Genomic DNA, 57671 nt, shown 5'->3' on the forward strand with positions numbered 1-57671 from the left:
GTCGATCAGGCGCCGTTGCGTCACGACGAAGTCGAAGCAACGGTGCCTGATCGACGGGACCAAGGGGCCGCGACTCGAGCGCGCCAGCGCTCCGACAACTCAGCTCAGTTCTTCGGGAACTTCAGCTGGGAGAGGTCGATGCCCTCGAGGCCGGGCGGCAGCTGGTCCAGGCCGGGCGGCATCTTCGACAGGTCCATGCCCGGCGGCAGGCCAGGCATCCCGGCGGGCATGCCGGGGAAACCACCGCGGTTCTTGGGCGGGGTCGGCCCGCGGCCGCCCTTCTTGCCCTTCTTGCCCTTCTTGTTGTTGCCGCGGCGTGCACCGGGCAGGCCCATCTGACGGCCCATCATGGCCATCATCTTCTTGGCCTCGAAGAAGCGGTCGACGAGCTGGTTGACCTCGGAGACCTGCACGCCGGAACCGTTGGCGATACGCAGCCTGCGGGAGGCGTTGATGATCTTCGGGTTGTCGCGCTCGGCGGGGGTCATGCCCCGGATGATGGCCTGCACCCGGTCGAGCTGCTTGTCGTCGACCGCCGCGAGGGCGTCCTTCATCTGACCGGCGCCGGGCAGCATGCCGAGCAGATTGCCGATCGGGCCCATCTTGCGGATGGCCAGCATCTGGTCGAGGAAGTCCTCGAGGGTGAGTTCGCCGCTGCCGATCTTGCGCGCGGTCGCCTCGGCCTGCTCGGCGTCGTAGACCTGCTCGGCCTGCTCGATGAGGGTGAGCACGTCGCCCATACCGAGGATGCGCGAGGCCATCCGGTCGGGGTGGAAGACGTCGAAGTCCTCGAGCTTCTCACCGGTGGAGGCGAACATGATCGGCGCGCCGGTGACATTGCGCACCGACAGCGCCGCGCCACCGCGGGCGTCACCGTCGAGCTTGGTGAGTACGACACCGGTGAAGCCGACGCCGTCGCGGAACGCCTCGGCGGTGCTGACCGCGTCCTGACCGATCATCGCGTCGAGGACGAACAGGGTCTCGTCGGGCTGCACGGCGTCGCGGATGCCCGCGGCCTGGCGCATGAGCTCGGCGTCGATACCGAGGCGACCGGCGGTGTCGACGATCACGACGTCGTACTGCTTGGCCTTGGCCTCCTCGACACCGGCGCGGGCCACGCCGACGGGGTCGGCCGCGGTGATGCCGAGCGGGTTCTCGCCGCCGCCGACGGAGGTGCCGGGGTGCGGGGCGAACACGGGCACGCCCGCGCGCTCACCGACGACCTGCAGCTGGGTGACCGCGCCGGGGCGCTGGAGGTCACAGGCGACGAGCAGCGGCTGATGCCCCTGGCCCTTCAGCCATTTGGCGAGCTTGCCCGCCAGGGTGGTCTTACCGGCGCCCTGCAGACCGGCCAGCATGATGACCGTCGGCGGGTTCTTGGCGAGGTTGAGCCTGCGGGTCTCGCCGCCGAGGATGCCGACGAGTTCCTCGTTGACGATCTTGACGACCTGCTGCGCCGGGTTCAGCGCCGCGGAGACCTCCGCGCCCTTGGCGCGTTCCTTGACGTTGGTGATGAAGCCGCGCACCACGGGCAGCGCGACATCGGCTTCCAGGAGAGCGAGGCGGATCTCGCGCGCGGTGGCGTCGATGTCGGCCGGTGACAGCCGCCCCTTACCGCGCAGATCCTGCAGTGCACCGGTAAGCCGGTCGGACAGGGATTCGAACACCGATCGCGCTCCTGATCTGAAAGGGACGTCTATTGCCCTCCCAGGGTAATGGGTGTTATTCCCGGTGGCGCACGTGCGGTGGCATGCTGCGGCGCAACTCGTGATTCTCGATGTTCACCAGATACACCGCTTCCCTGCCGGTGAGGCCGAGTTCGCGGGCGAGTGTCTCGATGCGCTGCCATTCGGCGTCGGGGCTGTCTTCGTGGTGGGAGGTCGTGGAGGCGATGGTCATCGCCGCCAGTGCCTGCGCCCCGGTCAGAGTGCGTCCCGGTAGCCACGAAACAACCCACAGGTCACCGCCGACGCACCGCGCGATGTGCGCGGTGGCGTCGCTGGTCATCATCGATGCGGACACGACTTCGATAGCCACGGATCTGCTCCCCTCTGGACGGGTGACAGCCAGACCTTTCGAATGCTATAGGTCCATCCGCGACTTATCGGGCAACGCGGACTCATTGCGGGGCAACCTGATAGCAATCGGTGGTGAAAATGTGTCCTACCGCTCAGTCGGCTCGTTCTCCGCCGGTGGCGGCGCGGGCGCCGGTCGGGGCACCACATCCAGCACCGCCTTCTCGATGCGGGCGCGTAGCTGGGGACTGTCGGCGTCGCCGAGATCGAGGCAGAAGGCGTCGACCAGGGCCGAGCCCATCGTCACCACCTTGGCCCACCGCACGTTCGCGCCCGCCGTGGCGAACACCCCGGCCAGCCTGCTGAGCAGGCCCACCCGGTCCTCGGCGCGCAGTTCCAGGATCACCTGGCCAGGCACACTCGTGTCGAACCAGATCAGCCGCGGGGCCGCCTGCGCGTAGGGGCCTGGACCGGCGCCCACTGCCTCACCTTCGCGTTTGGCCAGGGTCGAGGACAGATCGAGCGCGCCCGAGGTGGCCCGGATCAGTTCCTGGCGCAGCAGGCCGGCGTCGGGCGGATCGCCGAACTTCGGGGTCACGACGAAGGTGTTGACCGCCGAATCTCCCGCCCCGCCGAGATCGGCCGAGAGCACCCGCAGCGAGTGCAGGGCCAGCACGCCCGCCGCGTCGGAGAGCAGGCCGGGCTCGTCGGGAGCGATGACGGTGACGACGTAGGTGTGCTTGCTCTCGCCCGGTGTCAGCGTGACGTGCACGCCGCCGGCGCGGGCCTTGTCCAGCAGTGCCGGGTCGATCGGCTCCGGTTGCGGCAGCGGCTCCCCCGCCATGACCAGCTTGCAGCGCCGGACCAGATCGCCGATCAGCGCGGCCTTCCAGTCACCCCAGACGCCGGGCCCGGTCGCCATCGAATCGGCCTCGGCCAGCGCGTGCAGCAGCTCGAGCAGGCCGACGTCACCGTCGAGGGCGTCGGCGACGTAGCGGACCGTCTCCGGATCGGCGAGGTCGCGACGGGTCGCGGTGTCGGGCAGCAGGAGGTGGTGGCGCACGATCGCGCTGAGCGTGCGCACATCCGAGGGCCACAGCCCGAGCCTGCGCCCGATGTGGGTGGCCAGTTCCGCGCCGACGACACTGTGGTCGCCCGCCCTGCCCTTGCCGATGTCGTGCAGCAGCGCGCCGAGGATGAGCAGGTCGGGCCGGGCGACCCTGGTGCTCAGGCCGCTCGCGTAGGCGACCGTCTCCATCAGATGCCGGTCCACGGTCCAGGTGTGCAGCGCGTCGCGCGGCGGCAGGTCGCGGACCGCGCCCCATTCGGGAAAGAGCCTGCCCCACAGGCCGGTTCGGTCCAGCGCCTCGACCGCGTCGATGCTGCCCCGGCCCGCGCCGAGCAGCACGAGCAGATCGTTGAGCGCGTCCTTGGGCCAGGGCTCGCGCAGTTCGGGGGCGTCCTCGGAGAGCCGGTTGAGCGTGGTCGCCGACATCGGCAGGCCCGTCTGCGCCGAGGCCGCCGCGACCCGCGGGATCAACCCGGGGTCGCGCTGCGGGCGGGCGTCCCTGGCCAGCACCACCTCGCCGGCGTGCTCGACCACCCCCTCATCGAGTGGTCGGCGCACCGGCATCCTCCGCAGCCTGGCCAGACCGCGGCGCGGCAGCGCGTTGGCCGCGGTCCGCAGGCCGACATCGGTGGAGTAACTCACCGTGCGGGCCGAATCGCTCAGCGTGCGGGCCAGATCGAAGCGGTCCCCGATGCGCAGCGCGGCACCGATCTCGTCGGCGTCCTGGGCGCGCAGCTGGTCGCGGGCGCGCCCGGCGACGCGGTGCAGTTCGGTCCGCACGTCGAGCAGCCTGCGGTGGGCCTGCTTCAGTCCGCCGCCGGGGACCTCGGGTCCGAGGCCGGGCATGGCGTCGGTGAGCTGGGCGATGGCGAGCGCGTCGAGCAGCTGGATGTCGCGCAGGCCGCCGCGTCCGTTCTTCAGGTCGGGTTCGGCGCGGTGGGCGATCTCGCCGCTGCGCTGCCAGCGGGCCTTGGTCTGGGCGATCAGCTCGTCGAAACGGGACCGGATGCCGGTCCGCCATTCCCGCCGCACGCCCCCGATGAGCAGGTTGGACAGGTCCTCGTCACCGACGATGTGCCTGGCCTCGAGCAGCCCGAGCCCCGCGATCAGGTCGTCGGCGGCGACCCGCAGCGCCTGTGGCACGGTGCGCACGCTGTGGTCGAGCTTGATGTGGGCGTCCCAGAGCGGGTACCAGAGCTGGTCGGCGACCGCCGAGACCACCGCGGGGTCCACGTCGTCGTGCAACAGCACCAGGTCCAGGTCGGAGTACGGCAGCATCTCGCGCCGTCCGAGGCCGCCCACCGCGACGACGGCGAGGCCGCTGTCGGCGGTGATGCCCAGCTCGTTGCCCTTGCTCGTGAGCCACAGTTCGAACAGGTCGACCAGGGCCGAGCGCAGGGATTCCGGATCGAGCCGCGGATTGCGGGTGCCCGCCCCCTCGAGCAGCTGCGCCCTGGCCTTGACCAGGTCGGCCGCTCCGTTGTGCTGAATACCGCCGTTCTGTCGTGCCACAGTCCCACCGCCGTTCATGCGGGCGGCCCCGCCCCGACCGGTCGTTTCCGGTGGGAGCGGGGCCGCCGCTCGATCGTTGTCGCCGGATGGCGCTCCCGAATTACAGTGCGTCGCTTCCGCGTTCGCCGGTGCGGACGCGGATGATGGTGTCCACCGGGGTCACCCACACCTTGCCGTCACCGATCTTGCCGGTGCGCGAGGCCTCCACGATCACCTCGACGACCTTCTCGACCGACGCGTCGTCGACGACGACCTCGACGCGCACCTTCGGGACGAAGTCCACCGAGTACTCCGCGCCGCGGTAGACCTCGGTGTGCCCCTTCTGGCGGCCGTAGCCCTGGACCTCGCTGACGGTCATGCCGAGCACGCCGGCCTGTTCCAGCCCGGTCTTCACGTCTTCGAGCGTGAACGGTTTGACGATTGCCGTAACCAGTTTCATGTTCGTCATGCCTCCTTGACGAGCGAGCGTGCCGTGCCACCCACAGCAGTGAAATCGTATGCGGTTTCCGCGTGCTCGGACTCGTCCAGGCCCGCCGACTCGCCCTCTTCGCTCGCGCGCAGGCCCAGGGTGAACTTGATCGCGTACGCGATGACGGCCGTCGCGATCAGCGAGTAGGCGAGAACGGTGAAGGCACCGACGGCCTGCAGCTTCAACTGCTCGACCCCACCACCGTAGAACAGACCGTCGACAGCCGCCGGAGCTTCGGCGGTCGCCACCAGGCCGACCAGCAGGGTGCCGACCAGACCACCGACGAGGTGGACGCCGACCACGTCGAGCGAGTCGTCGAAGCCGAAGCGGAACTTCAGGCCGACGGCCAGGGCGCACAGCGCACCCGAGACCACACCGATGACCAGCGCGCCGACCACGTTCACCGAGGAACAGGCCGGGGTGATCGCGACCAGGCCCGCGACGATGCCCGAGGCCGCGCCGAGGGAGGTCGGGTGACCGTCACGGACCTTCTCCACCAGCAGCCAGGCGAGCATCGCGGCCGCGGTGGCGATGGTGGTGGTGAGGAAGGTGGCGCCGGCGATGCCGTTGGAGCCGACCGCCGAACCGGCGTTGAAGCCGTACCAGCCGAACCACAGCAGACCGGCGCCGAGCATGACGAACGGCAGGTTGTGCGGGCGGAACGGGGTCTTGGGCCAGCCCTTGCGCTTGCCGAGGATCAGGCACAGGACCAGGCCTGCCGCACCGGCGTTGATGTGCACCGCGGTACCACCGGCGAAGTCGATGGCCTTGAGGTTGTTGGCGATCCAGCCGCCGCTCTCGGCGGTGATGCCGTCGAAGGCGAAGACCCAGTGCGCGACGGGGAAGTAGACGACGGTGGCCCAAATTCCGGCAAACAGGAGCCACGAACCGAACTTCAGGCGGTCGGCGACCGCGCCCGAGATGAGTGCGACGGTGATGATCGCGAACATGAGCTGGAAGGCCACGAACACCGAGAGCGGGATCGTGCCCGCCAGCGGGATGCCCGCGGGGGCTTCCGGATCGGTGGTGGCCAGGTACTGGCCGCCGAAGACGCCCTTCAGGCCGAAGTACTGCAGCGGGTCACCGAGCAGATTGCTCTTGTCGTCGCCGAAGGTCACCGAGAAGCCGTAGAGACACCACAGGATGGTCACCAGACCCATCGCCGAGATACTCATCATGATCATGTTCAGCACGTTCTTGCCACGGACCATACCGCCGTAGAAGAAGGCCAGGCCCGGCGTCATCAACAGCACGAGTGCTGACGCGGTCAGCATCCATGCGGTGTCACCGGCGTCGGGCGCGCCGATTACGGGAAATGCCACCTTGTGTTCCTCCTCATCTCGGGCCCCGCCGATTCCGGCAAAAGGACCTGTACAGAAGGGTCGCCACTCGGTGTTTCATCCGTTGAGCTGTGGTGTTTCACCTGCGTGAACGGATGGCGCTGTTGTGTTGCTTCCACGTTTCACGCGGTAGACCAGCAGGTATGTGCTCACCGTGAGGTCGGTGCCGATGTGCGCGCCGACGTGGGCTTTCGCCGGGAAAACAGCGGTGCCCGCCCGATCGCCGGGATCGGACGGGCACCGTAGGCGGATCTATTGCTGCGTGCCGCCGAGCAGCGCGTCGACGAACGCGCCCGGTTCGAACGGCGCGAGGTCGTCGGCGCCCTCGCCGAGGCCGACCAGCTTCACCGGCACGCCGAGTTCGTGCTGCACCTGGAAGACGATGCCGCCCTTGGCCGTGCCGTCCAGCTTCGTCAGCACCACGCCGGTGATGTCGACGACGTCGGCGAACACCCTGGCCTGCATCAGGCCGTTCTGGCCGACGGTGGAGTCGAGGACGAGCAGGACCTCGTCGACTTCGGCCTTCTTCTCCACGACGCGCTTGACCTTGCCCAGCTCGTCCATCAGGCCGGTCTTGGTGTGCAGCCGGCCCGCGGTATCGATGAGGACGGCGTCGACACCGCGATCGATGCCGGCGGTGACGGCGTCGAAGGCGACGGCCGCCGGATCGGCGGCCTCCTTGCCGCGCACGGTCTCGGCGCCGACGCGCTCACCCCAGGTCTGCAGCTGATCGGCGGCCGCGGCGCGGAAGGTGTCGGCGGCGCCGAGCAGCACCCGGCGCCCGTCGGCGACGAGCACGCGGGCCAGTTTGCCGGTGGTGGTGGTCTTGCCGGTGCCGTTGACGCCGACGACCAGGAGGATCGCCGGGTGATCGGCGTGCGGCAGCGCGTGGATCGAGCGATCCAGTTCGGGGCGCAGCGCCTCGATCAGCACGTCACGCAGGGTGGCGCGGGCCTGCTCCGGGGTGCGGACACTGCGCGAGGCCATCTCCTCGCGCAGGCGTTCGACGATCTTGGCGGTGCTGGCGGTGCCGATGTCGGCGAGAACGAGGGTGTCCTCGATCTCCTCCCACGAGTCCTCGTCGAGGTCACCGCCGCCGAGCAGGCCGAGCAGGCTCTTGCCGACGGCGTTCTGGGAGCGCGACAGGCGGCCGCGCAGGCGCTCGAGGCGGCCGGTGGTGGGATCGATGTGCTCGATCTCGGCGGCGACGGCGTCGGCTTCGGTAGGTGCGGTCTCGGCCGGCGCGGTGTCGGTCGGCGTCGTGTCCGCCGGAGCCGTGTCGGTCGGCGTGACTTCGGGCGCGGTCTCGGTGGGCGCGGTCTCGGTGGGCGCGGTCTCGGTGGGCGTCGTGTCGGTGGGCGCGGTCTCGGTGGGCGCGGTCTCGGAGGTGTCGAGCGAGCTCAGGTCGTCGGGGACGACCAGGGGCTCAGCGCCCTGCACGTCGGCCTCGGGCAGTGGCACATCGGTGATGCCGCGCCGCGGGGCGTCGCGCGGGACGGCGGCGTCGTCGCCGACATGCGGCTGGCCCTCGTCATCGGTGCGCTCGACGACCGGATCGGGGCGCGGCACCGTGGCCGCCGACCCACCCTGACTGAAACTGAAACCACCGGAGGCGGTGTATCCGCCGGACCGGTCCGTCAGCTCCTTGTCCGGCTCTGGCGGCGCCAAGGAGATCTGGCGCCGCTTGTACAGGACGAAACCCGCGACGAGCGCCACCAACACAACGGCGGCGATCGCGGCGATCAGGATCCACGCTTGCGAACTCACCCGGCCGAGTCTATTTGGTCAGCGCATCACGGCACGTCGGCGGCGTCGGCGCGGCGGGTCGACCGGCGAATCGGCGGCGACTCGCCGCGCCGGGGAAACACTACAGATTCGTTGTCCTGCGGAACTTCTGGCGCTCGACCCATAGGATCGGCGACGTGACCGATCGAAACGTGCTTGGGGGGCCGCTGGAAGAGTGCGGCACCGATCCTCTCACGGGCTTCTACCGGGACGGCTGCTGCAGCACCGGTCCGGAGGATCTCGGCAGCCACACCGTGTGCACCGTCGTGACGGCGGAATTCCTGGAGCATCAGGCATCCATCGGCAACGACCTCAGTACCCCGCGCCCCGAGAACAATTTCCCCGGCCTGCAACCGGGCGACCGCTGGTGCGTGGTCGCCGTGCGCTGGCTGCACGCCCACGAGGACGGCGTCGCCGCCCCGGTCGTGCTGGCCGCGACCCACGAGAACGCGCTGGAGGTCATCTCCATGGACATCCTCCGCAAATACGCGGTGGACGTCCCGGACGACGTCAGCGATCTGCTGTAGGTGTGGGGTGCCGTCGGCGGTGGGCCTTCTGCCGACAGGCCGGTGAGCAGTAGCGGGCGGGCCTGCCGGTGGTGGATCGGCGCACGGGCCCCGCGCAGACGGGGCAGGTAGGCATCGCCGGGCTTTCGTCACGGCGAGGGGTTTCGTCACGGTCGGCGTGGACGGGTTCCGTCACGGATCGCGGATGCGCGCGCAGGGCTTCCAAAACGAGGACGACGCTCGGCGCCGGTGCGCTGCCGACGGGCCGGAGTCGTTGGATCGCAACACATCCGGTGAACAGCTCGAGGACGTCGGCGAGGGTCACATCGGGACGCACCGAGCCCTGACGCTGGGCCGCCGAGAGCAGCGCGCCCAGGGCGCGCTGGAAGCGGTTCCCGGCGCCGCGCAGCAACGCACGCGGCCAGCCGTCGTCCGACTGCACCAGGTCACAGAGGTCTTTGTTGCCCGGGGTGGTCACGATGACGTGCGTGCAGAGCGCGAAGAAGGCCGCGCCGGGGTCGGGATCGGCGAGGTGTTCGGCGGCCAGCGCGGCGAGGCGGTCGACCCGCTGCTGCATCACCGCTTCCAGGAGATCGGTTTTCGTCGGGAAGTGCCGGTGGACGGTGCCCGCGCCCACCCCCGCCCTGCGGGCCACTTCGGCCAGTGACACCCCGGCGCCGCGTTCGGCGAGGGCCCGCTGCGCGGCGGCGAGCACGAGGGCCCGGTTGCGCCGGGCGTCGGCCCTGAGCGCGGGTTCGACGGTCATTTCGTTACGCCCTTCCTGCACCACACCTGGTCGACCGGGGCGATTCGCCCGTACCGTCCGGAATACGGGTCGACCGACCCGATTGTAGGGAACGAAACGGAGCTCATCCGCATGTCATCCACCCAGCCCGTCCTGATCACCGGCGCGACCGGAAAGCAGGGCGGCGCCACCGCCGGGAAACTGCTCGCCGAGGGTCACCCGATCCGCGCCCTCGTCCGCGATCCGGCCGCCCCCGCGGCTCGCGCGCTGGCCGCGGCGGGCGCGCACCTGGCGGTCGGCGACTTCGACGATCCGGCCTCGCTGCGCACCGCCGCCGCGGGCACCCGGGCCGTATTCCTCGTCCCACCAGCCGAATACCGGTCCACCGGCTGGACCGCCGAGGACGAGGCGCGGCGCGGCATCGCCATGATCGACGCCGCCCGCGCGGCGGGTGTCGAGCAGATCGTGTTCTCCGGCATCGCCACCATGGGCGCCGCCGATTCGTGGGGCCAGGACGGCAAGCGGCGGATCGAGGACGCGATCCACGCCTCCGGCCTGCGCTACACCCTGTTGCGGCCGGTGCGCTTCATGGAGAACTACCTGCTGCACGGATCCCCCGTCGACGGCGTCCGCGCGAACGGCGAGCACCCACACCTGTTCCCCGCCGACCGCCCACTGCAGATGATCGCCGTCGCCGACATCGCCGCTTTCGCCGCCCTCGCCCTGGCCGATCCCGAAGGCTGGCACGGGCGCGCTCTGGAACTCGCGAGCGACGCCGTCACTCCCGTCGCCGCGGCCGCCGCCATCAGCGCCGCCACCGGCCGCGCGATCCGCTACCGGGAGATCAGCGAGGCCGAAGCCGAGGCGATCGGCCCCCAACTGGGCAACACCTGGCGCCTGATCCGCGAATCCGGCGGCTGGCAGGCCGACCTCCCCGCCCTCCGCCTGCTGTACCCAGGTCTCACAAGCCTGCCCGACTGGCTGAACTCCGGCGGTGCGGCCGCGATCCTGGCCCAGCTGAACATCCCGATCCCTTGACGCCGGCCCGGCCCGCTACTGTGCACCCCAGCCACCTGACGGCCACGGATAGTTCGCGGCCCGGCAAAACCTCCGCGATGGATGTCCGCGGCGGGCCGCTCGCCTGCACGGCCACTCGCGCCTCTGCGGCCACTCGAGCCCGTGCGTCCACGCAGCCCGGGGCGTCCCGGCCGCGACTTGCCCGTTCGCCCGAGTGGTCGACACCCCGTGCTGGGTCCGTCCGCGCTGTCGAGCTCGTCGCGCCCGTGCACTCGGCCGTGCCGGAAGAGCGGTGCGGACCGACGCTGCCGACTCGGCATCGTGCGAGTCCATCTAGTTCAGTGCCGCACGGCAGCAGGTACGGACGACGTGGCGATCGCGGTGCGACGGTGACGGCGGGATTCCGCCAGCGGTCGGGGCGGCGGATTTCTAGCGTCGATCGATATGAAGACCGAACTCGTCGAGACGACGCGTCCCAGAACGCCGCTCGGTACCCCCGTGGTGCTTTTCCTGTCGCTGGCCGCGGCGCTGGGGACCGCGGCCATCTACCCCTTGCAACCCGCGATCGCGCAGGTCGCGGGCTCGCTGGACGCGTCGATCACCGCGGTGGGGATCGCGCTGGCGGGTGGGCCGGTCGGGTATCTGATCGGGCTCGCGCTCCTGGTTCCGCTCGTCGATCGGTTCCAGCCCGCTCGGGTGCTCGCCGGCCAGTTCGCGGTGCTGGCCGTCGCGTCGGTGGGGTGCGCGTGGGTCGCCCACGCGTGGCAACTCGGACTGATGATGGGGGTCGTCGGCGCATGTTCGGCCGCGGGCGCCGGGCTCAGTGCGGTGGCGGCCCGGCTCGCCCCGCCTCAGCGCAGCGCGACGATCCTCGGGATCGTGACCGCGGGGATCTCGGCGGGCATTCTGGTGGGGCGGATCGCCGGCGGCTGGCTCGCCGACGAGATCGGCTGGCGAGGAACACAATTGGCCTTCGCCGCAGTCTGCGCGGGGGTCGCGCTCGGGTGCCTGGCCGTGCTGCCGAGCACGCGGCGCGCGACCGAGCGTGGCTACCTCGCGACGCTGCGCTCCCTCCCCTGGCTGCTGGTGCGCGATGCCACGTTGCGGAGCGCGTCGGTTCGCGGCGCGCTGTGGTTCTTCGCGTTCTGCGCGGTGTGGAGCGGACTCGCGGTGACGCTCGCCGCACCGCCCTTCTCCTACTCGGCGGAACGGATCGGCCTGTACGCCCTGGCCGGGCTGTCGGGCATCGCGGCGACCCGGATCGCGGGCACGTGGACCGACCGGGTCGGCCCCCGCCGCGTGATCCTCCTCGGCCTCGCGGTGGCCGGAGCCGCCGCGCTCTGTCTCGGCGCCGGCCTCACCGGCACCGTGGTGACACTGGTCTGCCTCGCCGTGTTCGATGCCGGCCTCTTCGCCGCCCAGGTCGCGAATCAGAGCACCGTCCTCGCCATCGATCCGGACTCGCCCGCGCGCTACAACAGCGCGTACATGGTCACCTACTTCGTGGGCGGCAGCCTGGGCACGGCCTTCGGCGCAGCCGTGGTCGAATGGTTCGGCTGGGTCGCGGTGGTCACGAGCGCGGCACTCGCCATCGGGCTCGCGGCGGCGATCGTCGCGATCGACCGCCGCCGCACAGGTTCCGACGAGCGCCGGTAAGCCCACGGCCGGCCTGCTGCGGCACCGAGTGGAGTCCACGCCGCCGGCACCGAGCGAAGCGGGCACCGCGCTGAACCGGCCACCGCGGCGCCGGCCGGGCCACCGCGGCGGTCAGTTCAGCGCGCCGTCGTAATCCGGGAACTTGAAGGTGCGTTCGGCGTGCCCACCGGACAGGTCCGAGGGGCTGTTGCCGATATTGGCGACGATCGTGTAGCCCTGGCTCTCGATGTCGGCGCGGCTGGCCGTCTTGTACTCGGCCAGCCCGGCATTGCCCGCCGACAGGGTGGTCGGCGCGCTGCCGTACAGCCCGTCGACCGGGTACCCCACCGAGGTCAGGTTCGCCTGCGAGTAGGCGTTGACCAGGGCGGGCCTGCCGGTGACGAAGATGATCGCCGCGCCCTGCTGCTTCGCCCAGGTCGCCAGGCCGAGCACCGGCTGGATGGCCGGGATGATCAGGCCCGTGTTGTACGTGGTCTCCAGGCTCGTGTTGTCGATGTCCAACACGATCGCGGGTTTGTCGGCGCCGGGAAGACGCGTGGTCAAGTAGGCCTTCGCCTCCGCGACCACCGGCGTGATCTCGCTGATCCAGTGCGCGTAGGGCGGCAATTCCGACTTGTCGCCCGACAGCGAGGACGACCCGTTGGACGAACCACTGCCCGACAGCGACGAGGACCCGGTGTCGGCGGCGGCGCCGGGCAGGGGCGCGAGAACCGCCGAGGCGAGCCCGGCGACGAGGACTGCTGTAACACGTTTCATCTGCGGCACGCTAACAGCGCCGCCGGAACGTCAGATGTGTTGCAATTTCACAATCTCGGTGAGTGGGACTAGGCGGGCGCGCCCACCGGATCGGCGTCGGCGACGTCGGCCCGGTTGAGACGCTGCGAGATCACCTGGGTGATGCCGTCGCCGCGCATGCTCACGCCGTAGAGCGCGTCGGCGATCTCCATCGTCGGCTTCTGGTGGGTGATGACGATCAGCTGACTCTTCTCCCGCAGCTGCTCGAACAGGCCGATGAGCCTGCGCAGATTGGTGTCGTCCAGGGCCGCCTCCACCTCGTCCATCACATAGAACGGGGACGGCCGCGCGCGGAAGATGCTGACCAGCAACGCGACCGCGGTCAGCGACTTCTCGCCACCGGAGAGCAGCGACAGGCGCTTGACCTTCTTACCCGGCGGCCTGGCCTCCACCTCGATGCCGGTGGTGAGCATGTCGGAGGGATCGGTGAGCACCAACCTGCCCTCACCACCGGGGAACAGCTTCGCGAACACCCCGACGAACTCGCGCTCCACATCGGCGTAGGCCTCGGTGAACACCTGCAGGATGCGGGCGTCGACCTCGGCCACCACGTCGAGGAGGTCCTTGCGGGCGTTCTTGACGTCCTCGAGCTGGGTGGCGAGGAAGTTGTAGCGCTCCTCGAGCGCCGCGAACTCCTCCAGCGCCAGCGGATTCACCTTGCCCAGCGTGCTGAGGTCCTTCTCGGCGCGCTTGGCGCGACGCTCCTGGGAGGCGCGGTCGTAGGGCATCGGCTGCGGTGCGCTGACCTGCTCGCCCCGCTCCTTGGCCGCCTCGTACTCCTGCATCTCCAGCGCCGAGGGCGGCAGCGGGACATCGGGGCCGTACTCGGCGACCAGGTCGCCCAGCGCGATGCCGAACTGTTCGGAGATGGTGGTCTCGAGCTGCTCGATGCGCAGCGCCGCTTGGGCTTTGGCCACTTCGTCGCGGTGCACGGCGTCGGTGAGCTGAGCCAGCTGGGTGGTCAGCGCCCGCGCGCGCTCCTTCACCTGTTCCAGCGCGGCGGCGCATTCCCCGCGCCTGCGCACCAGCTCGTCGCGCCGAGCCGCCGCGGCCGCGACGACCTGCTCGAGCTCCCGCGCGACCTTGGCGCCGGATTCGGCGACCGCGGCGGCGACGGCGGCGGCCTGGCGACGCGCGGCCTGCGCGCGCTCGGCCCTGGCCCTGGCGTCCCGTTCCGCGCGGGCCGCCCTGCGCAGCGAATCCGCTTTGCCCCGCACCGATTCCGCGCGTTCCTCGGCGGTGCGCACGGCGAGCCTGGCCTCGACCTCCATGGTGCGGGCCTCGGCGAGGGCGGCGGCGGCCTCCTCGCGCTCGCGGCCCGCGGTCTCGGTGCCGGCCGAGCCGTAGTCCTCGTCGCCGCCGTCGTGTTCGCTCTCCGCGTGCCGTAGCCGGTCCTCGAGTTCGGCGAGCGACGCCAGCGACTTCTCCCTGGCCGCTTCCGCTTCGGCGCGCTGGGTGGCCAGGCGCTCGCCCTCGGTCTGGGCGGCACGCGCGGTCTGGCCGACGCGGGCCAGCCGGTCGTAGATCGCGAGCAGCGCCTGGTCGGATTCGTGCAGCGCCATCAGCGCGTGGTCGGCGGACTCCTTGCGGTCGGTCTGCTCGGCCAGCGCGCCCGCCAGCGCCGCTTCCAGCTCCTCGGCGCGCCGCTGCGCGGCCGCCAATTCGGCGGTGGCGGCATCGATCTCGGCCTGCACCTCGAGCTGGCTCGGCATCCGTTCGGAACCGCCGACGAGCCACCCCGACCCGGCCAGATCGCCGTCGCGGGTCACCACTCGCAGTTCCGGGCGCAGCGCGATCAGTTCGGTGGCGGTGGCCAGATCGTCGACGACCACCACGCCCGCGGTGAGCGCGGCCAGCGCGGGCCGCACCGCCTCGGCGCCGTCGACCAGGTCGGCGAGCCAGCGCGCGCCCGCGGGCAGGCTGCCGCGCGCACCGGGCACGTGGCCGTCGGTGGCGAAGACGAACGCCACGCGCCCACCGTCGCCGGAACGCAGTTCCCGCACGGCCGCGTCGGCGGCGGTGGCGGTCTCGGCGGTGATCGCGTCGGCCAGCGGGCCGAGCAGTGCGGCCACCGCGGCCTCGTAGCCGCTCTCGACCCGCAGCCGGGCCGAGAGGCGGTCACCGAGCCCGCTCACGCCGTGTTCGAGCAGCCAGGCCGCGCCGTCCTTGCGGGCCAGGTTCATCCCGAGCGCCTCGATGCGGGCACCGAGCCGGGCGACGAGCTTGCTCGCCTCCCGGTCCTGTTCGCGCAGCTCGCGCACGCGCTCGTCGGCAAGGTCGAGGGCGGCGACGGCGTGCTCATGCTGGGCGTCGAGACCCTTCTCCCCCGCGTCGAGCTCACCGAGTTCGTCCTGGACGGAGTCGTATTCGACCTGCGCGGCCTCGCCGCGGTGCCTGGCGTCGGCGATCGCGACCGAGAGCCGGGCGATCTCGGCGTCCACCGATTGCGCGCGGGTGCGCAGCGTCTCCACCTGACCGGTCAGCCGGGCCAGGCCCTCACGCCGGTCTGCGATGGCGCGCACGGCCGCCAGGTGCGCCTGTTCGGCCGCCTTGGCGGCGTGTTCGCGGTCGGCGAGCGCCTCGCGGGCGGCCTCGAGTGTCTCGGCGGCCATCTCGACCGCGTAGCGCAGTTCGGCTTCCTCGGCCTCGATCCGGTCGGCCTCGGCCTCGAGCTGCTCGGGATCGCGGCCGGTGCCGACGGGTGTCTCGGTGTGCAGGTGCCTGGCCCGGTCACCGGCGATGCGGATGGTGGCGTTGACCCGTTCGGCCAGTGCCGAGAGCTGGAACCAGGTCTGGGCCGCCGCCTCGGCGCTCGGGCTCAGCCGTGAGAGCTGGAACTCCTGCTGGGCGAGCGCGGCATTGGCGGCGTCCAGCTCGGACTGCACGTTGATCTGCCGCTCGCGGGCGTAGGCCTCCTTGCTGAGCTGGGACTCCAGCTCGCCGCGCCGGGTGACCAGATCGTCGGCGGCCAGCCGGAGCCTGGCATCACGCAGGTCGGCCTGCACGGTCTGCGCGCGCCGCGCCACCTCGGCCTGGCGGCCGAGCGGCTTGAGCTGGCGCCGCAGCTCGGTGGTGAGGTCGGTGAGCCGGGCGAGGTTGGCCTGCATCGCGTCGAGCTTGCGGACCGCCTTCTCCTTGCGCCTGCGGTGCTTGAGCACGCCTGCGGCTTCCTCGACGAACGCGCGCCGGTCCTCCGGGCGCGATTCCAGGATCGCCGAGAGCTGGCCCTGGCCGACGATGACGTGCATCTCGCGGCCGATGCCGGAGTCGGAGAGCAGTTCCTGCACGTCCATCAGGCGGCAGCTGCTGCCGTTGATCTCGTATTCGCCCGCGCCGTCGCGGAACATCCGGCGGGTGATCGAGACCTCGGCGTAGTCGATGGGCAGCGCGCCGTCGGAGTTGTCGATCGTGAGGGTCACCTCGGCGCGCCCGAGTGGCGCGCGGCCGCTGGTTCCGGCGAAGATGACGTCCTGCATCTTGCCGCCGCGCAACGCCTTGGCGCCCTGCTCGCCCATCACCCAGGTGAGGGCGTCGACGACATTGGACTTGCCGGAGCCGTTGGGCCCGACGACGCAGGTGATCCCGGGTTCGAAGCGCAGCGTCGTCGCGGACGCGAAGGACTTGAAGCCCTTCAACGTCAAGCTCTTCAGATGCAAGAGCTCCCCCGCCTCTCCGCGATTCGGGCCAGACTCGGGTGCGGGGAGGCTCGTGCACGCGGCTGGCGGTCGTGTTACCCATGTACGTGCGTCAGACTATCGGACGGCGCCGACGGCCTCGGTAGGTACAGGTGTGCCGCGTCGCGCGGGGCTCAGTGCGGGCGGTGCGGGTTGTGCGGATCCATGTGCTGGGCGTGCTTCATCTGCTTCTGCAACTGACGCAGGTGCGTCTGGGTGCCCGGCGTGGCCTCCCAGCCGGTGACGACGCGGAACAGCAGCACCGCGCCCCACGGCCCGATCACCCACATCGGCCAGAAGTAGGTGAGTTCCCCGGCCGTGAGCGAGATCAGGCCCCAGATCACCAGGACGATCACGCTGACGCCGAGCCAGCTGCCCGCCTCGATGCGCTGCCAGACCGGGACGCGCGGCGGCTTGGCGGGGGCAGGGGCAGAGCCCTGCTGCGTGGTCAGCGGCGGCAGGTCGGACAGGACGACGGCGAGTTCGTCGCGCGTTGCGGTCGCGTAGACCTTGGCGACGCGCTGGTCGTATTCGGCCAGGTCGAGCCTGCCGTCGGCGAGGTGGGTGCCCAGCTGGGCGACGATGGCGTTGCGTTCGGCATCGGACGCGCGCGTACCAGGGGTGATGTCCATGCCGAGATCCTCTCGTTCACCGACCTGCGTGGACTGCTGACACCAGCGTCCACCCTCCACTGTGTGATGTCAACCCCGGTAACGGGTCACAGAATGGCGAAGGCCACCACGAGGCCGAGCGCGAAGTGCGCGGCGGCGACCACCAGCACCTCCGGCGTGTAGGTGTCGGCGTGCAGCGTGCGGCCGATGTCGATGCCGGTGACCTTCTCGATGACCCGCACCGAGATCACCTGCGCCACGATGCCGACCAGGCCGTACACGACCGCCGCGATCAGCCCCTCCGACAGCTTGTTCACCCCGCCGGTCGCCAGCACGGCGAACACGACGATGAACGCCATGCTCACCATGCCCGCCGCCGACACGATCAGCGCGTTGGGCTTGCCCGCGACGACCAGGTCGCGCAGCTTGCCCGGCGTGGTCAGGTCGATGGCGAAGAAGCCGATCAGCATCAGCGCCAGGCCGATCAGGCAGTACAGGATGATGGCGCCGACGCCTTCACCGAGCGCGCTCCAATAACCCGATTCCAGGGCGAGGGCGGTCATGGTGGTCCTTTCGAACAGTGTGTGCGGGGGTCAGGTGTCAGTCGACGATGCGATGGGGAACGAAGGCGGCGCCGTCGTCGGTGATCAGCCCGGCGGTCTCGCGGATGCCGAGACCGGCGGCGGTGTCACCGACGACCCACGCGCCGAGCACGGGCCGCATGCCGTCGAATTCCGGGAGCGGGTCGAGCAATTGGTAGACGAAACCCTCGGCGCCGTACACGCCACCGGTCGCGGTCTCCATGCCGGGACCGACGATCGTCATGTTGGCGCCCTCGCGGCCGAGCTTGGGCTTGCGGATGTATTCGGTGAGCTCGTTGGGGGTGTCGAGGTAGGCGGGCAGCAGGTTCGGATGTCCGGGGTACATCTCCCACAGGATCGCCAGGATCGCCTTGTTGCTGAGCAGCGTCGTCCACAGCGGCTCGATCCAGGCGGTCTCGGGGATGCTCGCGACGACGCGCTTGCCGAAATCGTCGTCGAGGATCCACTCCCATGGATACAACTTGAACACCGCTTCCATCGGCGCCTCGGCCAGATCGACGAACCGGTTCAGCTCGACGTCGAAGCCGACCTCCTCGATCGGCAGCGCGACCGTGTCGAAGCCCGCCTCGGCGGCGGTTTCCTGCATGTAGGCCGTGGTCACGTTGTCCTCGCCGGTGGCGTCGGCGCCCGACCAGGTGAAGTGCAGCTCGGTGCCCGGCAGCACGCCGCGCAGCTCGGTCCAGCGCTCCACCAGCTTCTCGTGCAGCGAATTCCATTGGTCGCCACCGGGATACACCTGCTGCAGCCAGTGCCACTGGATGATCGCGGCCTCGAGCAGCGAGGTGGGGGTGTCGGCGTTGTACTCGAGCAGCTTGGCCGGGCGGCGCGCGTCGTAGCGCAGGTCGAAGCGGCCGTACACGTACGGGTCGCTGCGGCGCCAGGATTCGGTGATCGCGCCCCAGCTCCAGTCCGGCAGGCCGAAGTCGGCGAACCGCTCGGTGAGCACCACCTGCTCGACCGCGTGCAGGCACATCGACTGCAGCAGTTCGACATCGGCTTCCAGCGCGAGGATCTCGTCCATCGAGAACTCGTAGTGCACCGATTCGTCCCAGTAGGGTCGCGGCTGCCCGCTGGCATCGCGGCCGGGCGCGCCGTAGACGAGTCCCTGGCTCTCGATGATCTGCTGCCAGCCCGGTCGCGGCGTACTCGCCACCCGTCGCACTAGGACCCACTCCCGCCGGTCGACTTGCTGCCGAGGCCACCGCGCTGGATCGTGGTGCCGCTCTTGGTCGTGATGGTCGCGTTGCGCGGCTTCACCGAGCTGCCGCCGACGGGCGGCTTGCCGATGGTGGGCGTGCCGCCGTAGTGGTAGCGGTACTGCGGCCAGCCGAGCAGGATCAGGCTGCCCGCGCCGCCGTGGCTGGTGTCGCTGCGGAAGTTGGTCTTGCCGTCACCGCAGTTGTCGTCGGGGACGACGACCTCGTTGCCGTTCTGGTCGATCTGCACGCACGAGGCCGTCACCTGGTCCGGCGCGGTGACCGCGCGATAGGCGAGGTAGCCACCGCCGACCAGCGCGGCGACACCGACGACGGCCACGCCGCCGATCATCACCCGTTTCCTGGTGCGGCGCTTGGCCTCCGCGGCCTCGGCCGCCGCGCGCTGGGCCTGCTCGGCCTGCTTGCGCGCCTTGTCCCTGGCCCGCGCCTCGGCGACGGTCGGTGGCCGGGGTTCGGTGACGCCGGGCTCCTGCCGCGACATGCGCCCGGGCCGCGCGCCCTCGGGCGGCTGCGGCGCGGCGGGCGGCTGCTGTGGCATCGGCGGCCAGCCCGCCCCGGGATCGGGCGGTGTCCAGCCTGCGCCGGGATCCGGCGGCTGGTGTGGGGAACGTCCGGTGCCGCCGTCGGCAGGCTGGTCTGGTTGATCGGGCGGACCAGGGTTCTGTGTGCTCACCGCTGCCGCCCCCTAGCCCCCGAAGTCACCACTAGCGCTCCTCGAATCCCGTCGTATCGCCCCGCGCGGGCTCCCAGCTTTCCACAACCAGGTCGACCCGACCAGGCGCATTGCCGGACCGTAGCAGCTCGAGAAGTTTCTCGCCCGCCGTTCGTGGTCCCTCCGCGACGACATGCACCCGGCCGTCGCTGTGATTGCGCGCGTAACCGGTGAGCCCGAGTTCCAGTGCGCGCGAGCGGGTCCACCAGCGGAACCCCACCCCCTGCACCATCCCGTGCACCCAGGCACTGAGCCGGACCTGGCCCTCGCTCATGCGTCGACGGCGAAGTTCAGTGTCACCTTGGTCCCCGCCTTGAGGGTGCGGCCCACCGTGCACACCTTGTCGACGGCGCGCTGCACGGTGACCAGCAAGCGCTCGCGCGCTGCCTCGTCGAGTTCCGAGAGGTCCAGCTCGAAGACCTCGTCCAGCTGCGGGTACTGCTCGTTCTCGCGGTCGGCGTCGCCGGAGACGCGGATGGTGGCGTCGAAGTCGTCGCCGAGACGGCGCGAGAGCGGCAGGTCGGAGCTGAGGCCCGTGCAGGCGGCCAGCGCGATCTTGAGCAGCTCGCCGGGGGTGAACGCGCCCTCGACGCCCTGCGAGGCGATCAGGACCTCGGCGCCGCGATTGCTGCGCCCGGTGTACGCCCTGGTCCCGGTGCGCTCCACCCACAGTTCGGTGGGCGCGGTGGTCACATTCTGCTCAGCCATAACCGTAGATCCTGCCATTCGCGTCGGGGACGATTCACGCCTGGGAACGTCCGCGCCGGTGCCGGCATTCCGGGCGAGTGACCCGCCGCACCCTCACTCCTGGAAGCGGTAGCCCATCCCCGCCTCGGTCAGCAGGTGCTTGGGGTGGGCCGGGTCGTCCTCGAGTTTGCGGCGCAACTGGGCGAGATAGACGCGCAGATAGTGGGTTTCGGTGGCATAGGCCGGGCCCCACACCTCGCGCAGGAGTTCCTTGCGCCCCACCAGCTTTCCGCGATGACGCACCAGCATCTCGAGCATGCCCCACTCGGTGGGTGTCAGGTGCACCGGCTCCCCACGCTTGGTGACCTTCTTGGCGACCAGGTCGACGGTGAACGCGTCGGTGACCACCACCGGATCCACGGCCTCCACGTCGGTCGCGCCGCGCCGGACCGCCGCGCGCAGCCGGGCCAGCAGTTCGTCCATGCCGAAGGGCTTGGTGACGTAGTCGTCGGCGCCCGCGTCGAGCGCCTCGACCTTGTCGGCGGAATCGGTGCGCGCCGAGAGCACCAGGACCGGCGCCGAGGTCCAGCCGCGCAGCCCGGCGAGCACCTCGATGCCGTCCATGTCGGGCAGACCCAGATCGAGGATTACCACGTCGGGATGCTTCTCCGCCGCCGCGCGCAGGGCCGCGGCGCCGTTGCCCGCGGTGATCACCTCGTACCCGCGCACCGAGAGATTGATCCGCAACGCGCGCACGATCTGCGGCTCGTCGTCGACCACCAGCACCTTGACGGCGGCGGGTGCCGGATTCTTGTCCGTCGTCACTGGTCCACCTCCCCGCGAAGGCCGGCCGGACTCAGGCCGGCGGTCGCCGAGCGCCGGCGGCCGACGGTCGATAGCGGCGACGGCGTGTCCGTCCCCGATGCGTTGTCCATGTTCTCACTTTCCTCGGGGATCGACGCGCGGACCGGCGGAGGGCAGGTCGACGAGCATGGTCAGCCCGCCGCCCGGCGTCGGCTCGGCCCGCACGCTGCCGCCCATGGCGTCGACGAAACCGCGGACCACCGAGAGGCCGAGGCCGACCCCGGTGGTGTTGTCGCGGTCGCCGAGCCGCTGGAACGGCTCGAACAGCTGCTCCTCGGTGCCCGCGGGCACGCCGGGGCCCACGTCGACGACGGCGATCGACACCCGGTCGCCGTCGTGCTCGGCGGTCACCCGGACCGGCGTGTCGCGCCCGGAGTGCCGCAGCGCGTTGTCGATCAGATTGGCCAGTACGCGTTCGAGCAGGCCGCTGTCGGCGAGCACCGACACCTCGCCGACCTCCACCTTCACCCGGTCCATCGCGGCGCGGCGCAGACCGCGGGTGCCCATCCCGACGCTCACCAGCGCGCGATGCACCGCCTCGTCCATGTACACCTGCCGCGCCTGCGGGGTGACCACACCGACCGCGAGCCGCGAGGAGTCGAGCAGGTTGCCCACCAGCGCGGTGAGCTGGTCGACCGATTCCTCGATCGCCTCCAGCAGCTCGCCGGTGTCCTCGGCCGAGAACTCGATGTCGTCGCTGCGCAGGCTGGACACGGCCGCCTTGGCCCCGGCCAGCGGCGTGCGCAGATCGTGGCTGACCGCCGAGAGCAGCGCCCGGCGCAACCGGTCGGCCTCGAGCAGCGCGGCCGCGGCCCCGGCTTCCTCGGCCAGCCTGGCCTGCCGCACCAGCCCGACCGCCTGATTGGCGACCGCGTTGAGCACCGGCCGGTCGGCGGCACTGAGCGAGCGCCCTGCCAGCAGCAGCTGACTGCGCGCGTCCCCCGCCTCGATCACGGTGTCGGCCTCCGACGCGCCCGTCGGCGCCGCAGGCCCGACCCCAGCCACGATCCGGTCGCCGCAGCGCAGGCTCACCGCGCGCAGTCCGTAGGTCTCGCGCACCTGCTCGAGCAGCTTCGGCAGGTCGGCGCCGTGCAGCACCGACCCGGCGAACATGGTCAGCAGCTCGGCCTCGCGGGAGGCCTTGCGCGCCTGCATCGTCCGCTTCGCCGCCATGTCCACCAGGGCCGCGACCGCCACCGCGACGATGAGCAGCACGACCACCGTGACGGCGTTGTCCGGCTCGGCCACGGTCAGGCTGTAGCGCGGCGCGGTATAGAACCAGTTCAGCAGCAGGCCCGAGAGCAGGGCCGACAGCCCGGCGGGCACGACACCGCCGAACAGCGCCACCGCGACGACGCCGACGACGAAGATCGCGCTGAGCCCACCCAGCTGCAGGGTGCCGTCGAGCAGCCACCCGCACAGCACGCTCACCACGACGGGCACGACGATCGCCGCCACCCAGGACGCGACCGGCCTGCGCGGGCGCAACCAGTGCATCCGCAGCCCGCGATGGGCCTGCTCGTGGGTCACCATGTGCACGTCGATCTTGCCCGAGCGCTGCACGACCGTGGAGCCGATGCCCTCGTCGAGCATCCTGGCCCACCGCGAGCGCCGCGAGGTGCCGAGCACCAGCTGGGTGGCGTTGACCTCGCGCGCGAAATCGAGCAGCGCGGTGGGGACGTCGTCACCGGTGACCGTGTGCAGCGAGGCGCCCAGGCCGGCGGCCAGCTCGCGGAGTTTGGCCATCCGCTCGGTGGACACCCCGGCCAGCCCGTCCCCGCGCACCACGTGCACCACCACCAGGTCGGCGCTGGACTTCGAAGCGATCCGGCCCGCCCTGCGCACGATCGTTTCCGATTCGGGGCCGCCGGTGACCGCGACGACGACCCGCTCGCGCGCCTCCCACAGCTCGGTGATCTTGTGGTCGGCCCGGTACTTGGCCAGCGCGGCGTCGACCTGGTCGGCCAGCCACAGCAGCGCCAGTTCGCGCAGCGCGGTGAGATTGCCGGGCCGGAAGTAGTTGCGCAGTGCCGCGTCGACCTTGTCGGCGGCGTAGACGTTGCCGTGGGAGAGCCTGCGCCGCAACGCCTCCGGCGTGAGGTCGACCAGTTCCACCTGATCGGCGCCGCGGACGACGGCATCGGGCACGGTCTCGCGCTGCTCGATCCCGGTGATCTGCTGCACCACGTCGTTGAGGCTCTCGAGATGCTGCACGTTCACCGTCGAGATGACATCGATCCCGGCGTCGAGCAGTTGCTCGACATCCTGCCAGCGCTTGGCGTTGGCGCTGCCCGGCGCGTTGGTGTGGGCCAGCTCGTCGACCAGCGCCACGGCGGGCTTGCGCGCCAGCACCGCGTCGACGTCGAGTTCGGGCAGCTCGGTCCCCCGGTACCCGACCAGCTTCGGCGGAATCCGCTCGATGCCCTCCAGCAGCGCGGCCGTCTTGGCCCTGCCGTGCGTCTCCACCACCGCGGCCACGACATCGCGGCCGCGTTCGGCCCGCCGGTGCGCCTCACCGAGCATGGCGTAGGTCTTGCCGACGCCCGGCGCGGCACCTAGGTAGATGCGCAGCTGTCCGCGTTTCACCTGTCCATCATCGCGTGTCGCGGGGCCGCGGCCGTCGACCGGACCGGCAACACGTCGATCACCGTCATCGGGGCGTGCCCGGCGTTCCACCGCCCGAGCGCCCTGATCACCAGCAGCGCGGCGACGAAACCGACGATCACCGCAATGGTCACTGCAGACACCGCGATCCTTCTTTCCGTGAACGGGACCGGCCGCGGCACTCGCGGGACCGGCGCCTCATTTTCTACCGGCGCGCACCGGTCCCGACCTCGATCTTTACGGCGTGTTGACGGCTATCGCGGCGACTTTGACACCTTCCTTCCGCTGCGGCGCCCACCCCGTCAACGATCCGCAAAGGCCCGCCCCGTGACCGCTAAGGAGTCGTAAGGAACCCACGCCGCGGCCCGGCGGCGGCCTTTACTCGCCTCAGGCGCTCCACCTGGGAGCGCGAGGAGGTCGGACATGTCGGTCGTGGTGTTCACGGTGCTCACCGTGGCGGTCTTCGCGCTGCTCGGCGCGATACAGCGCGGGGTGGAGAAGCTGTGATCGCGAATCTCGCCGGTCTCGTGCTGGCCGTGCTGATCGCCGGATACATGGTCGCGGCGCTGCTCTTTCCCGAGAGGTTCTAGGTGAACACGACAACAGCGGGGATCGTCTTCGTGGCGGCCCTCGTCCTCACACTGGCTCTGGTGCACGTGCCGCTCGGCGACTACATGTACCGGGTCTTCAACGGCACCAAGCATTCCCGCGCCGAACGGCTGATCTACCGGGCCATCGGCGCGAATCCCGAAGTCGAGCAGTCCTGGGGCGTCTACGCCCGCAGCGTGCTCGCGTTCTCGGCGGTCGGGATCCTGTTCCTGTTCTTCTTCCAGCTGGCGCAGGGCGCGCTGCCGCTGCACCTGAACGATCCGGGCACCGAGATGACCCCGGCGCTGGCGTGGAACACCGCCGTCAGCTTCGTCACCAACACGAACTGGCAGAACTACTCCGGCGAGTCCACCCAGGGCCATCTGGTGCAGATGGCCGGGCTCGCGGTGCAGAACTTCGTCTCCGCGGCGGTCGGGATGTCGGTCGCGATTGCCCTGGTGCGCGGCTTCGCCCGCCGCCACACCGGCGAACTCGGCAACTTCTGGGTCGATCTGGTGCGCGCCACGCTGCGCATCCTGCTGCCCATCGCGTTCGTGTTCGCGATCGTGCTCGTGGCCGGTGGCGTCATCCAGAACTTCCACCTGCACGATCAGGTCGCCCAGACCCTCGGCGGCGCCGAGCAGACGCTGACCGGCGGACCGGTCGCCAGCCAGGAAGTGATCAAGGAGCTCGGCACCAACGGCGGCGGCTTCTACAACGCGAACTCGGCGCACCCGTTCGAGAACGCGACCACCTGGACGAACTTCGTGGAGATCTTCCTGCTGCTGGTGATCGCGTTCTCGCTGCCGCGCACTTTCGGCCGGATGGTCGGCAGCACCAAGCAGGGTTACGCGATCGTGGCGGTGATGGGCGTCATCGCGCTCGCCAGCATCACGCTGACCAACCTGTTCCAGCTGCAGCACCACGGCACCGTGCCGACCGCGATCGGCGCGTCCATGGAAGGCGTGGAAACCCGTTTCGGCGTGGCCGATTCGGCGACCTTCGCCGGCGCCACCACGCTCACCTCGACCGGTGCGGTGAACTCGTTCCACGATTCCTACACCAGCCTCGGCGGCATGATGACGATGTTCAACATGCAGCTGGGCGAGGTCGCGCCCGGCGGCGTCGGTTCCGGGCTCTACGGCATGCTCATCCTGGCGGTGATCACCGTGTTCGTGGCCGGGCTCATGGTCGGTCGCACCCCGGAGTACCTGGGCAAGAAGATCACCCCGCGCGAGATCAAGCTCGCCGCGGCGTACTTCCTGGTGAGTCCGCTGATCGTGCTGGTCGGCACGGCGATCGCGATGGCGCTGCCCGGGCAGCGGGCGAGCATGCTCAACAGCGGCCCGCACGGGCTCTCGGAGGTGCTGTACGCCTTCACCTCCGCCGCCAACAACAACGGCTCCGCGTTCGCCGGTCTCACCGGCAACACCGAGTGGTTCAACACCGCGCTCGGCCTGGCGATGGTGTTCGGCCGGTTCCTGCCGATCATCTTCGTGCTGGCCCTGGCCGGTTCACTGGCCCAGCAGGGCACCACGCCCGCCTCGATCGGCACGCTGCCGACGCACCGGCCGCAGTTCGTCGGCATGGTCGTCGGTGTGACGGTGATCCTGGTCGCGCTCACCTTCCTGCCCGCGCTCGCGCTCGGGCCGCTCGCCGAAGGAATTCACTGAGATGTCCACTCCCACTATGGAATCCCCCGCCATCCCCGGTCCCGGACCGCGGGCCAAGGGCGTGCGCAAGGGTGTGCTCGACCCGAAGCTGCTGCTCACCTCGCTGCCCGACGCGCTGCGCAAGCTGGACCCGCGCACGCTGTGGCGCAATCCGGTCATGCTCATCGTGGAGATCGGCGCGGTCTGGTCGACCGTGCTCGCCGTCGCCGACCCGAGCTTCTTCGCCTGGGCCATCGTCGTGTGGCTGTGGCTCACCGTGCTGTTCGCGAACCTGGCCGAGGCCGTCGCCGAGGGGCGCGGCAAAGCCCAGGCCGACACCCTGCGCAAGGCCAAGACCGACACCGTCGCCCGCCGCCTCGCCGACTGGACGCCGGGTGGCCGCGTCGTCGAGGAGCGGGTCGCTGCGCCGGATCTGCGCCGCGGCGACTACGTCGTCGTCGAAGCGGGACAGGTGATCCCCGGCGACGGTGACGTCGTCGAAGGCATCGCCTCGGTCGACGAATCGGCCATCACCGGCGAATCCGCCCCCGTGATCCGCGAATCCGGCGGCGACCGCTCGGCCGTCACCGGCGGCACCACCGTGCTCTCGGACCGCATCGTCGTGCGGATCACCCAGGAACCGGGTGCGAGCTTCATCGACAAGATGATCGCGCTCGTCGAGGGCGCGAGCAGGCAGAAGACGCCGAACGAGATCGCGCTCAACATCCTGCTGGCCGCGCTCACGATCATCTTCGTCTTCGCGGTGACCACCCTGCAGCCGCTGGCGATCTTCGCCAAGTCGAACAGCCCGGGCGTGCCCGACACCGCGGCGCTGGACGCGCACGGCATCACCGGCATCGTGCTGGTCTCGCTGCTGGTCTGCCTCATCCCGACCACCATCGGCGCGCTGCTCTCGGCCATCGGCATCGCGGGGATGGACCGCCTCGTGCAGCGCAATGTGCTCGCCATGTCGGGCCGTGCGGTCGAGGCCGCCGGTGACGTGAACACGCTGCTGCTGGACAAGACCGGCACCATCACCCTCGGCAACCGCCAGGCCGCCGAATTCGTCCCGGTACCAGGGGTTCTCGACGACGAACTCGCCGACGCCGCCCAGCTGTCCAGCCTCGCCGACGAGACGCCGGAGGGTCGCTCGATCGTCGTGTTCGCCAAACAGGCCTTCGGCAAGCGGGAACGCACCCCGGGCGAGTTGCCGGGCGCGACCTGGGTGGAATTCACCGCCCAGACCCGCATGTCGGGCGTCGACCTCGCCGACGGGCACCAGCTGCGCAAGGGGGCGGCCGGTGCGGTGACGGAATGGGTGCGCGCCCAGGGCGGTTCGGTGCCGGAGCAGGCATCGGTGATCGTCGACGGCATCTCCGCCTCCGGCGGCACGCCGTTGATGGTCGGCGAGGTCAGGGACGGCACACCCCGGCTGCTCGGGGTCATCCACCTCAAGGACGTCGTCAAACACGGCATGCGCGAACGCTTCGACGAGATGCGCCGGATGGGCATCCGCACCGTCATGATCACCGGCGACAATCCGTTGACCGCCAAGGCGATCGCCGACGAGGCCGGCGTGGACGACTTCCTCGCCGAGGCCACGCCCGAGGACAAACTCGCCCTCATCAAGAAGGAGCAGGACGGCGGGCGGCTGGTCGCCATGACCGGCGACGGCACCAACGACGCGCCCGCGCTGGCCCAGGCCGATGTGGGGGTGGCGATGAACACCGGCACCTCGGCCGCCAAAGAGGCGGGCAACATGGTCGATCTGGATTCGGACCCGACCAAGTTGATCGAGATCGTGGAGATCGGCAAGCAGTTGCTGATCACCCGTGGCGCCCTCACCACGTTCTCCATCGCCAACGACATCGCCAAGTACTTCGCGATCATTCCCGCGTTGTTCGTCGGCCTGTTCCCCGGCCTGGACGCGCTCAACATCATGCGGCTGGCCAGTCCCCAGTCGGCGATCCTGTCGGCGGTGATCTTCAACGCGATCATCATCGTGGCGCTGATCCCGCTGGCGCTGCGCGGGGTGCAGTACCGGCCCAGCGATGCCTCGAGCCTGTTGAGCCGCAACCTGACGATCTACGGGCTCGGCGGCATCGTCGCACCGTTCCTCGGCATCAAGCTCATCGATCTGCTCGTCCAACTCCTCCCCGGGATGGCCTAGAAATGCGTATGTCAACCTGGATCCGTCAGCATCTGGCCGCCCTGCGCGCGCTCCTGGTGCTGACCGTGATCACCGGAATCGTCTATCCCGTCGCCGTGTTCGCGATCGCGCAGCTGCCCGGCCTGAACGACAAGGCCGACGGGTCGCTCCTCGAACGCGACGGAAAAGTGGTGGGCTCCAGCCTGATCGGGCAGTCGTTCACCGATGCCGACGGGCAGGCGATGGTGCAGTACTTCCAGAGCAGGCCGTCGGCCGCGGGCGACGGCTACGACCCGCTGTCCACCGCGGCGAGCAACCTCGGCCCGGAGGACATCGTCGACACGGCCGACCGCACCAGCCTGCTCAGCACCGTCTGTGCCCGCTCGAAGGAGGTCGGCGACCGTGAGGGGGTCGACGGCACCCGCCAGTTCTGCACGAAAGACGGTGTGGGAGCGGTCCTCTCGGTGATCGGCCCGCGCGACGCCGATGGTGACGTGTCGCTGCCCGACCGCGTGGTGAGTGTGAACGAGCACTGCCCCGCGGTGCCGTTCCTGCGCGAGTTCCGCGGCGTCGCCGTGGAGTGCGCGTCCGACGGCGAGGACTACGCGATCGGCCGGATCATCCCGATCCTGGGTGACGCCCCCGCGTCGGCGGCCGTGCCCGCCGACGCGGTCACCGCCAGTGGCAGTGGTCTCGATCCGCACATCTCCCCCGAGTACGCGGCCATCCAGGTCGCGCGGGTGGCGCGGGCGCGCGGCATCACCGCGGACCAGGTCAGGGAGCTGGTGGACGCGCACACCGACGGGCGCACTTTGGGGTTCCTCGGAGAGCCGCGCGTGAACGTCCTCGAACTCAATCTCGCACTGGACGAACGCTTCCCGTTCCAGGGCTGACGCGCCGATCGGGGCCGGATCCGGTACGGATCCGGCCCCGCCGCGCGTCTACTGGTCTTCGTCGGTGATCAGCGCCCAGCCATCGGGCAGCCCGGTCACCGTCACCGCCGACCCGCACACCTCGAGGCCGACGGTCGCGTCACCGAGCCGGAACTCCGACATCCGGACGCAGCCCCACGCCTCGGGGATCTGCGGTCGCAGGGTGAGTGTCTTGGCCGGCACATCGGGATCGAGCCCGAGGAACGAGCGCACCAGCAGCAGCGGTGCCGCGCTCGCCCACGCCTGCGGCGAGCACGAGGTCGGATACGGCACCGGCGCCGCGAACCTGGCGCGCGGGAAACCACAGAACAATTCGGGCAGGCGGCCGTCGAACGCGGCGGCGGCGTCGAGCAGACCGCCCGCCAGCTTGGTCGCCAGTTCCACCGCGCCGGGCACGTGCTGATACCGCATGAGCCCGGCGACCGCGATCGCCGTGTCGTGCGGCCAGACCGACCCGCAGTGATAGCTCATCGGGTTGTAGGCCCCCATGTTCGAGGCCAGGGTGCGCAGCCCGAAACCCGAATCCATCTCCGCCTTGGCCAGATTCGCGATGAGGATCTCGGCGTGCTCGTCGGTCGCGATGCCCGACCAGAGGCAGTGCGCGGCATTGCTGGTCAGGGCGTCGATCTGGCGCTTGCTGCCGTCCAGGGCCACGGCGTACCAGCCGCACTGGGGTAGCCAGAACTGCTCGGCGAACTTGGTCCGCAACTCGGCGGCCCGTTCGCGCATCCGCGTGGCCAGCGCGGGATCGTCGAACGCGTCGGCCAGTTCGGCGCGCGCCAGGTAGGCCGCGTAGACGTAGCCCTGCACCTCGCACAGGGCGATCGGCGCCTGCGCGATATGGCCCGCCGCGTCGTTGATCCCGTCGAAGCTGTCCTTCCAGCCCTGGTTGATCAGGCCGCGGTCGGTGGCGCGCACGTACTCGACGAAGCCGTCGTCGTCGCGGTCACCGAAATCGGTGATCCAGCCGATCGCCGCGTCGGCCGCGGGCAGCAGCGTCGCGATGGAGGCCGGATCGGCGCCCCAGCGCAGGCATTCGGCGAGCAGCATCACGAACAGCGGTGTGGCGTCGACGGTTCCGTAGTAGATCTGGCCGCCGAGGACCTGCCCGACGGCGGGACCACGCCGCATCTCGTGCATGATCCGGCCCGGCTCCTCCTCCACCAGCGGATCCACCGTCTGGCCTTGGAGTTCGGCCAGCTGCTGCAGGGTCCCGAGCGCGAGATCGGTCTCCAGCGGCAGCGACATCCAGGCGGTGAGCAGCGAGTCGCGACCGAACAGCGTCATGAACCACGGCGCGCCCGCCGCGACGAACGGCCTGCCGGTGCCGGTATCGGTATGGATCTGCAATGCGCCGAGATCGCTCTCACTGCGGCGCAGTATCCGGTTGAGCAGGCCGGAATCGGCGGTGATGTCGGTGGCGGTGGCCCGCCACGCCTGGATCTTGCGCACCGGCTCGCTGGCCCGGTACCGCTCGCCCGGCGTGCCCTGGGTCTGCGGGCGCTGCGCCGCGCCCGCGGGCTGGGCGGTGATCTCGGTCTGCCAGCGACCACCGGCGGGCACGACGACCCGCCAGATCATGGTGCCGGGCAACACCATCGGCTCGATCGTGGAGGTGAGCGCGAGCCCGCGGGACAGGTCGGCCCGGTCGTGCAGCAGCAGTTCACCGTCGGAGGTCGTCATCTCCGCACGGTGCCCGCCCATCCGGCCTTCCTTCACCGAGAACAGGTCGACGAAATCGGCGTCGACGTGCAGCTCGAGCACCACGGCGGTGGCCTCGCGGCTCATGTTCTCCAGCGTGATCAGCTCGTGCATGCCCTCGGCGACGAGCCGGTCGCGCACCACGAGCAGCGTGCTGTCGGCCCGGCCCTGCTGCGGCGGCCGCCGCAGCACGAACCGGGCCGCGAAGGCCTCGGGGCTCAGGACCGACAGCGGCTCGGGCCGCTTGCCGTCGATCATGAGCTCCCATCGCGAAATCACCCTGGCGTCACGGAAGAACAGCCCCTGCGGCTTGCCCGGCTCGATGTCGCCGAGCCGATCGGACAGGCTGAAGGTGCCGCCTTCGACCAGGGTGACGTTGCCTCCGTTGCCGCCGAGCCCGGCGGGTTCCCCCGCGTTGAGCGGGCTCGGCGACTCGCTGTCCAGGGTCATGCGCGCCCGCTGATCGCCGCCCCGACGGGCAGCGGCAGCGCGAACGCGTCGCCGTACCCGATCGTGGTCTCGGCCAACAGTTGCCGGTACACCTGTTCATAGCCACCGCCGAGGGTGTCGGCGCCGAAATTGGCTTCCACGTGGGCCCGGCAGGCCGCCGGATCGTAGGACGCGACCTCGGCGATGGCGCCGGGCAGCTCGGCCGGATCGTCGCAGATCCGTCCGGTGACACCGTCGACCAAGACCTCGCTCACCGCGCCCCCACGCAACGCGACCACCGGAGTACCGGTGACCATTGCCTCGATCATCACCATGCCGAAGGGCTCCTCCCACCGGATCGGGAACAGCAGACACCGCGCTTCGGACAAGAGTTTACGCTTGTCGGTCGCGTCGGCGAGCCCGAACACGTGATCATCGGCGGTCAGCCGCGGGCGCACGTACTCCTCGAAGTACGCCTTCTCGGGCGCCTCGGAGCACTTGCCCGCCAGGACGAGCGGTATTCCGGCCTCGTGGGCGGCGTCCAGCGCCAGATGTGGACCCTTGTCCATCGTGAAGCGGCCGAGGAACAGCGCGTAATCCTTCTTCTGCGCCCGGTACGGCCACAGGTCGGGTCGCAGCGCGTTGTGCACGCGCCCCACCCACCGCAGGTCCGGCGCGAGTTCGCGCTGCCGGTCGCTGATCGCGACGAGCGAGCACTCCTTGCCGAGTTCCCGGTAGTAGCGGTAGCAGTCGTCCTGCACCGGCCCGTGCACGGTGACCACCGTGGGCAGCCCGAGATCGGCGTAGGCGGGCGCGTTGAGCGGGCCCGCGAACGTGTGGTCGTGGACCAGGTCGATGCCCTCGGTCTCGGCCAGGCGTTCGATCGCGCGGCGCACCCGCAGCGCGTGGACGACTTCGGGGAACGGATCACCGAGTCGTTCCGGGACGATCCGGTCCCACAGCGGGACGAAGTTCGCCTTGGTACCCGGCTCGCCCGCACCGAACAGGGTGACGTGATGGCCGCGCTCACAGAGCGAATCGACCAGATCCGCGACTACGGCCTCGACGCCGCCGTAGGCCTTGGGGGGAACATCGAAATACGGTGGAACCACCATCGCGATCCGCAGTGGGCCACCGTTGTGCTCGATCGAGTAGAGATCGGACGTGGAGAACCCGGCCGGCGACATTGCCGACATGTCTGCACTCATGACCTTCCTTCCAGGGACACAACCTCGCAACACTTGCGCGAACAAGAGATGGCCGCCTCGGCGGAGGTGGAGACGAGAGCTGCACCGCCGTCCATGGGGCATGGTTGGCCTGGCCAGACGTGGAGCGCGCCGCCGGGGCGCCTGCCTGATCAGAGGGGCCGTAGAGAAAAGTACCCCGCTACCGCGGAGTAAACCAGTCGGTTGCTGAGAATTCGTGGCGGGGAATGGCAGCCGGGACAGGAGATTCCGCCGTCAGAGCCGGTCTACGGCGTACAGAATTTCGGTTCGACCGGGTCTACGCACGGTATGTTGCCGAACTCGATCATGGTGAGCCTGGCCTTACCCCGGATCAGGTAGTCGAGGAACTGCGCGACCAGCGAATCACCGGCGACCGGACCGTGTGTGTAGGCGTATTCGATACCGGTGAAGCGGTAGTACCCGAGCCGGATCGTGTCCGTGGTCGGCTGGACCCGGTCGATCGAGACCGCCGCGACCCCGTCGATGACCGCCGAGGTCTCCAGATAGCCCACCGCCCCGGGGATTTTGGCAACGAAGGTAGCCACTTCCTCGGTCACGTCGACCTCGCACTGCTCGCCGCCGGGAGCCATCCCGATGCAGCTGGTGTACCGGAACACCTTCCGGTTGTCCTCGAGCAACCGTGACTCCAGCGCGCGGCGGGTGCCCGACCCCGCCGTGCGATCGATCAGCACCACCGGCAGATCGGGACCGCCGATCTGGTTCCAGTTCCTGATGTTTCCCCGATACAGATCGCGGATCTGCTGCGTCGAGAGATCTTTCAGGCCGACCGCGGGGTGGGTGATGATCGAGAAGGACGCGCGGGCGAGCGGAGTCTCGGTCAGCGCCTCGAACGAGGTGCCTTTGGAGCCGTCGCCGATGGCGAGCATCTCCGGCGTCGGTCCGGCCTTCATCAGGGTGCGCAGACCCGGTTCGGTGCCGGTGAAGTCGAAGGCGAAATGCGCGTCGGTGCAGGTCTTCTCGTAGTTCTGGGCGGCCTTGCGGATCATCGGCGCCATCGCGGTCGAGCCGACGACCCTCAGCGAGCCCGCGGCGCAGTCGCGCGGCGGCGGGTCCCCGCGCAGCACGGTGGCCAGCAGCTGCACCGTCACCACGAGGGCGAGCAGCACGCTGAGCCCGAGCAGGGCGGGCTCACGCCGGGAGCGACTGGTGGTCTCCTCGAACCGGCCACCTTTGAGCCAGCCCTCCTTGCTGACGACCTTCTTCCCATCGACATCCAGCGGTTCGGGCTTGGGGCCGACGAGCACCACCAGCAGTTTGTAGTGCTCGCCCCGATCCAGCGGTACCGCGGGCAGGACGATCTGATGCACCCCGTTCGGGCCGATACTCCGCGCCACACCGAGCAGAGCCGGGCTGGACACCGCGACCGATTCCTGGCCCCGGGTGACCCGCTCGGTCACCTCGACCGACTCGATGGTGTGCGCGTCGAACTTCAGAACCGGCGCCTCGGTCGATTGGTAGTCACCGTCCTCGATCGAGGTCGAACCGTCGTTCTCGATCCGGATCAGCATCAGCGAGGTCGTCCGGTCGGCCGCCGTCGACGCGCCGGCTTCCGATGCCGCCGACGGTGCCGATGCCTGGGCCTCGCCTGCCGGTGACGGCGCCGCGGCGCCGGTGTTCGGCTGCCCGGCGTCCGGGTTCGACGCGGCGCCGTCGAGAGCAGGTGCAGCGTCCGGGGCCGTCGCTTCTGACACCGGTGCGGCCGAGCCGTTCTCACGCGGCACCCACGAGCGGGCGGGGGTGTTCATCTGCACGCGATAGCCCAGCCGTTTGCGGCCGACGAGGACATACTCGCGCAGGAAGGTGGCGATCGCGACGATCAAGCCGAGCACGGACAACACGATCTCGACCGGGAACTCGCCCACCCGACTCTCCCCCTCACCCCGGATACCTTGTATCCGACTGTCTATCAGGAGAATCCGTGAAGGCCGCGGCCGACGCCAGGTGTTCGGCGAGTCTTCACCCGGACGTCGACGCGCACCACGCGAGCAGGTCCTCGACCGGCCAGGTGTCGATCACCCGCTCCGCCCGCACACCGTGGGCGAGCGCGCGCTCGCATCCGTAACCCTGCCAATCCAATTGGCCCGGCGCGTGCGCGTCGGTGTCGATGCTGAAGTAGCAGTCCATCTCGACGGCCAGCTCGATCAGGCGCCCCGGCGGGTCACGGCGCTCGGGACGGCTGTTGATCTCGACCGCGGTTCCATACTTGCGGCAGGCCTCGAAGACCAGTTCGGCGTCGAAGCTGGATTCGGGCCTGGTGCCGCGGCCACCCTCGACGAGGCGGCCGGTGCAGTGGCCGAGGATGTCGACGTGCGGGTTGGCCACGGCGTAGACCATGCGCTTGGTCATGGTGGCGCTGTCGTCGCGCAGGTGCGAATGCACGCTGGCGACAACGACATCGAGGCGCTCGAGCAGATCGGCGCGCTGGTCGAGGGTGCCGTCGTCGAGGATGTCGACCTCGATGCCGGTGAGGATGCGAAACGGCGCCAGCTGGTCGTTGAGTTCGGCGATCACGTCGAGCTGGCGCAGCAGGCGCTCGGCGGACAGGCCGTTGGCGACCTTGAGGCGCGGCGAGTGGTCGGTCAGCGCGCAGTACTCGTGGCCGAGCGCGGCGGCCACACTCATCATTTCGCCGATCGGGCTGCCGCCGTCGGACCAGTCCGAGTGGGTGTGCAGGTCGCCGCGCAGCTGGGCGCGCAGCGCCGCACCGGCGGGGGCGATGGGTTTCGCGGCGCCGCGCAGGTCGGCCAGGTAGTCGGGAACCGCTCCCGTGCAGGCCTGTTCGATGACGGCGGCGGTCTTGGGCCCGATGCCGGGCAGGTCGCGCCAGCTGTGTGCGCGTTCCCGCTCGGCCCGTTCGTCCTCGGTCAGCCCCGCGACGACATCGGCCGCGCGCCGGTAGGCCTTCACCCGGTGGGTCTCCGCCCGCGAGCGTTCGAGCCAGAACCCGATCTCGCGCAGCGCCGCCACCGGGCCGGGGCCCGCCGCCGCCGTCATCGCCTAGGCGATCCGGCCGTACTTGAGGAAGGCGACGCCGTCGGCGTACACCCGGCTGGTGATCACCCGGAACCGTTCCGGCGTCGGCAGTGTCGCGCCGCCGCCGAACAGCGGACGGCCCGTGCCGAGCACCACCGGGAACAGCTTCAGGAACACCTGGTCGATCTCGGGCAGCAGGGTCTGCGCCAGCTCACCGCCGCCGCAGAGCCAGATGCCGAGTCCCGCTTCCCGTTTCAGCGCGCGCACGGCGCCGATCGGGTCGTCGGCGATCACCTCGACGCCGGGGGCGGGCGATTCCGGCATCGTCGTCGACACCACGTACTGGCGCAGATGCTCGTACGGGCTCGCCGTGCCGGTACGGACCCCGAAGTCATGGGTCTTGCGGCCCATGATCACGGTGTCGAAGTAGATGTTGCCCGCCGCGATGCCGCGCGCCTCCCGCACCTTGGTGGGCAGCGTCTCGGGATACTGCGCGGTGATGGCGGGCACATGGTCACCGCCGACGGGGAAGAAGTCCACGGTGCCGTCCTCGGCGGCGATGAACCCGTCGATCGTCGATGCCACGAAATATGTCAGCTTGCGCATAACGTCCTCCTGCACGGACCCGGTCCGGTACGACCCGTCAGGAGAAACCGTAGCGCGCCCGGATCAGCGGCGGCGCGGCTTCCGCTGACACTTCGGGCAGGAAAACGACGAACGATTCATGAATTGTTCGCGGATCAGCAGCGTGCCGCAGCGGTCACACGGCTCGTTCACGCGGCCGTAGGCGGCGAGTGACCGGGAGAAATACCCCGATTCACCGTTGACGTTCACATACAGCGCGTCGAAGGAGGTGCCGCCGACGGCCAGCGCCTCGCTCATCACCGCGGTCACGGCGGCCAGGAGCGTGCGCACCACGGGCCTGGTGAGCCCGGCGGCGACGCGGGTGCCGTGCAGTCCGGCCCGCCACAGCGCCTCGTCGGCGTAGATGTTGCCGATGCCGGAGACCACGGTCTGGTCCAGCAGCACCCGCTTGATCTCGGTGTTCTTGGCGCGGATCGCCGCGACCACGGCCTCGGTGTCGAACAGCGGATCGAGCGGATCGCGGGCGATGTGGGCGACCGGATCGGGCACGACCGTGCCGTCGACCTCGACGAGATCGGCCAGCGCCCAGCCGCCGAAGGTGCGCTGATCGACGAAGCGCAGTTCACTGCCGTCGTCGAGGGCCGCGCGGATGTGGGCGTGCTTCTCGACGGGCGCCCCCGCGGGCTGCACCAGCATCTGACCGCTCATGCCCAGGTGGACCACCAGGGCGGTGTCGGGCTCGTCGAAGGTGAGCCACAGGTACTTGCCGCGTCTGCGCGCGCTCTCGATCGTCAGACCGGTGAGACGGGCGGCCAGATCGGCGCCGCCCGCGACGTGCCTGCGCACCGAGCGCGGATGGGTGACGGCGACCGTCTCGATCACGCGACCGGCGGCGTGCTCGGCCAGGCCGCGCCGGACGACCTCGACCTCGGGGAGTTCGGGCACGGCTCACGCCACCTTGCCGGGCGCACCCGGGCGGGCCCGCGTGGTCACGCCTCGGACACGGATTCGTCGGTGAGCGCCTTGTAGGCGGTCCCGGCGGCCTTCTGCTCGGCTTCCTTCTTGGAACGGCCGACACCCTGCCCGTACGGACGACCGGCGATCACCGTGGTGGCGGTGAACTCCTTGTTGTGGTCCGGGCCGGTGGAGGTGATCTCGTAATTGGGCACACCGAGGCCACGCTCGGCGGTGAGCTCCTGCAGGCTGGTCTTCCAGTCGAGGCCGGCGCCCATGCGGGGACCGCGCTCGAGCAGCTCGGCGAACAGGCGCAGCACGACGCCACGCGCCACCTCGATGCCGTGCTCGAGATGCACGGCGCCAAGCAGCGACTCCATGCCGTCGGCGAGGATGCTCGGCTTGTCGCGGCCGCCGGTGAGCTCTTCGCCCTTGCCGAGCAGCAGGTGCTTGCCGAGACCGCCCTCGCCGAGACCGCGCGCGACCTCGGCGAGCGCGTGCATGTTCACCACGCTGGCGCGCAGCTTGGCGAGCTCACCCTCGGACTTCTCCGGGTGCTCGGTGTAGAGCCGCTCGGTGATGCTGAGGCCGAGGACCGAGTCGCCGAGGAACTCGAGGCGCTCGTTCGTCGGCAGACCGCCGTTCTCGTACGCGTACGACCGGTGCGTCAGCGCGAGGCGCAGCAGCTCCGGTCGTACGTCGACACCGAGGGCGGTGAGCAGGTCGGCATGATCGACCGAACCCGCGTTGTCTTTGCTGGCTGTCACAATCAGACAGCAGCGGTGACCTGGCGGCCCTTGTAGGTGCCGCAGGACGGGCACGCGATGTGCGGGAGGGTCTTCTCACCGCAGGCACGGTTCGGGCAGGTGACCAGGGTCGGCGCGGCGGCCTTCCACTGGCTGCGCCGCGACCGGGTGTTGGAACGGGACATCCGGCGCTTGGGAACAGCCACGGCTACTTCTCCTCTGTGTTTTCGCGGGCCACGTGGGCATCGTTTGCCACGGGTGCGGATCGGTCTGGGGTGGTGGAACCCTCAGCGGGGTCGCCGGTGCCGGGCGCCGCTGCGGCGAAATTCGCCAACTTGGCCCAGCGAGGGTCCAGTATCTCATGCCCATGATCAGGACCCGCAATCGCCATCCGCACCCCGCACTCGGGGCACAGGCCCGCGCAGTCGGGGGTACACAGCGGCTGCAGCGGAAGCTCCAGGCCGATGGCGTCGAGGATCACCGGTTCGAGGTCGATGAGGTCGTCTTCCATGCGGTAGACCTCGTCGTCCTCGGTCGTCTGCTCGGTGGTGCTGTCCGGATACGCGAACAACTCCGTCAGACGAATCTCCACCCGGTCGTCGAACGGTTCGAGGCAGCGCGAGCACTCCCCCACCGTCGGCCCGGACACCGTGCCGGTGACCAGCACGCCCTCCGAGACGGCCTGCAGCTGCAGGTCGAGTTCCACCGCGGCCTCGGCCGGGATGGCGATCAGGTCGAGACCCAGCCGCTCGTGGTCGGTGACCGTGCGCCGCAGTTCCCGCATGGTTCCCGGCCTGCGGCCGAGACTGCGGACATCCAGCACGAAGCCCGCGTCGGACACAGGACCATTGGTCTTGTGCGGACGCGACGGCGAACCGGAACCGGCGGACATCACTGACTCACTTACTTCTGAGGGGATTTGGGCAACCACTCAACAGTACGGCAGGACCCCGCCCGAACTCAAAACGCGCGAACGGCTCAGCGCCGGGGGTCGGCGGCGTACTCCGGGTATTCCGGCGCCTGAGCGCCGCGCATCTGCTGCCTGCCGCGGGTGATGGTGCGCCGGGTGGTGTTGAGCGTCTCCTCGAGCTCGGCGAGTCTGCCGCCGAAATCGGCCATCCGCTCGTCGACGTAGTCGTCGCATTCGGCGCGGACCCGGTCGGCCTCGGCCTGGGCGGTGTCGATCAGGCGGGCCGACTCGGCGTGGGCCGCGCGCACCACCTCGGTCTGGGCGACCAGCCTGGCCTGCTCGGCCTTGCCGTCGGCGACCGAGCGCTCGTAGGAGTCCTTGCCCGCCTGGATCGCCCGGTCGGCGTCGACCTGGGCGCGGCCGGTGAGCTCGTCGTATTCGGCGTTGCCGTCGGCGATCACCTGGTCGGCCTCGGCCTGCGCGTTCGCGACCAGCCGGTCGGCGTGCGTGGTGGCCTCGGCGACCATCCGGTCGGCGTGCGCCTTGGCCTCGGCGAGGATGCGGTCGGCCTCGGCGCGCGCGGACTCGATGGTGGTGCGGGCCTGCTCGTTGGCCGAGGTGACGGTGGCCTCGGCGCCGGTGCGGGCGTCGCCGACGATCTTGTCGCGGTGGTCGAGCACGTCCTGGGCGTCGTCGAGTTCGCCGGGCAGGGCGTCGCGGACGTCGTCGAGCAGTTCGAGGACGTCGCCGCGCGGCACGATGCAGCTGCGGGTCGGCGGGATGCCGCGTGCCTCTTCGACGATGGCGACCAGTTCGTCGAGTGCTTCGAATACGCGATACATGCTCACTACCCTCCTGCTGAATCCCGGCGAAACCACTGCCGTCGTGGCCCAGTCTGCCCGGCCGACGCGCGTGTTCCGAATGTCGTCGCGGTGTGTCGCGACAGTGTCCTAGATCGCACCGATATCAAGTGGAGTGCAACCCTCCGCTTCCGCTACCATCGGGAGGCACGACAACGCCGTCCGCCGGGAAGCACTACACGTTTTCAGCTGTTGTACTCCTCGACGCTCGTTCATTGCGATCGGAGTCGACCATGACCGTTCTGGAAACACCGAGAATCTCGGTGTCGCACCTTCCGGGCATGGTCACACCCTGGGTCGGTCCATTCCCCGCGCTCGCCCCCACGAAACCCGTGGTGCGCCCGCGCGTGGACCGGACGCTGACCTACCTGCGCGGCGACCGCGCCCTCCCCCAGCTCATCCGGTTCGCCCTGGTCGGCGGATCCAGCAACATCGCCTATGTGCTGCTGTTCTTCGCCATGCACGGCGTCGGCCCGCTGATCGCGAACGTCGCGGGTTCGGTCGTGAGCACGGTCATCGCCAACGAGCTGCACCGCCAGCTCACCTTCCACGCCGCCGACCGGGTCACCTGGTTCACGGCCCAGTGGGAGGGCGGCGGACTCGCGCTGCTCGGTCTCGGCATCACCACGGCGAGCCTGGCCGCGCTCGGCGTCTGGGCGCCCGGGCTGGGCGACACCGTCCAGGCACTCGCCGTGCTCGCCATCACCGCCGCCGTGGGCGGGATGCGCTTCCTGGCCCTGCGCGGCCTGGTCTTCTAGCCGCGGCGTTCGGCCAGGCGGTCGAGCAGTCGCTTGTGGACGGCGGGCGGCAGCATGTCGCTCACGTCGCCGCCGTAAGCCGCCACCTCTTTCACCAGCGAGCTGGACAGGAAGCTCAGCGAGGGGTTGGTGGCGATGAAGAAGGTGTCGACGCCGGCGAGCTTGTGGTTCATCTGCGCCATCTGCAGCTCGTAGCCGAAGTCACCCGCGTCGCGCAGGCCCTTGACGATCGCGCCGACGCCTTCCTGCTTGGCGAAGTCGACCAGCAGGCCCTGCCACGACGCGACGCGCACGTTGGACAGGTGGGCGACCGCCTCGCGCAGCAGGTCCATCCGCTCGTCGACGGTGAACATGCCCTGTTTCTTGGGGTTCACCATCACCGTGATGATCACCTCGTCGAACTGCGCGGCCGCGCGGGTGAACACGTCGAGGTGACCGTTGGTCACCGGATCGAAGGAGCCGGGGCACAGTGCAGCAGCCATGGCTCAGACGCTAGCACCGAACTCGGCGAGCTCGATTCTGGTCTCCCCGTATTTGCGCGGCTTCAGCGCCGCATAGCCTGCGGGCCAGGTGATTTCGGGTGAGCGGATGGAACGCTCCACGATCACCAGCGCGTCGGGCGCGAGCCAGCCGTTGCGCGCCAGCGCGACCAGGTCGGCGAGTACGTCCTCGGTGCTCACCTCGTACGGCGGGTCGGAGAAGACCAGGTCGTAGGCGGCGGGCGCCTGCTGGGCGAGCACCGAGCCGACCGCGCCGAGGCGCAGTTCGGCGCCGGGCAGGCCGAGCTCGGCGATGTTGGCCCGCACGACCGCGGCCGCCTTGCGATCGGACTCGATCAGCAGCGCGTGCGCGGCGCCGCGCGAGAGCGCTTCCAGGCCGAGCGCGCCGGACCCCGCGTACAGGTCGACGACCCGCGCGCCGTCGAGGTCGAGGCGCGCGTCGATCGCGCTGAACAACGCCTCGCGCACCCGGTCCGAGGTGGGCCGGGTACCGGCGGGCGGCACCTTCAGGCGCCGTCCGCCCGCCGTCCCGGCGACGATGCGGGTCATTCCGACTCGCGCGCAGCCAGTTCCACCAGCAGATCGCCGCCCTCGACCTGCTGCACCTTGGCGGTGGCGATCCGGCCGACGATGCCGCCGCGCGGCGCGGTGATCGCGGCCTCCATCTTCATGGCCTCGATGGTGCCGATGGTGTCGCCCGCGTGGATCTCCTCGCCCTCCGACACCGCCAGGGTGACGACGCCGGCGAACGGCGCCGCGATGTGGCCGGGGTTGTTCTTGTCGGCCTTCTCCACCGCGGGCACCTCGGACGCGATGGACCGGTCACGCACCGCGACCGGGCGCAGCTGCCCGTTCATGATGCACATGACGGTGCGCATGCCCTTCTCGTCGGGCTCGGAGATCGCCTCGAGCCCGATGAGCAGGGTGACGCCCTTCTCCAGCTGGACGCGGTGTTCCTCGCCGCGGCGCAGACCGTAGAAGAACTGGTTCTCCGACAGCCCGGTGGTGTCGCCGTACTTGTCGCGGTGCGCCTGGAATTCGGCGGTCGGGCCGGGGAACAGCAGCCGGTTGAGGGTGTCGCGGCGTTCCTGCGAGGTGCCGTCGAGCCCGGCCTGGTCCGCCGCGGTGAGCGGGGTCTCCGGCTTGGGCTCGCTCCGGCCCGCCAGCGCCTTGCTGCGGAAGGGCTCGGGCCAGCCGCCCGCGGGGGTGCCGAGCTCGCCGCGCAGGAACCCGATGACCGAGTCCGGGATGTCGTAGCGACCGGGGTCGGCGGCGAAGTCCTCGATGTCGACGCCGGTGCCGACCAGCGCCAGGGCCAGGTCACCGACGACCTTGGACGACGGGGTCACCTTGATCAGGCGGCCGAGCAGCCGGTCGGCGGCCGCGTACTTGGCCTCGACCTCCTCGAACCGGTCGCCGAGGCCGAGTGCGATGGCCTGCTGACGCAGGTTCGACAGCTGACCGCCGGGGATCTCGTGGGTGTAGACGCGGCCGGTCGGGGCGGGCAGGCCCGACTCGAACGGCGCGTACACCTTGCGCAGGGCTTCCCAGTACGGCTCGAGGTCGCAGACGTGCTGCAGGTTCAGGCCGGTGTCGTGCTCGGTGTGCGCGGCCGCGGCCACGATCGCCGAGAGCGCGGGCTGGGAGGTGGTGCCCGCCATCGCCGCCGACGCGCCGTCGACGGCGTCGGCGCCCGCCTGCCAGGCGGCGAGGTAGGTGGCGAGCTGCCCGCCGGGGGTGTCGTGGGTGTGCACGTGCACCGGCAGGTCGAAGTTCGACCGCAGCGCCGTGACGAGCTTGGCCGCCGAGGGCGCGCGCAGCAGACCCGCCATGTCCTTGATCGCGAGCACGTGGGCGCCCGCGTCGACGATCTGCTCGGCCAGCTTCAGGTAGTAGTCCAGCGTGTAGAGCGACTCGTTCGGGTCGAGCAGGTCGCCGGTGTAGGAGAGCGCGACTTCGGCCACGGCCGTTCCGGTTTCGCGGACGGCGGCGATGGCGGGCCGCATCTGGTCGACATTGTTGAGCGCGTCGAAGATGCGGAAGATGTCGATGCCGGTGTCGGTGGCCTCCTGCACGAAGGCACGGGTCACCTGCTCGGGGTAGGGCGTGTAGCCGACCGTGTTGCGTCCGCGCAGCAGCATCTGCAGGCAGATGTTGGGGACGGCTTCGCGCAGCGCGGCCAGGCGCTCCCACGGGTCCTCGTGCAGGAACCGCAGCGCCACATCGTAAGTCGCGCCGCCCCACGCCTCGATCGAGAGCAGTTCCGGGGTCAGCCGGGCCACGTGGCCCGCGACGCCGAGCAGGCCGTTGGTGCGCACGCGGGTCGCCAGCAGCGACTGGTGCGCGTCGCGGAAGGTGGTGTCGGTGACGCCGAGCGCCTTCTGCTCCCGCAGTGCCTTCGCGAAGCCCTCCGGGCCGAGCGCGAGCAGGCGCTGGCGCGAACCCGCGGGCGGCTCGACGGTCATGTCGATGGCGGGCAGCTTGTCGTACGGGTACACCGTGGTCGGGCGTTCGCCGTGCGGCTTGTTCACCGTGACGTCGGCCAGATAGCTCAGGATCTTGGTGCCGCGGTCGGCCGATCCGCGCGAGGTGAGCAGTTCGGGGCGCTCGTCGATGAACGAGGTGGTGACCCGGCCCGCCTGGAAGTCGGGATCGTCGAGCACCGCCAGCAGGAACGGGATGTTGGTCGTCACGCCGCGGATGCGGAACTCGGCCAGCGCGCGGCGGGCGCGCGCGGCGGCGGCGGGCAGGTCGCGACCGCGGCAGGTCAGCTTGACCAGCATCGAGTCGAAGTAGGCCCCGATCTCGGCGCCCAGGTTCGCGCCGCCGTCGAGGCGGATGCCCGCGCCGCCCGGCGTGCGGTAGGCGGTGATGCGACCGGTGTCGGGGCGGAAGCCGTTGGCCGGGTCCTCGGTGGTGATGCGGCACTGCAGCGCGGCGCCGCGGATGGTCACCGCGTCCTGGCTCAGGCCCAGATCGGCCAGGGTCTCCCCCGCCGCGATCCGCAGCTGCGACTGCACCAGGTCGACATCGGTGATCTCCTCGGTCACCGTGTGCTCGACCTGGATGCGCGGGTTCATCTCGATGAACACGTGGTTGCCGCGTTCGTCGAGCAGGAACTCCACGGTGCCGGCGTTGCTGTAACCGATCTGGCGGGCGAAGGCCACGGCGTCGGCGCAGATGCGTTCGCGCAGTGCGGGATCCAGATTCGGAGCAGGCGCGAGCTCGATCACCTTCTGGTGCCGGCGCTGCAGCGAGCAGTCGCGCTCGAACAGATGCATCACGTTGCCGTGCTGGTCGGCCAGGATCTGCACCTCGATGTGGCGCGGGTTCACCACGGCCTGCTCGAGGAACACGGTCGGATCGCCGAAGGCCGACTCGGCCTCGCGCGAGGCCGCCTCGATCGACTCGCGCAGCTGCTCGGGCGCGGCCACCCGGCGCATGCCGCGGCCACCGCCACCGGCGACGGCCTTGACGAAGATCGGGTACTCGAACTCCTCGGCCGCGGCCAGCAGGGCGTCGATGTCGGCACTGGGCTCGCAGGACTTCAGCACCGGCAGGCCCGCCGCCTTGGCGGTGGCGATGGCGGTGGCCTTGTTGCCCGCCATCTCGAGCACGGCGGCCGAGGGGCCGATGAAGGTGATGCCCTCGCGCTCACAGGCGGCGGCGAGATCGGGGTTCTCCGACAGGAAGCCGTAGCCGGGGTAGATCGCGTCGGCGCCGGCGCTCTTGGCGGCGTCGATGATCGCCTCGATCGACAGGTACGCCCGGACCGGGTGCCCTTCCTCGCCGATCTGGTAGGACTCGGCCGCCTTCAACCGATGCACGGAATTGCGGTCCTCGTGCGGGAACACCGCGACCGTTCCGATGCCTAGCTCGTATGCCGCGCGGAAGGCGCGAATGGCGATTTCACCACGATTGGCGACCAAGACTTTCGAGAACATTGGACCACGGTACCCGGACGCGACCGGACCACCGGCACGCAAGGTGGCTTCGCAGCAATCTTCACACCGCACACCGGCCCACCTGCGAAGTTGCGTTCACCCGGCCGTCACATCTCACCGCGCGGACCGGTCGGCGGTGCGGGCGGTTCGCGCAGGTCAGCACTCGGCGAGGGGGGCGGGCGCTCGCCGTCGGCGTCCGCGCGGCCTATGCTGGGCGACGCAGCTGGTTCGCCTGCGCGGTGGAAGAGTCGGAGCCCCGACCTCCCGCGCCGGCGTCGACGCCCGGACACGCACGATCGCGCCGGGCGGAGAGGGAACCCGGTGGGAATCCGGGACTGTCCCGCAGCGGTATGCCGGAACGACCACCGTCATCAGCACTGGGCTCGACACCTGGGAAGCGACGGTCAGTAGGTCGGTCGATCACTCGACCGGTGCCGGTGAGTCCGAAGACCTGCCGACTGTGCCGGATACGCCGTATCCGGCGGCCACCGCCTCGTGGATCGGGCGCGCGGACCACCTGTGCCGACCTGCCGCGCCCGCGCGGCAGGTCCCGGCGGTGTCGACGTGTGCCCTGAGTACGGCGATGGCTCCCGCACGACACACTGGAGAATCTCCGTGACTGTTTCGCACTCCCCCTTCACCGCAACGGTTCTCGGCTTGCCACGGATCGGCCCGAACCGCGAACTCAAGCGCGCCGTCGAGTCCTACTGGGCGGGACGGGTCGACGCCGAGCACCTGCACGCCGTCGCCCGCACGCTGCGCGCCGAGCACTACGCCCAACTGCGCTCGGCCGGACTGGATTCGATTCCCGTCGGCACCTTCTCCTACTACGACCAGATGCTCGACACCGCCGTCCTGCTCGGGGCGCTCCCGCCCCGCGTCGACGCGATCGCCGATCCGCTGGACCGGTACTTCGCCGCGGCCCGCGGCACCGACACGGTGGCGCCGCTGGAGATGACCAAGTGGTTCGACACCAACTACCACTATCTGGTCCCCGAGATCGACGCGAGCACCACCTTCGCCCTGCACCCCGACAAGCTGCTCGCCGAACTGGCCGAGGCGATCGAGCTCGGCGTGCCGGCCCGGCCGGTGGTGATCGGTCCGCTGACCTTCCTGAAGCTGGCCAAGTCCGCCGACGGCCCGGCCCTGGACCGGCTGCCGGAACTGCTGCCGCTGTATCGCGAGTTGCTGGCCGGGCTGGCCGCCGCGGGCGCGCGCTGGGTACAGCTCGACGAGCCGGTGCTGGTCACCGACCTGACCGAGGCCGAGATCGCGCTCGTGCGAGAGACCTACACCGAGCTCGCGGCCGCGACCGACCGCCCCGCGATCCTGGTGGCCACCTACTTCGGCCACCCCGACGCCGCCCTCGCCGCGCTCGCCGACACCGGAATCGACGGTGTGGCCCTCGATTTCACGGCCGGCACCGACCTCGCCGCGGTGGCCGCCCTGCCCGGCCTCACCCGCACGCTCGTCGTCGCCGGTGTGGTCGACGGGCGCAACGTCTGGCGCACCGATCTCGACGCCGCACTCGCGACGCTGGGCACCCTGCTCGGCAGCGCGGGCGCGGTGGCCGTGGCGAGTTCCTGCTCGCTGCTGCACGTGCCGTACTCGCTGGCCCCGGAGACCGGACTCGACGAGCGGCTGCGCTCCTGGCTCGCCTTCGGCGCCGAGAAGGTCGGGGAGATCAGGGTTCTCGCGACCGCGATCACCGAGGGCACGCCCGCCGTCGCCACCGAGCTGGCCGCCGCCCGCGCTGTCGCCGAGACCCGCCGCACCGATCCACGCCTGCACGACGCGCGCGTCCGCGGCCGCCTCGCGGCGCTCGGTGACGGCGACCTGACCCGCGCACCGGCCGACGAGCGACGCGCACGCCAGCGCGACCACCTCGACCTGCCGCTCCTGCCGACCACCACCATCGGCTCCTACCCGCAGACCTCGGCGATCCGCCGGGCCCGTGCCGCCTTGCGCAAGGGTGAGATCGACGCGGCCGAGTACGAGCGCCGGATGCGCGCCGAGATCGCCGCGGTGATCGCCCTGCAGGAGCGGCTCGGTCTGGACGTGCTGGTGCACGGCGAGCCCGAACGCAACGACATGGTCCAGTACTTCGCCGAACTCCTCGACGGTTTCGCCGCGACCGACAACGGCTGGGTGCAGTCCTACGGCACCCGCTGCGTGCGCCCGCCGATCCTGTTCGGCGACGTCTCGCGGCCTGCGCCGATGACGCTGTCGTGGATCGGCTACGCGCAGTCGCTCACCGACAAGCCGGTCAAGGGCATGCTCACCGGCCCGGTGACCATCCTGGCCTGGTCCTTCGTGCGCGACGACCAGCCGCTGGCCGAGACGGCCGGGCAGGTCGCCCTCGCCATCCGCGACGAGACCGTCGACCTGGAAGCCCAGGGCGCGCGGATCATCCAGGTGGACGAGCCCGCCCTGCGCGAGCTGCTGCCGCCGCGCGTGAGCGACCAGCCCGCCTACCTGCGCTGGTCGGTGGACGCGTTCCGGCTGGCCACGGCGGGCGTGGCCGACACCACCCAGGTGCACACCCACCTGTGCTATTCGGAGTTCGGCGAGGTGATCACGGCGATCGCGGGTCTGGACGCGGACGTGACCTCGATCGAGGCGGCCCGCTCACACATGGAGGTGCTCGACGACCTGACCGCGGCCGGCTTCGCGCTCGGGGTCGGCCCCGGTGTCTACGACATCCATTCCCCGCGCGTCCCGTCGGTCGAGGAGATCACCGCCTCGCTGCGCGCCGCCCTCGATGCCGTTCCCGCCGAACGGCTCTGGGTGAACCCCGACTGCGGGCTCAAGACGCGCGGGCCGGTCGAGGTGGAGGCCGCCCTGCGCAACCTGGTGACGGCGGCCGCGGCGCTGCGCTGAGCCGAACCGCCCCGGACGGGCGATCGCCGTCCGGGGCGGATCTCGGGTCCAGTTGATACCGTGATACCCGTTCGCTCTGGGAACTCCCTCGGCAACCGCGCGGCACGCGCCGAATCGGCCGGCCGGACCCCCTTGACCGGCCCGCATCGAGCATGCGGGCCCGGCCCCGCGTGCCCCGATTCGGCGCTTCGCACGTTACGCACGGGTAGTCACAGGTAAAATCCCTTGCAGGACTGGACTTCTCCGCACGCGATCGTCCATTAGAGCGAACATTGCGAACTCGGAGCGTTAGGATCTCCGACGTGCGGAAGATGTACGCGGGGGCCCGGCTTCGACGGCTGCGTGAAGAACGAAGGATGACTCAGGCGGCGTTGGCGAAATCGCTGGATCTCTCGCCCAGTTATCTCAATCAGCTCGAGCGCGATCAACGCCCGCTCACCATTCCGGTTCTGCTGAAACTGAACTCGACCTTCGACCTCGACGTGCAGTTCTTCGCCGCCGACTCCGACGCACGGCTGGTCTCGGACCTGCACGAGGTCCTTGTCGAGGCGGCGGGCGGCGGCGACACCGCGCCGATCACCGAGGTCGAGGAGCTCGCGACGAGATTGCCCGAGGTGGCGCGGATCGTCATCGCGATGCACCGCCGCTTGCGCGCGGCCACCGATCAGCTCGATCTGCTGTCGTCACGGGTGGACAGCAACGCGGGCGCGCCCGGCGCCCCGATGCCGTACGAGGACGTACGCGACTTCTTCTACGACCACCGCAATCACATCGCGACCCTCGATCACGCCGCCGAGCAGCTGTTCGAGGAAGCCGGGCTGAGCATCGGCTCGCTGGACCGGCAACTGGCCAGGGTCGCCGAGGAACGCGCGGGCGTCACGGTGCTCGTCCGCGGCGACGGCGCCGACCCGACCATCCCGAAACGCCACTACGACCCCGACACCCGCACGCTGACCCTCGCCCGGCGGCTGCGCCCCGGTCAGCGCGCCTTCCAGATCGCAGGCACCCTCGGCCTGCTGCTCTACGGCCGCGAGATCGACAACGTGCTCGCCGAATCACGGGCGCTCACCGGCGAATCCCGCACGCTGGCCAGGGTCGGCCTGGCCAACTACTTCGCGGGCGCGCTGATCCTGCCCTACGGCCGGTTCCTGCGTTCGGCCGAGGAACTGCGCTACGACGTGGACCTGCTCTCGCTGCGGTTCGAGGTCGGCTTCGAGACGGTCTGCCATCGGCTCAGCACGCTGCAGCGGCAGGGTCAGCGCGGGGTGCCGTTCTTCCTCGTCCGCACCGACCGGGCGGGCAACATCTCGAAGCGGCAGTCGGCCACGGCATTCCATTTCTCCCGGGTCGGCGGCAGCTGCCCGCTGTGGGTCACCCACGAGGCGTTCGCGCATCCCGGCCGCATCCTCACCCAGATCTCGGAGATGCCCGACGGCCGCCGCTATCTGTGGATCGCCCGCACCACCCCGGCCACCGCGCAGGGCTTCGGCGCGGCGGCGAAGAACTTCGTCATCGGGCTCGGTTGCGATATCGAATACGCGGACCGGCTCGTGTACTCGCAGGGTCTGCAACTCGACGACCCGCAGGTGGCGGTGCCGATCGGCGCCGGGTGCAAGGTGTGTGAGCGCGCCGCGTGCCCCCAGCGCGCCTTCCCCCAGATCGGACGGCCGCTCGCCGTCGCCGAACACACCAGCACCGACCTGCCGTATCCGCGCCTGCCGCGCTGAGCGTTCAGGATTTGGCGAGGTATTCGATGCGCTCGCCGTCGACGGCCGCGTGCATCATCCCGGCCAGCCCGGGATGGCGCACCAGCCCCGGATCCTCGGCGACCACCTGGCGCGCCAGCTCCTGGGCCGCGGTGATCACCTCGAGGTCGTCGAGCAGCGAGAGCAGGCGCAGCGAGCGGGCCGTTCCGGACTGGGCCGCGCCGAGCACGTCGCCCTCGCGGCGCTGACGCAGATCGAGGACCGAGAGTTCGAAACCGTCGGTGGTCGCCGCGACCGCTTCGAGCCGCGCCATCGCAGTGCCGCCGGGGGCGGCGTCGGTGACGAGCAGGCACAGCCCGGGATACTCGCCGCGGCCGATGCGCCCGCGCAGCTGATGCAGCTGACTCACGCCGAACCGGTCCGCGTCGACGATCACCATCACCGTCGCGTTCGGCACGTCGACGCCGACCTCGACGACCGTGGTACACACCAGGACATCGATGGCGGCGTCGTTGAACTGCCGCATCACGTGGTCCTTCTCGTCGGACGGCAGCCGGCCGTGCAGCAGCCCGACCCGGACACCGGCCAGCGGCCCGGCGCGCAGCGTCTCGTACATGTCGACGGCGGCCTGCGTGGTCGGCCCCTCCTTCTCCTGCGCCGACTTCTTGCCCTTGGCGGGCGGCGCGTCGGGATCCTCGCCGATCCGCGAGCACACCACATACGCCTGCCTGCCCTGGCCGACCTCCTCCAGAATCCGTTCCCACGCGCGATCCACCCAGCCCGGATGCAGTTTGCGCGGAACGACTCTCGACACGATCGGGGAGCGGCCACGCGGGAGCTGGGTGAGGGTGGAGGTCTCCAGGTCGCCCAGGGTCGTCATCGCGATGGTGCGGGGAATCGGGGTCGCTGTCATCACCAGCAGGTGCGGGCTGATGCCGTTCTTCGCCTTGGCCCGCAACGCGTCACGCTGCTCGACGCCGAAGCGGTGCTGTTCGTCGACGACGACGAGGCCGAGATCGAAGAACTCCACGGCGTCCTGGATGAGGGCGTGGGTACCGATGACCAGGCCGGCCTCGCCGGTCACCGCGTCCAGCAGGGCCGCCTTCTTGGCCGCCGTCGACATCGATCCGGTGAGCAGCACCATTTTGGTCGCGTGCTCGGCCGCGCCGAGTTCCCCCGCGGTGCCGAGCTCGCCCAGCATCGCCCGCAGCGAGCGATGGTGCTGAGCGGCCAGGACTTCCGTCGGCGCCAGCAGCGCGCACTGGCGACCGGAATCCACCACCTGCAGCATGGCGTGCAGCGCGACGATCGTCTTGCCCGAGCCCACCTCGCCCTGCAGCAGGCGATGCATCGGCCGGGTGCGGGACAGGTCGGCGGAGATCTCGTCGATCACCTGCCGCTGGCCCTCGGTGAGCTCGAAAGGCAGCCGCTCGTCGAAGGCGGCCGCGATCCCGTCGGTGGCGGGCGGGCAGGCGGGCGCGGTGCGACCCTCCACCTCGTGCCTGCGTTCGGCGAGCACCAGCTGCAATGCCAGCGCCTCGTCGAAACGCAGCCGGTCCCTGGCCTTCTCGATGTCGAGCTTGTGTTCGGGCAGATGGATCAGGCGCAGCGCGTCGGAGACCCCGAGCAGCCCGCGGTCCTCGCGCAGGTCGGTGGGCAGCGGGTCCTCGATGGGGTCGAGCTGGTCGAGGACCTGGCGGATGCAGGCGAGCAGGTCCCAGCTCTGCACCTTCGCCGTCGCCGAATAGACCGGGACGAACTCCCGCTCGAAGAACGCCGCGTCGACTCCCCCGGCGCCTTTCGCGCTCTGCGCGAGTCCGCGCAACGCCCCGCTGCCGCGCACCGAGGTGAGCTCCTCGACGCCGGCCTCGGCCTTGTCGGGCAGGATCAGGTAGTCGGGGTGCGAGAGGTTCCAGCGGTCCGGACGCCACCAGTGCACGGTGCCCGACATCATCGCCCGCACACCCTCTTTCACCAGATAGCGCACCTTGTCGCCGTTGAAGAAGGTGGCTTCGACCGGGCGGGCGGCGCCGGTGTCGAGCTGCACCTTCAGCAGGGAGCCGCGGCGGTTCTTCATCGGGCGCAGTTCGGTTTTGGTGATCCGGCCGATCACGGTGATGTGCGCGCTCTCCTCCGGCTCCTCCTCGGTGAGCGGCTGGCCCTGGGTGGCATAGCGCACGGGATAGTGGCGCAGCAGGTCCTCGACCGTGGTCATGTCGAACGCTTCGGTCAGCCGGTCGGCGGCCTTCACACCGAGCACGTGATCGAGCCGGTCACTCAACGTCGCCATCTACTCGACCCCTATCTGCACCAGATCCGCTTGCTGCCCACCGGAATACACCACGACCTCGACACCGGGGAAACCGGCCGTCACATGCTCGGCCAACACCGCGCCCAGCTCGGGGCCCGCGTCGGCGCCCATCAGCAGGGTCACCAATTCGCCACCGAGACCGAGCATCCGGTCCAGCAGGATGCGGCCCGCGCCGACCACATCGGGGTCGATCACCACCACGTCGTGGCCGACCAGGCCGAGACCGTCACCGGGCGAACACATCCCGACCATCGTCAGCGCGCGCACCCGGGCCGCCCGCAGCGCGCCCCACCGGGTGGTCGCGGCCGCCTCCGACATCGCGAACGCGTCGTCCACCGCGATCCGCCCCCGATCGTGCACCGCCAGCGCCGCCAGCCCCTGCACCATCGACGCGCTCGGCAGCAACAAGACGTCACGTGACCCGTCACGCGCGGCGACACCGGCGGCGACGAGCTCCTGAGCGGGCAACGCCCCGTTCGGCAGGACGAGGACTTCCCGGTGCGGCATGGCGCGGATCGCGGTGAGCAGGGCTGTGGTGTCGAGCTGCCGGTCACCGCGCAGCACCACCGCGCCCGCGTCCTCGAACAGGCTCGCGGCGGCGGCGCCGGAAGCCACGGCGAGGATGCCGCGGTCGGCGAGGTGGTCCGTGCCCGGGGGCTGTCCGTCGGTCGCGCTGGACACCGACCCGTCGTCGTCCGCCCTGGCATCGGGCTCGGTGAGCCGCGGCCGATCAGCGTTCGGCACCACGCCGGGCCCCGCATCTGCCGCGGCTGTGCGGGAAATACCGCGCCCGGCCGCGGCCGAGCCCTCGGCACCCAGCCGTCCGCTGTCCACCGGACTGGTCCTCGCCCCTGCAGCGTCTACCGAACTGGTCCACGCCCCGCCCTCGGTGTCGTCCGCGGTAGCGGCCTCCACACCGACGGCACCACCGTCCCTCGTGCCGGATCCCGCGCCGACACTGCTCGCATCGCCCGGGGCCGACCCCGCGCCTGCTCCGCCGGCACCAGCCACGGCGGACCCCGCCCCGACGGTGCCTCGATCGACAGGTGTGGGCGCCACGCCGCCACCGTCGCAGGACCGCACCGCCGCCGAGTCGTGATGCGCGCCCCCGTTCGGTGCCGTCACCGCGAAGCTCTCGATCCGGATCCCGGTCACCGTGCCGATCGCCAACCCCGCTTCGATCGCGGCGCCCGCGTCCCTGCAGTGCACGTGTGCCGACCAGGTGCTGTCCCCGTCCCCCACCACGACGACGGAATCACCGAGCACGGCGAGCCGGTCCCGCAGCCCACCGGCGGCCGCCTCGTCGGTGCCGGAGATCACGTACATGACCTCGAAATGCGGGTCGGCGTCATCGGACCGATCCTGCCCGTCCCAGAAGTCGGCACGTGACCCCGCCAGGTCCACACTGGCCGCGGGCGGCACTGCGGTATCGGTCACCCCAGCCGCAGGCCAGCCGGCAGCATCGTTCGCACCGACCGCAGGCCGCCCGGCAACATCGACGTCACCAGCTGTGAGGCGCGCGGCAGTGTCGGTCGCACCCGCCGTCGGCGGTCCAGCGGTGTCGGTCGCACCCGCCATCGGCCGCCCAGCGGTGTCGGTCGCACCCGCCATCGGCCGCCCAGCGGTGTCGGTCGCACCCGCTGCGTCGCCCGCTGATGCCCTCGGCACCACGCCGCCCGCTGCCTTCCCCGGCGCATCGACGTCCGCGGACGGATCGGCGCTCGTCGAGTTGAACGTGCGTGTTCCATCGGTCTGCCGGGAACGGCCATCGATACCGAGGGCCGCCCGGCGGTCGCCCGATCCGGCGCGGGTATAGGTGTCGCGGGTCGGCGCCGCGCCGCAGATCTGTCCGACGAGGCAGTCGAGGAGAACGAGGAGGCCGCGGGCTCCGGCGTCGACGACCCCCGCCGCGCGCAGCACGCCGAGTTGCGCGGGTGTCTCGTTCAGCGCGCGTGCGGCGCCGTCGGCCGCCGACCGGGCCACGGCCGCCAGTGCCGGGTCCGCCGACTCGGCCGCGGCTGCCGCGGCGCGGTCGAGGACGGTCAGAATCGTGCCTTCGACGGGGGAACTGAGCCCGGTGCGCACGAGCACCGCCGCCCGACGCAGTGCCGTCCGCAGGCTGTCACCGGTCAGCGGGCCCGCGTCCACGGCTTCGGCGATCCCGCGCAGGACCTGGGAAAGAATGATTCCGGAGTTGCCGCGGGCGCCGGTCGTCGCACCGCGCGCGAGCGCCTTCGCGACCTCGTGCGCCGACAGTACGGAATCGCTCGGCGCAGCGACGTCGGTGCGAGCCGGCGCGGTGTCGACCACCGCCTCGGCCGCCGCGACCGCCGCCCGCATGGTCGCGAGGAGATTGGTGCCGGTATCGGAGTCGGCGATGGGGAACACGTTGAGGGCGTTGATCTCGGCGCGGCGCAGTTCCAGGTCGGTGCGGCAGGTTCGGGCCCAGGCCAGCAGCTCGGCGCCGTCGAGCGCCTCCCGCACGTGCGACACCGCCACCTCGCTCCCCGATCCGCGTGCCCGCCCGCCGAGCACGCACGCCAGGTTAGCGGCAGCGGCCGACAGCGGTATGCTGAGCGCGGACGGGCCCGTCATCCGGGCCGTGCCCGGCGTGTCGACCGGGACACCCGGTTTGGAAGATCACGGCCCGGCCAGCTACCCTTGCAGGGTTGCCTCGCGCGGCCGATCCCGGTCTGCGCTGGCCGACGCGAGTCGGCAAGGCATTGACGACATCAGTTTCCGGTACAGCGGGCATCCGTGCGCGCTGACCGCTTATGACATGAAGGAGCTCGCGACATGGCTGCCGTTTGCGACGTCTGCGCCAAGGGCCCCGGTTTCGGGAAGTCGGTCTCGCACTCGCACCGGCGCACCAACCGTCGCTGGAACCCGAACATCCAGACCGTGCGTGCGCAGGTTGCCCCTGGCAACACCCGCCGGATGAACGTGTGCACCTCCTGCCTGAAGGCGGGCAAGGTCGTCCGCGGCTGATTCTCAGCCCGTACATTCTGCCGACAGTGCCCCGGCACCCCGCGTGGGTGGTCCGGGGCTTTGTCGTCGGCGGGTAGCGCGGTGTCCGAGTGGCGGGTGGCGCCACTGACCGCCGACCGCGTCAGCGCGCTCGCCGCCTGCCACATCGCGACCTGGCGTGAGGCCTACGACACCCTCGTGCCCGGCCACGTGCTCACCGGATTCGATCTGGAACGCTCCGCGCAGACGTGGGAGCGGCGCCGCACCGACGGCGCCCATCGCATCCCGATCGCGCTGGCCGGTGCCGACCTCGTCGGCTTCGCCGCCGCCACGGCAGGCGAACTCGAGGCGCTCTATGTCCGCGCCGCCTGGCACGGCACCGGCGTCGCCGACGCCCTCATCGACGCCGCCGCCCCGGACTCGCCGTGCACCCTGTGGGTCTTCGCCGGCTATCCGCGCGCCCACGCCTTCTACCGCAGGCACGGCTTCACCGACACCGGTGTCCGCCGGGTCGACCCCTTCACCCTGCTGCCCGAGCAATTGTGGCGGCGTGGCCCTCGCTAGGGTGCAGCCATGAGTACCACCGAACCGGTTACCGCTGTCACCCTCGTCGACGGCGTGCTGCAGCTGACCATCGCCACCGCCGCCGCGGGCACCTCGATGAACTTCGACCTGCTCAACCAGGGCACCGAGGCGCTGCGCACCCTCGATCCCGAAGTCGGCGCCGTGCTGCTGACCGGATCGGGCGCCAACTTCTGCGCGGGCGGCAATGTGCACCACTTCGCCGGCGCCGAGGACCGTGGCGCCTACCTGCACCGGCTGGCCTCCGAACTGCACGACTTCGTGCGCGCGCTGGCCGCGACTCCGGTGCCGGTCGTCGCGTCGGTGCACGGCTGGGCCGCGGGCGCGGGCATGAGCCTGGTGTGCGCCGCCGACATCGCCATCGGTGGGCCCTCCACCAAGCTGCGCCCGGCCTACCCCGGCATCGGCCTGAGCCCCGACGGCGGCATGTCGTGGCTGCTGCCCCGCATCGTCGGCACGAGCCGCGCCGCCGAGATCCTGCTCACCGACGCCGTTCTCGACGCCGACGAGGCCGTGCGCCTCGGCATCCTGAGCCGCACCGTCGCCGACGACGAGGTCCGCGCCGAGGCCCTGCGCGTGGCCCAGAGTTTCGTCGCCGGTCCCCGCGCCACGTACGCGGCCATGAAAAAGCTGCTGGCCCAGTCGCCTTCCGCGACACTGGACCAGCAGCTGGACGCCGAACGCGACAGCATCGCCGCCGCCGCGAACAACAGCACCGGCAAGGAAGGCGTCGACGCCTTCGTCGCCAAGCGCAAGCCGAACTACCTGGGACTCAGCTGATCACCACGGGTTTCGGCCGCCTCGCGGCCGAAACCCCGCGGCGCCAGCCGCTTATCAGCACTGCGCGCCGAGGGCGCTGAAGGTGTTCTGCAGCAGGCAGGTCACCTTCGCGTTCACACCGGAGGAGATGGTGGAGGTGCCGGTGGAGGTCCACTCCTCACCGATCTGGGTGGTGGCGACCGGCGCGGCCTGCTCGTTGTAGGGCTCGAGCGCCAGTCCGGCCGCGTTGGCCGAGGCGGCGCCCGCGGTGAGGGCGGCGGCGACGGCGGCGGTCGCGACGGCGGCGCGAACGGTGGTGATGTGCATCGGGTTGTGCTCCTTCATCATTTTTCTTTCGTGCGGACGACGCCCCGGGTCAGGGCAGCCGCCAATCGACGGGCTCGGCACCGAGTTCATCGAGCAGTTCGTTGACCCGGGAGAAGGGCCGCGAACCGAAGAATCCCCGCGAGGCCGACAGTGGTGAGGGGTGCGCCGATTCGATGTAGGGGATCTCGGCGGCGGTGAGGGTGGGTTTGAGGGAGCCCGCGTCGCGGCCCCACAGCACGGCGACCAGCGGCTCGTCCCGGGCGACCAGGGCGCGAATGGCCTGCTCGGTGACCGCTTCCCAGCCTTTGCCGCGATGCGAGGCCGGGGTGCCCGGGGTGACGGTGAGTACCCGGTTCAGCAGCAGCACACCCTGATCCGACCACGGGCTCAGGTCGCCGCAGCTCGGCGTATCGAAGCCGAGGTCCTTGGTGTACTCGGCGAAGATGTTGGACAGGCTGCGCGGCACCGGTGAGACATCGGGCGCGACAGAGAAACTCAGTCCCATCGCGTGTCCCGGCGTCGGGTAGGGGTCCTGGCCGACGATCAGCACGCGCACCGCGTCGAACGGACGACGGAACGCGCGCAGCACGTTCTCCCCGGCGGGCAGATAGCCCCGGCCCGCCGCGTTCTCGGCGCGCAGGAATTCGCCCATCTCGGTGATGCGGTCGGCGACCGGCTCCAGTGCCCGGGCCCAGCCCGGATCGATGATCTCCGACAGTGGTTTGGCACCCATGACCGCACAACCTATCGTTTCCGGCCGGTGGGTGTGACGTCCGCCCCACGGAACGATTCCCAGCCGGTGCCGCCGGTGGGCTCGACGCCGTCCACGGTGACCCCGCTGCCCGCGCCGACCACGCCGATCGGGCGCCACCCCGGCGGCAGCGAGCTGCCGGCGGGCCAGGTGGCGGCGAAGGCGTGATCCTCGCCACCGGCCAGAATCCATTGCGCCGCATCGGCATCCAGTCCGCGCGCCACCGCGGCCAGGTCGGCATCGGCCAGCGCCACGCTGTGCACGTCGACGGCGACACCGGAGGCGGCGGCGAGATGCCCCAGGTCGGCGAGCAGTCCGTCGGAGACGTCGGTGAGGGCGGTCGGCGTGACCTCACCGGTCAGGTCGAGCACGGCGGCGTAGGGCGGCTGCGGAACACGGTGCGCGGCAAGGGCATGCGTGAAGGCGGGTGCGGAAAGGTCGGCGCCGCCGGACAACACGGCCAGCCCGGCGGCGGACCAGCCGAGCTCCCCCGCGACGGCGACGACGTCGCCCACCCGAGCGCCCGAGCGGGTGACGGCGGCCCGTCCACCGAGATCACCGAACGCGGTCACCGAGATCA

47 protein-coding genes, 2 pseudogenes and 1 riboswitch (1 of these 50 running past the window's edge) are annotated in these 57671 nt (G+C 70.6%); of the genes and pseudogenes, 12 read left to right on the top strand and 37 right to left on the bottom strand.

The window, feature by feature from the left end; genetic code table 11:
• Positions 1-104 precede the first annotated feature (104 nt).
• From ffh to ftsY, 6 genes are all read right to left on the bottom strand, one after another.
• Entirely contained in the window at positions 105-1667 is a 1563-nt protein-coding gene (ffh, locus tag AB0H56_RS10625; protein WP_357160284.1) for a signal recognition particle protein, read from the bottom strand.
• A 55-nt stretch (positions 1668-1722) separates the two neighbouring features.
• Positions 1723-2037, bottom strand: a complete 315-nt coding sequence (locus AB0H56_RS10630) for a hypothetical protein (protein ID WP_232999920.1) — start codon at positions 2035-2037, stop codon at positions 1723-1725.
• A 126-nt stretch (positions 2038-2163) separates the two neighbouring features.
• Positions 2164-4614, bottom strand: a complete 2451-nt coding sequence (locus tag AB0H56_RS10635; RefSeq protein ID WP_357160288.1) for a [protein-PII] uridylyltransferase — start codon at positions 4612-4614, stop codon at positions 2164-2166.
• 82 nt (positions 4615-4696) lie between these two features.
• The gene (locus tag AB0H56_RS10640) at positions 4697-5035 is read right to left on the bottom strand and encodes a P-II family nitrogen regulator (protein ID WP_110036141.1); all 339 of its coding nucleotides are present in this window, start codon (positions 5033-5035) and stop codon (positions 4697-4699) included.
• A gap of 5 nt (positions 5036-5040) precedes the next feature.
• The gene (locus AB0H56_RS10645) at positions 5041-6387 is read right to left on the bottom strand and encodes an ammonium transporter (RefSeq protein ID WP_167456136.1); all 1347 of its coding nucleotides are present in this window, start codon (positions 6385-6387) and stop codon (positions 5041-5043) included.
• 270 nt (positions 6388-6657) lie between these two features.
• Positions 6658-8172: a signal recognition particle-docking protein FtsY gene (ftsY, locus tag AB0H56_RS10650; protein ID WP_357160291.1), complete on the bottom strand. Its 1515-nt coding sequence runs from the start codon at positions 8170-8172 to the stop codon at positions 6658-6660.
• A gap of 155 nt (positions 8173-8327) precedes the next feature.
• Here ftsY and AB0H56_RS10655 point away from each other — a divergent pair, with 155 nt between their 5' ends.
• Complete coding sequence (locus AB0H56_RS10655; RefSeq protein ID WP_019048221.1) at positions 8328-8717, top strand: DUF2237 domain-containing protein; 390 nt, start codon at positions 8328-8330, stop codon at positions 8715-8717.
• On the opposite strand, the gene AB0H56_RS10660 is transcribed toward AB0H56_RS10655, so the two are convergent.
• A complete protein-coding gene (locus AB0H56_RS10660; protein WP_357160294.1) occupies positions 8701-9462 on the bottom strand; it encodes a helix-turn-helix domain-containing protein in 762 nt (253 codons plus the stop codon). The genes AB0H56_RS10655 and AB0H56_RS10660 overlap by 17 nt on opposite strands.
• Before the next feature lie 111 nt (positions 9463-9573).
• Here AB0H56_RS10660 and AB0H56_RS10665 point away from each other — a divergent pair, with 111 nt between their 5' ends.
• Positions 9574-10479: an NmrA family NAD(P)-binding protein gene (locus AB0H56_RS10665; RefSeq protein WP_357160297.1), complete on the top strand. Its 906-nt coding sequence runs from the start codon at positions 9574-9576 to the stop codon at positions 10477-10479.
• A 423-nt stretch (positions 10480-10902) separates the two neighbouring features.
• Positions 10903-12114, top strand: coding sequence for an MFS transporter (locus AB0H56_RS10670; protein WP_357160300.1), 1212 nt, complete (start codon positions 10903-10905; stop codon positions 12112-12114).
• A gap of 111 nt (positions 12115-12225) precedes the next feature.
• Here the strand turns inward: AB0H56_RS10670 and AB0H56_RS10675 are convergent, their stop codons facing one another.
• From AB0H56_RS10675 to AB0H56_RS10725, 11 genes are all read right to left on the bottom strand, one after another.
• Complete coding sequence (locus AB0H56_RS10675; protein ID WP_357160303.1) at positions 12226-12870, bottom strand: HAD family acid phosphatase; 645 nt, start codon at positions 12868-12870, stop codon at positions 12226-12228.
• 68 nt (positions 12871-12938) lie between these two features.
• Positions 12939-16565 carry a chromosome segregation protein SMC gene (gene smc, locus AB0H56_RS10680; protein ID WP_357160306.1) on the bottom strand — a complete coding sequence of 1209 codons (3627 nt, stop codon included), beginning with the start codon at positions 16563-16565 and terminating at the stop codon, positions 12939-12941.
• Positions 16566-16717: 152 nt separating this feature from the next.
• Positions 16718-17215, bottom strand: a complete 498-nt coding sequence (locus AB0H56_RS10685; RefSeq protein ID WP_357160310.1) for a DUF1707 domain-containing protein — start codon at positions 17213-17215, stop codon at positions 16718-16720.
• Positions 17216-17301: 86 nt separating this feature from the next.
• The gene (locus tag AB0H56_RS10690) at positions 17302-17757 is read right to left on the bottom strand and encodes a DUF350 domain-containing protein (RefSeq protein WP_232999929.1); all 456 of its coding nucleotides are present in this window, start codon (positions 17755-17757) and stop codon (positions 17302-17304) included.
• A 37-nt stretch (positions 17758-17794) separates the two neighbouring features.
• Positions 17795-18958: a glutathionylspermidine synthase family protein gene (locus AB0H56_RS10695; protein ID WP_357160312.1), complete on the bottom strand. Its 1164-nt coding sequence runs from the start codon at positions 18956-18958 to the stop codon at positions 17795-17797.
• Entirely contained in the window at positions 18958-19686 is a 729-nt protein-coding gene (locus AB0H56_RS10700; protein ID WP_357160314.1) for a hypothetical protein, read from the bottom strand. Before AB0H56_RS10700 ends, AB0H56_RS10695 begins: the two co-directional genes overlap by 1 nt.
• Positions 19687-19717: 31 nt before the next feature.
• Positions 19718-19999: an acylphosphatase gene (locus AB0H56_RS10705; protein ID WP_357160317.1), complete on the bottom strand. Its 282-nt coding sequence runs from the start codon at positions 19997-19999 to the stop codon at positions 19718-19720.
• Positions 19996-20433, bottom strand: a complete 438-nt coding sequence (locus AB0H56_RS10710; RefSeq protein WP_357160320.1) for an OsmC family protein — start codon at positions 20431-20433, stop codon at positions 19996-19998. Before AB0H56_RS10710 ends, AB0H56_RS10705 begins: the two co-directional genes overlap by 4 nt.
• A 93-nt stretch (positions 20434-20526) precedes the next feature.
• Positions 20527-21237 (bottom strand): response regulator, encoded by a 711-nt coding sequence (locus AB0H56_RS10715; RefSeq protein ID WP_357160323.1) that lies wholly within the window; start codon positions 21235-21237, stop codon positions 20527-20529.
• Between the two features lie 114 nt (positions 21238-21351).
• Positions 21352-23862, bottom strand: a complete 2511-nt coding sequence (locus AB0H56_RS10720; RefSeq protein ID WP_357160326.1) for a sensor histidine kinase KdpD — start codon at positions 23860-23862, stop codon at positions 21352-21354.
• Entirely contained in the window at positions 23859-24023 is a 165-nt protein-coding gene (locus AB0H56_RS10725; protein WP_357160329.1) for a hypothetical protein, read from the bottom strand. The genes AB0H56_RS10720 and AB0H56_RS10725 overlap by 4 nt, the downstream gene beginning before the upstream one ends.
• A gap of 447 nt (positions 24024-24470) precedes the next feature.
• On the opposite strand from AB0H56_RS10725, the gene kdpA reads away from it, so the two are divergent.
• Genes kdpA through AB0H56_RS10740 form a run of 3 tightly spaced genes read left to right on the top strand, consistent with a single transcriptional unit; the run spans position 24471 to position 29162 of the window.
• Positions 24471-26141, top strand: coding sequence for a potassium-transporting ATPase subunit KdpA (kdpA, locus tag AB0H56_RS10730; RefSeq protein ID WP_357160332.1), 1671 nt, complete (start codon positions 24471-24473; stop codon positions 26139-26141).
• A 1-nt stretch (position 26142) separates the two neighbouring features.
• Complete coding sequence (gene kdpB / locus AB0H56_RS10735) at positions 26143-28290, top strand: potassium-transporting ATPase subunit KdpB (RefSeq protein WP_357160335.1); 2148 nt, start codon at positions 26143-26145, stop codon at positions 28288-28290.
• A gap of 2 nt (positions 28291-28292) precedes the next feature.
• The gene (locus AB0H56_RS10740) at positions 28293-29162 is read left to right on the top strand and encodes a potassium-transporting ATPase subunit C (RefSeq protein WP_357160338.1); all 870 of its coding nucleotides are present in this window, start codon (positions 28293-28295) and stop codon (positions 29160-29162) included.
• Between the two features lie 48 nt (positions 29163-29210).
• Here the strand turns inward: AB0H56_RS10740 and AB0H56_RS10745 are convergent, their stop codons facing one another.
• From AB0H56_RS10745 to AB0H56_RS10790, 10 genes are all read right to left on the bottom strand, one after another.
• Positions 29211-31352 (bottom strand): glycogen debranching N-terminal domain-containing protein, encoded by a 2142-nt coding sequence (locus AB0H56_RS10745; protein ID WP_357160341.1) that lies wholly within the window; start codon positions 31350-31352, stop codon positions 29211-29213.
• Positions 31349-32518, bottom strand: coding sequence for a glycosyltransferase family 4 protein (locus AB0H56_RS10750; RefSeq protein WP_357161235.1), 1170 nt, complete (start codon positions 32516-32518; stop codon positions 31349-31351). Before AB0H56_RS10750 ends, AB0H56_RS10745 begins: the two co-directional genes overlap by 4 nt.
• A 284-nt stretch (positions 32519-32802) precedes the next feature.
• Positions 32803-34440: a substrate-binding domain-containing protein gene (locus tag AB0H56_RS10755; protein ID WP_357160344.1), complete on the bottom strand. Its 1638-nt coding sequence runs from the start codon at positions 34438-34440 to the stop codon at positions 32803-32805.
• Positions 34441-34534: 94 nt separating this feature from the next.
• The gene (locus AB0H56_RS10760; protein WP_357160347.1) at positions 34535-35572 is read right to left on the bottom strand and encodes a PHP domain-containing protein; all 1038 of its coding nucleotides are present in this window, start codon (positions 35570-35572) and stop codon (positions 34535-34537) included.
• 3 nt (positions 35573-35575) lie between these two features.
• Complete coding sequence (locus tag AB0H56_RS10765; RefSeq protein ID WP_280300516.1) at positions 35576-36157, bottom strand: dihydrofolate reductase family protein; 582 nt, start codon at positions 36155-36157, stop codon at positions 35576-35578.
• A gap of 63 nt (positions 36158-36220) precedes the next feature.
• Positions 36221-37081 (bottom strand): bifunctional DNA-formamidopyrimidine glycosylase/DNA-(apurinic or apyrimidinic site) lyase, encoded by an 861-nt coding sequence (gene mutM, locus AB0H56_RS10770; RefSeq protein ID WP_357160351.1) that lies wholly within the window; start codon positions 37079-37081, stop codon positions 36221-36223.
• A gap of 44 nt (positions 37082-37125) precedes the next feature.
• On the bottom strand, positions 37126-37857 hold the full coding sequence (gene rnc, locus AB0H56_RS10775) for a ribonuclease III (protein ID WP_280339828.1): 732 nt from the start codon (positions 37855-37857) through the stop codon (positions 37126-37128).
• Between the two features lie 2 nt (positions 37858-37859).
• A complete protein-coding gene (gene rpmF / locus AB0H56_RS10780; protein ID WP_067988453.1) occupies positions 37860-38042 on the bottom strand; it encodes a 50S ribosomal protein L32 in 183 nt (60 codons plus the stop codon).
• Positions 38043-38044: 2 nt separating this feature from the next.
• Entirely contained in the window at positions 38045-38728 is a 684-nt protein-coding gene (locus AB0H56_RS10785) for a DUF177 domain-containing protein (protein WP_357160356.1), read from the bottom strand.
• Positions 38729-38814: 86 nt separating this feature from the next.
• Entirely contained in the window at positions 38815-39588 is a 774-nt protein-coding gene (locus AB0H56_RS10790) for a DivIVA domain-containing protein (RefSeq protein WP_357160359.1), read from the bottom strand.
• A 251-nt stretch (positions 39589-39839) separates the two neighbouring features.
• On the opposite strand from AB0H56_RS10790, the gene AB0H56_RS10795 reads away from it, so the two are divergent.
• Positions 39840-40364: a GtrA family protein gene (locus AB0H56_RS10795; RefSeq protein WP_357160362.1), complete on the top strand. Its 525-nt coding sequence runs from the start codon at positions 39840-39842 to the stop codon at positions 40362-40364.
• Here the strand turns inward: AB0H56_RS10795 and coaD are convergent.
• The 3 genes from coaD to AB0H56_RS10810 are packed head-to-tail and all read right to left on the bottom strand — an operon-like array spanning position 40361 to position 44808.
• Positions 40361-40846 (bottom strand): pantetheine-phosphate adenylyltransferase, encoded by a 486-nt coding sequence (gene coaD / locus AB0H56_RS10800; RefSeq protein WP_357160365.1) that lies wholly within the window; start codon positions 40844-40846, stop codon positions 40361-40363. The two genes, AB0H56_RS10795 and coaD, sit on opposite strands and share 4 nt — an antisense overlap.
• Positions 40847-40849: 3 nt before the next feature.
• Positions 40850-41413, bottom strand: coding sequence for a 16S rRNA (guanine(966)-N(2))-methyltransferase RsmD (rsmD, locus tag AB0H56_RS10805; RefSeq protein WP_357160368.1), 564 nt, complete (start codon positions 41411-41413; stop codon positions 40850-40852).
• Entirely contained in the window at positions 41410-44808 is a 3399-nt protein-coding gene (locus tag AB0H56_RS10810; protein ID WP_357160371.1) for a pyruvate carboxylase, read from the bottom strand. The genes rsmD and AB0H56_RS10810 overlap by 4 nt, the downstream gene beginning before the upstream one ends.
• 259 nt (positions 44809-45067) lie before the next feature.
• A riboswitch (cobalamin riboswitch) is annotated at positions 45068-45282 on the top strand.
• Between the two features lie 141 nt (positions 45283-45423).
• Between AB0H56_RS10810 and metE the strand changes: the two genes are divergently transcribed.
• Together metE and AB0H56_RS10820 are read left to right on the top strand one after the other, a co-directional pair.
• Positions 45424-47688: a 5-methyltetrahydropteroyltriglutamate--homocysteine S-methyltransferase gene (metE, locus tag AB0H56_RS10815; protein ID WP_357160374.1), complete on the top strand. Its 2265-nt coding sequence runs from the start codon at positions 45424-45426 to the stop codon at positions 47686-47688.
• Positions 47689-47990: 302 nt separating this feature from the next.
• Entirely contained in the window at positions 47991-49415 is a 1425-nt protein-coding gene (locus AB0H56_RS10820) for a short-chain fatty acyl-CoA regulator family protein (RefSeq protein WP_357160378.1), read from the top strand.
• A 4-nt stretch (positions 49416-49419) separates the two neighbouring features.
• Here AB0H56_RS10820 and recG read toward each other — a convergent pair whose 3' ends face one another.
• The 3 genes and pseudogenes from recG to AB0H56_RS10835 form a co-directional block, all read right to left on the bottom strand.
• On the bottom strand, positions 49420-51684 hold the full coding sequence (gene recG / locus AB0H56_RS10825) for an ATP-dependent DNA helicase RecG (RefSeq protein ID WP_357160381.1): 2265 nt from the start codon (positions 51682-51684) through the stop codon (positions 49420-49422).
• A pseudogene (locus AB0H56_RS10830) lies at positions 51685-52335 on the bottom strand (dihydroxyacetone kinase); the annotation flags it as partial.
• A 507-nt stretch (positions 52336-52842) separates the two neighbouring features.
• A pseudogene (locus AB0H56_RS10835) lies at positions 52843-54300 on the bottom strand (DAK2 domain-containing protein); the annotation flags it as partial.
• Positions 54301-54501: 201 nt separating this feature from the next.
• Here AB0H56_RS10835 and rpmB point away from each other — a divergent pair.
• The 3 genes from rpmB (at position 54502) to AB0H56_RS10850 (ending at position 56034) form a co-directional block, all read left to right on the top strand.
• Positions 54502-54693: a 50S ribosomal protein L28 gene (gene rpmB / locus AB0H56_RS10840; protein WP_011210730.1), complete on the top strand. Its 192-nt coding sequence runs from the start codon at positions 54502-54504 to the stop codon at positions 54691-54693.
• A gap of 81 nt (positions 54694-54774) precedes the next feature.
• Positions 54775-55236, top strand: coding sequence for a GNAT family N-acetyltransferase (locus AB0H56_RS10845; protein WP_357160384.1), 462 nt, complete (start codon positions 54775-54777; stop codon positions 55234-55236).
• 9 nt (positions 55237-55245) lie between these two features.
• Positions 55246-56034 carry an enoyl-CoA hydratase-related protein gene (locus AB0H56_RS10850; RefSeq protein ID WP_357160387.1) on the top strand — a complete coding sequence of 263 codons (789 nt, stop codon included), beginning with the start codon at positions 55246-55248 and terminating at the stop codon, positions 56032-56034.
• 54 nt (positions 56035-56088) lie between these two features.
• Here the strand turns inward: AB0H56_RS10850 and AB0H56_RS10855 are convergent, their stop codons facing one another.
• The 3 genes in view from AB0H56_RS10855 to AB0H56_RS10865 are tightly spaced (at most 49 nt apart) and all read right to left on the bottom strand, a layout consistent with a single transcriptional unit that may run on beyond the window.
• Positions 56089-56340 carry a hypothetical protein gene (locus AB0H56_RS10855; RefSeq protein ID WP_232999956.1) on the bottom strand — a complete coding sequence of 84 codons (252 nt, stop codon included), beginning with the start codon at positions 56338-56340 and terminating at the stop codon, positions 56089-56091.
• 49 nt (positions 56341-56389) lie between these two features.
• On the bottom strand, positions 56390-57073 hold the full coding sequence (locus AB0H56_RS10860; RefSeq protein ID WP_110035927.1) for a uracil-DNA glycosylase: 684 nt from the start codon (positions 57071-57073) through the stop codon (positions 56390-56392).
• Positions 57074-57084: 11 nt separating this feature from the next.
• A protein-coding gene (locus AB0H56_RS10865; RefSeq protein WP_357161238.1) for a thiamine-phosphate kinase crosses the window boundary here: on the bottom strand, positions 57085-57671 show its 3' portion. The gene runs 418 nt beyond the window's last position; the window shows 587 of its 1005 coding nt (coding positions 419-1005); the start codon falls outside the window, past its right edge — the gene reads right to left on this strand; the stop codon is at positions 57085-57087.

Source organism: Nocardia sp. NPDC050717 (assembly GCF_040654275.1).
Classification (GTDB): Bacteria; Actinomycetota; Actinomycetes; order Mycobacteriales; family Mycobacteriaceae; genus Nocardia.

What these genes read in the sequence shown, in the direction of transcription:
- AB0H56_RS10635 (WP_357160288.1), bottom strand. Translation starts at nt 4,614, where the DNA reads ATGAACGGCGGTGGGACTGTGGCACGACAGAACGGCGGTATTCAGCAC.
- AB0H56_RS10640 (WP_110036141.1), bottom strand. Translation starts at nt 5,035, where the DNA reads ATGAAACTGGTTACGGCAATCGTCAAACCGTTCACGCTCGAAGACGTG.
- AB0H56_RS10660 (WP_357160294.1), bottom strand. Translation starts at nt 9,462, where the DNA reads ATGACCGTCGAACCCGCGCTCAGGGCCGACGCCCGGCGCAACCGGGCC.
- AB0H56_RS10665 (WP_357160297.1), top strand. Translation starts at nt 9,574, where the DNA reads ATGTCATCCACCCAGCCCGTCCTGATCACCGGCGCGACCGGAAAGCAG.
- AB0H56_RS10670 (WP_357160300.1), top strand. Translation starts at nt 10,903, where the DNA reads ATGAAGACCGAACTCGTCGAGACGACGCGTCCCAGAACGCCGCTCGGT.
- AB0H56_RS10675 (WP_357160303.1), bottom strand. Translation starts at nt 12,870, where the DNA reads ATGAAACGTGTTACAGCAGTCCTCGTCGCCGGGCTCGCCTCGGCGGTT.
- AB0H56_RS10685 (WP_357160310.1), bottom strand. Translation starts at nt 17,215, where the DNA reads ATGGACATCACCCCTGGTACGCGCGCGTCCGATGCCGAACGCAACGCC.
- AB0H56_RS10690 (WP_232999929.1), bottom strand. Translation starts at nt 17,757, where the DNA reads ATGACCGCCCTCGCCCTGGAATCGGGTTATTGGAGCGCGCTCGGTGAA.
- AB0H56_RS10705 (WP_357160317.1), bottom strand. Translation starts at nt 19,999, where the DNA reads ATGAGCGAGGGCCAGGTCCGGCTCAGTGCCTGGGTGCACGGGATGGTG.
- AB0H56_RS10710 (WP_357160320.1), bottom strand. Translation starts at nt 20,433, where the DNA reads ATGGCTGAGCAGAATGTGACCACCGCGCCCACCGAACTGTGGGTGGAG.
- kdpB (WP_357160335.1), top strand. Translation starts at nt 26,143, where the DNA reads ATGTCCACTCCCACTATGGAATCCCCCGCCATCCCCGGTCCCGGACCG.
- AB0H56_RS10740 (WP_357160338.1), top strand. Translation starts at nt 28,293, where the DNA reads ATGCGTATGTCAACCTGGATCCGTCAGCATCTGGCCGCCCTGCGCGCG.
- AB0H56_RS10745 (WP_357160341.1), bottom strand. Translation starts at nt 31,352, where the DNA reads ATGACCCTGGACAGCGAGTCGCCGAGCCCGCTCAACGCGGGGGAACCC.
- AB0H56_RS10750 (WP_357161235.1), bottom strand. Translation starts at nt 32,518, where the DNA reads ATGTCGCCGGCCGGGTTCTCCACGTCCGATCTCTACTCGATCGAGCAC.
- AB0H56_RS10760 (WP_357160347.1), bottom strand. Translation starts at nt 35,572, where the DNA reads ATGACGGCGGCGGCGGGCCCCGGCCCGGTGGCGGCGCTGCGCGAGATC.
- AB0H56_RS10765 (WP_280300516.1), bottom strand. Translation starts at nt 36,157, where the DNA reads ATGCGCAAGCTGACATATTTCGTGGCATCGACGATCGACGGGTTCATC.
- AB0H56_RS10785 (WP_357160356.1), bottom strand. Translation starts at nt 38,728, where the DNA reads ATGTCCGCCGGTTCCGGTTCGCCGTCGCGTCCGCACAAGACCAATGGT.
- AB0H56_RS10790 (WP_357160359.1), bottom strand. Translation starts at nt 39,588, where the DNA reads ATGTATCGCGTATTCGAAGCACTCGACGAACTGGTCGCCATCGTCGAA.
- AB0H56_RS10795 (WP_357160362.1), top strand. Translation starts at nt 39,840, where the DNA reads ATGACCGTTCTGGAAACACCGAGAATCTCGGTGTCGCACCTTCCGGGC.
- coaD (WP_357160365.1), bottom strand. Translation starts at nt 40,846, where the DNA reads ATGGCTGCTGCACTGTGCCCCGGCTCCTTCGATCCGGTGACCAACGGT.
- rsmD (WP_357160368.1), bottom strand. Translation starts at nt 41,413, where the DNA reads ATGACCCGCATCGTCGCCGGGACGGCGGGCGGACGGCGCCTGAAGGTG.
- AB0H56_RS10810 (WP_357160371.1), bottom strand. Translation starts at nt 44,808, where the DNA reads ATGTTCTCGAAAGTCTTGGTCGCCAATCGTGGTGAAATCGCCATTCGC.
- recG (WP_357160381.1), bottom strand. Translation starts at nt 51,684, where the DNA reads ATGGCGACGTTGAGTGACCGGCTCGATCACGTGCTCGGTGTGAAGGCC.
- rpmB (WP_011210730.1), top strand. Translation starts at nt 54,502, where the DNA reads ATGGCTGCCGTTTGCGACGTCTGCGCCAAGGGCCCCGGTTTCGGGAAG.
- AB0H56_RS10850 (WP_357160387.1), top strand. Translation starts at nt 55,246, where the DNA reads ATGAGTACCACCGAACCGGTTACCGCTGTCACCCTCGTCGACGGCGTG.
- AB0H56_RS10855 (WP_232999956.1), bottom strand. Translation starts at nt 56,340, where the DNA reads ATGCACATCACCACCGTTCGCGCCGCCGTCGCGACCGCCGCCGTCGCC.
- AB0H56_RS10860 (WP_110035927.1), bottom strand. Translation starts at nt 57,073, where the DNA reads ATGGGTGCCAAACCACTGTCGGAGATCATCGATCCGGGCTGGGCCCGG.